This is a genomic window from Paenibacillus lacisediminis, from assembly GCF_046567315.2.
The window spans coordinates 1-57,671 of sequence record NZ_JBKIAX020000023.1; the positions used below are offsets into that span (position 1 = coordinate 1).

43 protein-coding genes, 1 pseudogene and 1 riboswitch (1 of these 45 running past the window's edge) are annotated in these 57,671 nt (G+C 54.5%); of the genes and pseudogenes, 35 read left to right on the plus strand and 9 right to left on the minus strand.

What is annotated here, in order from left to right; translation table 11 throughout:
• Positions 1-341 precede the first annotated feature (341 nt).
• On the minus strand, positions 342-1,298 hold the full coding sequence (locus ACLD72_RS28775; protein ID WP_411003462.1) for a helix-turn-helix transcriptional regulator: 957 nt from the start codon (positions 1,296-1,298) through the stop codon (positions 342-344).
• Between the two features lie 145 nt (positions 1,299-1,443).
• On the opposite strand from ACLD72_RS28775, the gene ACLD72_RS28780 reads away from it, so the two are divergent.
• From ACLD72_RS28780 to ACLD72_RS28805, 6 genes are all read left to right on the plus strand, one after another.
• Positions 1,444-1,866, plus strand: a complete 423-nt coding sequence (locus tag ACLD72_RS28780) for a VOC family protein (protein WP_251593020.1) — start codon at positions 1,444-1,446, stop codon at positions 1,864-1,866.
• Positions 1,867-1,975: 109 nt separating this feature from the next.
• Positions 1,976-2,287, plus strand: coding sequence for a thioredoxin family protein (locus ACLD72_RS28785; RefSeq protein ID WP_251593021.1), 312 nt, complete (start codon positions 1,976-1,978; stop codon positions 2,285-2,287).
• Positions 2,288-2,368: 81 nt separating this feature from the next.
• Positions 2,369-3,346, plus strand: a complete 978-nt coding sequence (locus ACLD72_RS28790; RefSeq protein WP_411003461.1) for an AAA family ATPase — start codon at positions 2,369-2,371, stop codon at positions 3,344-3,346.
• Positions 3,347-3,350: 4 nt separating this feature from the next.
• Entirely contained in the window at positions 3,351-4,448 is a 1,098-nt protein-coding gene (locus tag ACLD72_RS28795) for a DUF58 domain-containing protein (protein ID WP_411003460.1), read from the plus strand.
• Between the two features lie 490 nt (positions 4,449-4,938).
• Positions 4,939-5,355, plus strand: coding sequence for a VOC family protein (locus ACLD72_RS28800; RefSeq protein ID WP_411003459.1), 417 nt, complete (start codon positions 4,939-4,941; stop codon positions 5,353-5,355).
• Positions 5,356-5,697: 342 nt separating this feature from the next.
• Positions 5,698-7,467, plus strand: coding sequence for a hypothetical protein (locus ACLD72_RS28805; RefSeq protein WP_411003458.1), 1,770 nt, complete (start codon positions 5,698-5,700; stop codon positions 7,465-7,467).
• A gap of 92 nt (positions 7,468-7,559) precedes the next feature.
• On the opposite strand, the gene ACLD72_RS28810 is transcribed toward ACLD72_RS28805, so the two are convergent.
• Complete coding sequence (locus ACLD72_RS28810; protein ID WP_411003457.1) at positions 7,560-8,873, minus strand: hemolysin family protein; 1,314 nt, start codon at positions 8,871-8,873, stop codon at positions 7,560-7,562.
• Between the two features lie 257 nt (positions 8,874-9,130).
• A riboswitch (purine riboswitch) is annotated at positions 9,131-9,230 on the plus strand.
• A 76-nt stretch (positions 9,231-9,306) separates the two neighbouring features.
• Between ACLD72_RS28810 and ACLD72_RS28815 the strand changes: the two genes are divergently transcribed.
• The 10 genes and pseudogenes from ACLD72_RS28815 to ACLD72_RS28860 all read left to right on the plus strand — a co-directional run bounded on the left by ACLD72_RS28815 (position 9,307) and on the right by ACLD72_RS28860 (position 24,585).
• Positions 9,307-10,743, plus strand: coding sequence for an NAD(P)/FAD-dependent oxidoreductase (locus tag ACLD72_RS28815; protein ID WP_411003467.1), 1,437 nt, complete (start codon positions 9,307-9,309; stop codon positions 10,741-10,743).
• A gap of 477 nt (positions 10,744-11,220) precedes the next feature.
• Positions 11,221-14,781, plus strand: coding sequence for a DUF6359 domain-containing protein (locus ACLD72_RS28820; protein ID WP_411003456.1), 3,561 nt, complete (start codon positions 11,221-11,223; stop codon positions 14,779-14,781).
• 516 nt (positions 14,782-15,297) lie between these two features.
• Positions 15,298-15,674: pseudogene (locus ACLD72_RS28825) on the plus strand (amylo-alpha-1,6-glucosidase); the annotation flags it as partial.
• A gap of 49 nt (positions 15,675-15,723) precedes the next feature.
• The gene (locus ACLD72_RS28830; RefSeq protein ID WP_411003466.1) at positions 15,724-15,978 is read left to right on the plus strand and encodes an amylo-alpha-1,6-glucosidase; all 255 of its coding nucleotides are present in this window, start codon (positions 15,724-15,726) and stop codon (positions 15,976-15,978) included.
• Positions 15,979-15,984: 6 nt separating this feature from the next.
• Positions 15,985-17,946: a type I pullulanase gene (gene pulA, locus ACLD72_RS28835; protein WP_411003455.1), complete on the plus strand. Its 1,962-nt coding sequence runs from the start codon at positions 15,985-15,987 to the stop codon at positions 17,944-17,946.
• A 369-nt stretch (positions 17,947-18,315) separates the two neighbouring features.
• Positions 18,316-19,350 (plus strand): zinc-dependent alcohol dehydrogenase, encoded by a 1,035-nt coding sequence (locus tag ACLD72_RS28840; RefSeq protein WP_411003454.1) that lies wholly within the window; start codon positions 18,316-18,318, stop codon positions 19,348-19,350.
• Between the two features lie 34 nt (positions 19,351-19,384).
• A complete protein-coding gene (locus ACLD72_RS28845) occupies positions 19,385-21,403 on the plus strand; it encodes an alpha-amylase (protein ID WP_411003453.1) in 2,019 nt (672 codons plus the stop codon).
• Positions 21,366-22,490 (plus strand): extracellular solute-binding protein, encoded by a 1,125-nt coding sequence (locus ACLD72_RS28850; protein WP_411003452.1) that lies wholly within the window; start codon positions 21,366-21,368, stop codon positions 22,488-22,490. The genes ACLD72_RS28845 and ACLD72_RS28850 overlap by 38 nt, the downstream gene beginning before the upstream one ends.
• Before the next feature lie 50 nt (positions 22,491-22,540).
• Positions 22,541-23,200, plus strand: coding sequence for a RibD family protein (locus ACLD72_RS28855; protein WP_411003451.1), 660 nt, complete (start codon positions 22,541-22,543; stop codon positions 23,198-23,200).
• 26 nt (positions 23,201-23,226) lie between these two features.
• Positions 23,227-24,585, plus strand: coding sequence for an MATE family efflux transporter (locus ACLD72_RS28860; RefSeq protein ID WP_411003450.1), 1,359 nt, complete (start codon positions 23,227-23,229; stop codon positions 24,583-24,585).
• An 87-nt stretch (positions 24,586-24,672) separates the two neighbouring features.
• Here ACLD72_RS28860 and ACLD72_RS28865 read toward each other — a convergent pair whose 3' ends face one another.
• The 3 genes from ACLD72_RS28865 to ACLD72_RS28875 all read right to left on the minus strand — a co-directional run bounded on the left by ACLD72_RS28865 (position 24,673) and on the right by ACLD72_RS28875 (position 28,919).
• Complete coding sequence (locus ACLD72_RS28865; RefSeq protein WP_411003465.1) at positions 24,673-26,997, minus strand: glycoside hydrolase family 65 protein; 2,325 nt, start codon at positions 26,995-26,997, stop codon at positions 24,673-24,675.
• A 133-nt stretch (positions 26,998-27,130) separates the two neighbouring features.
• Positions 27,131-27,790, minus strand: coding sequence for a beta-phosphoglucomutase (pgmB, locus tag ACLD72_RS28870; RefSeq protein ID WP_411003449.1), 660 nt, complete (start codon positions 27,788-27,790; stop codon positions 27,131-27,133).
• Positions 27,791-27,884: 94 nt separating this feature from the next.
• On the minus strand, positions 27,885-28,919 hold the full coding sequence (locus tag ACLD72_RS28875; protein WP_411003464.1) for a LacI family DNA-binding transcriptional regulator: 1,035 nt from the start codon (positions 28,917-28,919) through the stop codon (positions 27,885-27,887).
• A gap of 222 nt (positions 28,920-29,141) precedes the next feature.
• On the opposite strand from ACLD72_RS28875, the gene ACLD72_RS28880 reads away from it, so the two are divergent.
• Positions 29,142-29,432: a hypothetical protein gene (locus tag ACLD72_RS28880; protein WP_458476386.1), complete on the plus strand. Its 291-nt coding sequence runs from the start codon at positions 29,142-29,144 to the stop codon at positions 29,430-29,432.
• 64 nt (positions 29,433-29,496) lie between these two features.
• On the opposite strand, the gene ACLD72_RS28885 is transcribed toward ACLD72_RS28880, so the two are convergent.
• Complete coding sequence (locus ACLD72_RS28885; RefSeq protein WP_411003448.1) at positions 29,497-31,242, minus strand: alpha-glycosidase; 1,746 nt, start codon at positions 31,240-31,242, stop codon at positions 29,497-29,499.
• Between the two features lie 617 nt (positions 31,243-31,859).
• Between ACLD72_RS28885 and ACLD72_RS28890 the strand changes: the two genes are divergently transcribed.
• From ACLD72_RS28890 to ACLD72_RS28945, 12 genes are all read left to right on the plus strand, one after another.
• On the plus strand, positions 31,860-33,167 hold the full coding sequence (locus tag ACLD72_RS28890) for a maltose ABC transporter substrate-binding protein (RefSeq protein WP_411003463.1): 1,308 nt from the start codon (positions 31,860-31,862) through the stop codon (positions 33,165-33,167).
• Between the two features lie 99 nt (positions 33,168-33,266).
• The gene (locus tag ACLD72_RS28895) at positions 33,267-34,568 is read left to right on the plus strand and encodes a carbohydrate ABC transporter permease (RefSeq protein ID WP_411003447.1); all 1,302 of its coding nucleotides are present in this window, start codon (positions 33,267-33,269) and stop codon (positions 34,566-34,568) included.
• A complete protein-coding gene (locus ACLD72_RS28900; protein WP_411003446.1) occupies positions 34,565-35,410 on the plus strand; it encodes a sugar ABC transporter permease in 846 nt (281 codons plus the stop codon). The genes ACLD72_RS28895 and ACLD72_RS28900 overlap by 4 nt, the downstream gene beginning before the upstream one ends.
• A gap of 267 nt (positions 35,411-35,677) precedes the next feature.
• Positions 35,678-36,826: a DUF1611 domain-containing protein gene (locus tag ACLD72_RS28905; protein ID WP_411003445.1), complete on the plus strand. Its 1,149-nt coding sequence runs from the start codon at positions 35,678-35,680 to the stop codon at positions 36,824-36,826.
• Between the two features lie 24 nt (positions 36,827-36,850).
• Positions 36,851-38,005: a DUF1611 domain-containing protein gene (locus ACLD72_RS28910; RefSeq protein ID WP_411003444.1), complete on the plus strand. Its 1,155-nt coding sequence runs from the start codon at positions 36,851-36,853 to the stop codon at positions 38,003-38,005.
• 113 nt (positions 38,006-38,118) lie between these two features.
• Entirely contained in the window at positions 38,119-39,351 is a 1,233-nt protein-coding gene (locus ACLD72_RS28915) for a Coenzyme F420 hydrogenase/dehydrogenase, beta subunit C-terminal domain (protein ID WP_411003443.1), read from the plus strand.
• Positions 39,332-40,696: a 3-phosphoshikimate 1-carboxyvinyltransferase gene (gene aroA, locus ACLD72_RS28920; protein ID WP_458476390.1), complete on the plus strand. Its 1,365-nt coding sequence runs from the start codon at positions 39,332-39,334 to the stop codon at positions 40,694-40,696. The genes ACLD72_RS28915 and aroA overlap by 20 nt, the downstream gene beginning before the upstream one ends.
• A 74-nt stretch (positions 40,697-40,770) precedes the next feature.
• Positions 40,771-42,153, plus strand: coding sequence for an MATE family efflux transporter (locus ACLD72_RS28925; protein WP_411003441.1), 1,383 nt, complete (start codon positions 40,771-40,773; stop codon positions 42,151-42,153).
• Between the two features lie 273 nt (positions 42,154-42,426).
• Positions 42,427-43,818: an L-cystine transporter gene (locus ACLD72_RS28930; protein WP_411003440.1), complete on the plus strand. Its 1,392-nt coding sequence runs from the start codon at positions 42,427-42,429 to the stop codon at positions 43,816-43,818.
• Positions 43,819-44,660: 842 nt separating this feature from the next.
• Positions 44,661-46,322: a GspE/PulE family protein gene (locus tag ACLD72_RS28935; protein ID WP_411003439.1), complete on the plus strand. Its 1,662-nt coding sequence runs from the start codon at positions 44,661-44,663 to the stop codon at positions 46,320-46,322.
• Positions 46,323-47,284: 962 nt separating this feature from the next.
• Positions 47,285-47,959: a prepilin peptidase gene (locus ACLD72_RS28940; RefSeq protein ID WP_458476393.1), complete on the plus strand. Its 675-nt coding sequence runs from the start codon at positions 47,285-47,287 to the stop codon at positions 47,957-47,959.
• Between the two features lie 13 nt (positions 47,960-47,972).
• The gene (locus ACLD72_RS28945; RefSeq protein ID WP_411003623.1) at positions 47,973-48,263 is read left to right on the plus strand and encodes a hypothetical protein; all 291 of its coding nucleotides are present in this window, start codon (positions 47,973-47,975) and stop codon (positions 48,261-48,263) included.
• Positions 48,264-48,757: 494 nt separating this feature from the next.
• On the opposite strand, the gene ACLD72_RS28950 is transcribed toward ACLD72_RS28945, so the two are convergent.
• Positions 48,758-49,699, minus strand: a complete 942-nt coding sequence (locus ACLD72_RS28950) for a helix-turn-helix transcriptional regulator (protein ID WP_411003622.1) — start codon at positions 49,697-49,699, stop codon at positions 48,758-48,760.
• Between the two features lie 93 nt (positions 49,700-49,792).
• Between ACLD72_RS28950 and ACLD72_RS28955 the strand changes: the two genes are divergently transcribed.
• The 3 genes from ACLD72_RS28955 to ACLD72_RS28965 all read left to right on the plus strand — a co-directional run bounded on the left by ACLD72_RS28955 (position 49,793) and on the right by ACLD72_RS28965 (position 53,604).
• Positions 49,793-52,063: an ATP-binding cassette domain-containing protein gene (locus ACLD72_RS28955; RefSeq protein ID WP_411003626.1), complete on the plus strand. Its 2,271-nt coding sequence runs from the start codon at positions 49,793-49,795 to the stop codon at positions 52,061-52,063.
• A gap of 171 nt (positions 52,064-52,234) precedes the next feature.
• Positions 52,235-52,669 carry an NfeD family protein gene (locus ACLD72_RS28960; protein WP_411003621.1) on the plus strand — a complete coding sequence of 145 codons (435 nt, stop codon included), beginning with the start codon at positions 52,235-52,237 and terminating at the stop codon, positions 52,667-52,669.
• Positions 52,669-53,604, plus strand: a complete 936-nt coding sequence (locus ACLD72_RS28965) for an SPFH domain-containing protein (protein WP_411003620.1) — start codon at positions 52,669-52,671, stop codon at positions 53,602-53,604. The genes ACLD72_RS28960 and ACLD72_RS28965 overlap by 1 nt, the downstream gene beginning before the upstream one ends.
• 398 nt (positions 53,605-54,002) lie before the next feature.
• On the opposite strand, the gene ACLD72_RS28970 is transcribed toward ACLD72_RS28965, so the two are convergent.
• Together ACLD72_RS28970 and ACLD72_RS28975 are read right to left on the minus strand one after the other, a co-directional pair.
• Entirely contained in the window at positions 54,003-54,683 is a 681-nt protein-coding gene (locus ACLD72_RS28970) for a PspA/IM30 family protein (RefSeq protein WP_411003619.1), read from the minus strand.
• 28 nt (positions 54,684-54,711) lie between these two features.
• Positions 54,712-54,936, minus strand: coding sequence for a PspC domain-containing protein (locus ACLD72_RS28975; protein WP_458476397.1), 225 nt, complete (start codon positions 54,934-54,936; stop codon positions 54,712-54,714).
• Between the two features lie 413 nt (positions 54,937-55,349).
• Between ACLD72_RS28975 and ACLD72_RS28980 the strand changes: the two genes are divergently transcribed.
• The 3 genes from ACLD72_RS28980 to ACLD72_RS28990 form a co-directional block, all read left to right on the plus strand.
• Positions 55,350-55,904: a flavodoxin family protein gene (locus ACLD72_RS28980; protein ID WP_411003617.1), complete on the plus strand. Its 555-nt coding sequence runs from the start codon at positions 55,350-55,352 to the stop codon at positions 55,902-55,904.
• A 467-nt stretch (positions 55,905-56,371) separates the two neighbouring features.
• Positions 56,372-57,097: a glycerophosphodiester phosphodiesterase gene (locus ACLD72_RS28985; RefSeq protein ID WP_411003625.1), complete on the plus strand. Its 726-nt coding sequence runs from the start codon at positions 56,372-56,374 to the stop codon at positions 57,095-57,097.
• An 18-nt stretch (positions 57,098-57,115) separates the two neighbouring features.
• Positions 57,116-57,671: the start of an SLC45 family MFS transporter gene (locus tag ACLD72_RS28990; RefSeq protein WP_411003616.1), read on the plus strand. 704 nt of this gene lie beyond the right edge of the window; 556 of the gene's 1,260 nt are visible here — the first part of the coding sequence; the start codon lies at positions 57,116-57,118; the stop codon falls past the right edge of the window.

Below are 57,671 nucleotides of genomic sequence, written 5' to 3' on the forward strand. Positions count from 1 at the left end.
CTCGAACCTATCTGCTTATCCACCAAATATTTTCTTCTCCCGAGCTTGTCTGTTTTTCTGCTACCCTGATCTAACGGGATAATCATACAAAGCGTCCGGACAGTGAGTGTTGATCTGCCGCCCACCCCACCCCACTTCCCTGTCCTCAAGCTTTCAACGCCCTTGGCAGTTGATTTAGGTCGGGCTGATGTCTATAACAATGAAAGACCTCTTCTGTCTGATCGTAGAAGTTCGTCACTCCCGCTTTACCAAACGAAGCAGTGTTTTTCTATTTTGCCAGCCGCCAATCTTAATTTTATGCTCCCAGCGTGGTGGTTCAGCGATTCGTCCGGGTTTTGCACTCAGCTGTATTTATCCAGCAGCTCGGTCAGTTTGTGCTTGATCGCTTCGATCAGTTCCGGTGGGCGGGTGACGGTTGCTTCACGCCCCAAGCCGATGAAAAAATTGGCCAGGAACGGAATTTCTCCCGGGGGAATTTGCCCCCGCAGCAGGCCCGATCCATCCTCGCGAAGTTCAAGACGAAAGTGGCGGAGGATCTCGCCCTCGCAGGCCTCGATCCCCAGCGGGGTTAGCTCAATGGTGCAGTCCACGTAGATTGGCTTTCTATCGATAAACGATTCCCAATTGCCGAGGTGGACGTGCCGCAGCTCGAGCGGTTTTGGCGCGGAGTCCGCTTCCTCGATGACGGCCGAGCCGATACGGTCGCAGCGGAACAAGCGAAAATCTTCGCGCTCGAAGCAATACGCTGGGCAGTACCATAAACCGCGGCTGGCGTATATCCCGAGCGGTTGAATATGCCGAGTGGTCGTGGCGCTGGACCGCGAAGCGTAGGCGATGCGGATGACTTTTTGCCGGATAGCGCCGTCCAGCAGAACCGCGAGAAAAGGAAAGTCCGACTGCCTTTCGGGCGTCACGAAATCGACCCGGTTTTTCATCTGATCGATACATTCCCGGACATCTCCGGACATATAATGGTAAAACTTGCTTAATGCCGAGGACGCTTCCGTTTCAAACGGGAGAAAGCGGTAATGGCGCAGGGCATGGCTGGCGAAAAAAATGGACACCGCCTCCTCTTCGGTAAAAGCGATGGGGGGCAGCACTCTTTCGTTCAGCACCTGGTAGCCGCCATGCGGTCCGACCTCGGAATACAGCGGTACGCCCAGTTCGCTTAACTCCTGAAGATCCCTGAGGATCGTACGCGGGGAAACACCGAATTCCCCGGCTAATTCCTTGACGGTGAATTTTCGCTTACGATTGACGGTCATCATCAATTCCATCAGACGTTTCGATTTGGACATGGGGAGCTCTCCGTGTTCATTTTTTATTTATGACAATACTTGTCACTATTATGGGCTACAATAAAAATCGAATCAAGCGGAAACGGAGATCGCCACTTTCCCCCTCCGGATTCCGACCCATTAAATCCTTAAGGAGTGTGTTCACATGATTCTGTTGACAACCCCCCTGATTGCCCTGGATGGAAAAGCTGACGAAGCGATTGCTTTTTATGAGCAGGCGCTGGAGGCCAAGGTGGCGTTTAAGCAAACCTTCGGCGAAATGCCCGAACCCCAACAGCCGATGACTGGCGAGGTAAAAAAGCGCATAGCGCACTCCATACTGAAGCTGGGGGAAACGGAGCTTTATGTATGCGATATTTTTCCGGACCAGCCGCATCAATCGGGCAGCCAGGTTACGGTTTGCCTGACGTCAAGTACGGCGGATCATACGCGGAAGCTTTATGATGCCTTAAAGGAGGGCGGGCGCGTCGATATGCCGCTGCAGTCCATTTATTTCAGCCCGGCTTACGCCGTTGTCACCGACAAGTTCGGAGTGACCTTCCACCTCTTCACCACACGCCCGGCTTAAAGGTCGAATTATACCCATTCCCGGATTGCCGAAGGGAGCGGCCCGTTCGCATACAAAGCGAGCAGGGCCGCTTCTTGTGTTATGATTATGGGTAAAGGGGAGGCAGCCCATGGAAATTCGCGAAACAACGGAACAGGAATGGCTTGACCGCGCGGAACAAACCTCCGGCAAGGAGGCGTTGTTTTTCTTCACGGCGCTGTGCGGAACTTGCAAACTGGCGGAAAAAATGCTGGATATCGCTTTGGCGGCTGGGCCAAGCATCCCGGTATCCAAGCTGAATATCAACTATAGTCCACGGCTTCGCGATCAATGGGAGATTTCCAGCGTTCCTTGCCTGATCGTCCTGCAGGACGGCCAGCCGATGCAAAAGGAATACGCGATGCGTTCGGTCGTCGATTTGCGGGAGTGGCTGAAGGTTTAGGGGAGGCCTCCGGCTATAAAGCGGCCGGGCTTTTTGTTAAGATGGAAAGGAAAAAAATGGTAAAAGGCGGTGTCGGTACTTATGGAACTGCGGGAAGCGATGGATTTGATCGGGCGGGTTCGCGGCAATATTGGCGAGGTGGTCGTCGGCAAAGAGGAGGTGATCGACCTGCTGATCGCTTCGCTGCTCGGGAACGGCCATGTGCTTTTGGAGGACGTGCCCGGCACAGGCAAAACGCTGCTTGCGAAAGCGCTCGCAAAATCACTCGGCGGCGAGTTTAAGCGAGTCCAGTTTACGCCGGATTTATTGCCTTCGGACCTGAGCGGCATTCATTTTTTCAATCAGAAAACGGGGGAGTTCGAGTTTCGGCCGGGTCCGGTATTTACGCATGTGCTGCTGGCGGACGAAATCAACCGGGCGACGCCGCGCACGCAGTCCAGCTTGCTGGAATGCATGGAGGAGCGCCAGGTGACGATCGATGGTGTCACGCATGAGTTGGAGGCTCCGTTTTTTGTCATGGCCACGCAAAATCCGATCGACCAGCAGGGAACCTTTCCCTTGCCGGAGGCGCAGCTGGACCGGTTCCTGATGCGGATTGTGATGGGGTATCCGTCGCACGGTGAAGGTGTCGCCATCCTGCAGCGCTTTAAGGAACGCCAGCCGCTGGCGGAAATCGGGGCGGCTGCTTCGGCCGAAGAGGTGGCGGCGGCCCAGCGGTATACGCGGACGATCCGCGTCCAGGATGATCTGCTCGGCTACATCGTGGCCGTGACCGAGGCGACTCGGAAGCATCCGGAAGTGAAGCTGGGGGCCAGCCCGCGGGCGAGCACGGCACTGCTGCGCGCTTCCCAGGGCTTGGCGCTGATACGGGGCCGGGATTACGTCACCCCGGACGATATCAAAACGGCGGCCGTACCGGTGCTGGCCCATCGGCTGGTGCTGCGGCAAGGCCTTCGGAGTGCCCAGGAGCAGGGAGGCGAAGCCGTCCTTCAGGCGCTGCAGCAGGTGGAGGTGCCGGCCGAGCCGCTTCTGACGGCCCGGGGAACGCAGGAGGATTGATCCCATGCAGCTGCCTTGGCTTATTTTAAGCGCGGTTCTAATCATCGTGCTGATCGCCGTTTTATATCGCCGGCAAGCGCTAAAAGGGATACGGTATGAGCGGTATTTTTCCAAACGGGCCGCTTTTGAAGGCGACGAGGTCGAAATGATCGAGGTCATCGCCAATGCCAAGCTGCTGCCGCTGCCTTGGCTCCGTCTGGAATCGAGCATTCCCGCCGGGCTTGCGTTCGGAAAGCAGAGCAACCTGGCGATTCATGCCGGGGAAATTTATCAGAACCACAGCAGCCTTTTTCATCTCCGGTCATACCGGCAAATTACTAGGCGCCATAAGGTGGTTTGCGCCCGCAGGGGGCTGTACCGGCTGGAATCGGCCACGATGACGACCGGCGATCCGCTGGGGCTGAACTCGGAGGTCAAACAGTTTCCGCTGGATCTGGAGTTGCTTGTGTATCCGCGGGTGGATCCGCTGGAGGAGCTGCCGCTGCCGAACCACAGCTGGCTTGGGGAAGTCGCCGTCCGGCGCTGGATCGTGGAGGACCCGTTTTTGACCGCGGGGATCCGCGCCTACCGTCCCGGAGATCCGCTGAGCCAGATCAACTGGAAAGCGACGGCCCGAACCGGGGAACTGCAGGTGCACAAGCGGGATTATACCGCCGACCATCGGCTGGTGATCTGCCTGAATGTGGAGATCAGCGATTCGATGTGGAAAATGGTGACCGAGCCGGAGCGGATTGAGCTGGGGATTCGTTATGCTGCTTCGGTGGCGGCGTATGCGCTGCGTAACGGGTTAAGCGCGGGGTTCCTGAGCAATGCGCGGCTGCCAGGCGGCAAGGCGGAGCCGGTCCGCATTGAGCCGCAGGCGGCAACCGATCAACTGGAGCTGCTGCTGGAAACAATGGCGCGGCTGGTTCTGGACAGAACGGTTTCGATGGTTCGGCTGCTTGAACTGGAGCTTGAGGCGGGAGCGGCCGACACCGATTACTTGATCATTTCCTGCCACTGGGGCGGGAAGCTCGCGGAAACAGCGGAGCTGCTGCGGCGCGGCGGCAACGGCGTGGAATGGATGGAAATTCCCGAATGGGCCGAGCCAGGTTCAATCTAGGAATTGGGGCTGGACAGTTGGCTGCTGGTATGGCGAAGATGTCCAACCGTCGGCCTTCAAAATAGCGGAACTTTATGTACTTATTATCCGGAGCCAGGCCTGTTCATCCTCATTAGCGACATTTTTGCCCTTATTTTCCTATGAATGGTCCAGAACAGAGGGCATTTCCTAGCGGCGGGGGAAAATAGCGACATAAAATTCCCTTATTGTACTCGGAATGGGTGGTATCGCCGAAATAACGACATTTTTTACCGCTATTTTAGAAAGATGCGGGAAACAGGCGCTTTTTCCAAGTGTAGTCCCTTAATAAGACTATAAATTCCTTGTACCCCCAGCTGGGATTTGGTCGCGCAATAAAGAACACCGTCGAAGCAATTTCTCCGGTGGTGCTCCTTAGTGTCTATCTTGATATTTCGTCAATGGTGCTTTATGTTAGAATCATAATTTTACCTAGTAAAGTTATTAGACTAAATTGAAGAGGTGATCGAGCATGGCTTTTCAGGCGAAGAGTACATTCATTAACTTGCCGGTAAAAGATTTGCAGAAAACGATGGATTTTTTCGGACAGATCGGATTTGAATTCAATTTGCAATTTACCGACGACAAGGCTACCTGCATGATTATCAACGACACTACCTATGCCATGCTGCTCGTGGAGTCCTACTTCCAAACGTTCATTAAGAAAGAGCTTGCTGATGCAACGAAAACCTGTGAAGTGCTTGTTTCCCTGGCCGCCGACAGCCGCGAACACGTGGACGAGCTCGTCAATAAAGCCTTTACCGCCGGTGCAACCCCCTCGAGTGATCCACAGGATCACGGCTTTATGTATCAGTGGGGCTTCCAGGACATAAACGGACATATATGGGAAGTTTTCCATATGGCCGATCCTTCGTCCGGACAAGCGTAACCGGCGTAAACGAGACTAAGTAATGTTCACCTGTTAGGCGGCCAACGGGAAAGTCGGCCGCTTTTTCGCCGTCCTGCCTTTTTGTCCAAGCCGCCTGCTATTCCAAGATTTCCGTGGCCTGACCCAACGTGCTGATTGGAAAAATCCAATAGAAATAAATTTGGTGGTAAATATAGCCGCCTGATTGGATATTTCCAATGAGAGCTCAAAGTGGCGTGGACTTTCCGTCAATCTAATTATGGTATGATGGTTTTATCGGTGAATGAGTTGAAGTGAAGCATGGGCTGAACAGCCAGGTTAAGTTGTAAAGTTCGAGTTATAAAATTAATGGAGGTTTTTGGCGTGAAACCAAATGCAAGCCGGGAGAAAACGGTTGACGCGAATCCAAATGGTTCCGCTTACATATACGACTCCTTAAAGATTTGGTTGTCCTGCCTGATCGAACTGGGGCTTCTGCTCCCGGTTTGGCTTGTCGCTCAGGCCTATTTGCTTGGGCCGGGGATGGCGGCATGGCTGTGCGGGTTGCCGCTGCTGTCGCTCGGGGGCGTGCTGCTGCGCAACTGTCTGCGTATGCTGTGGCAGCGGTGGGCTGCCGCCTTGCTGCTGGGAGCGGCGATTGCCCTTGTGGCGGCATGGGCAGGTGCTGGGGCTGGCCTTGGCGTTAACCCGGCCAACACGTCCATGGCTCTTGCGCTTGTGATTGTGATTGTGCGCTCTAGCTTCTGGTTTGCCGCCGGTGCGTTTTGCAGCCTCCAGGGGGTTACGGCCGCGTTGCGGATCGGCAACTTCCGCCTGTACTGGTCCGGCATTGCCTTGTACTTTGCCGCCGGGATCGCCTTTCCGCGCATCCCCGGGCTCGAAGCAACGGTTCCGCTGCTCACCTGGGCGGGGGCGGCCTGCCTGGCGCTAGCCTTGTTCGTGACGAACGACAGTCTCCTGCGTTACAGTTCGCTATCCGGCGATCCAGCGGAGCGGCTTCCCGGGGGCTTGAAACGCCATAACCGCCTGTTCATCGGCGTTATCGTCATCGTTTCCCTGGCGCTTGCGGCCGGGGCGGGCGGGTGGCTTGGCCGCCTGCTGTGGGGCCTGCTGAAAACGTTCGTCCAATGGCTGGCCCGCCCGGGGGAACAGGGGCCACCGCCGGAACAAGCGGTGGAGCCGCCGCCCGTACAGCCCATGCTGCCGCCAGCGGAAGCGCATGAGCCGGGAATCTGGTCGCGCCTGCTGGACTACGCTTTTTATTCCATTGGCATTCTGGCCCTTGCAGCGGCACTTGGTTTCGGCCTGTATTGGCTTTACCGGAACGTGGGCGGAGTATGGCGCCGGGCGATCGACCGCCTGGTGGATTTGCTGCGCAGGGAGAAACCTGTACAGGAGAATACTGCGTACCGCGACGAGGAAATCCGGATTTTTACGTGGGAAGCGGCGCTTAAAAAGTGGACAAAAGCGGGCGCTGCCCTGTTCCGTCCCGAGAAAGCCGAACGTTGGGAGGAACTTCAAGACAATCGGGAGAGGGTCCGCTATTTGTACCGCCGTATGCTGCAGGCGGAGCGTGAAGGCGGATATCGGATCAAGCCGCATCTTACGCCCTATGAAATGGCTCTGGATATTAGGCGGGAGCGCGGCGAAAAGGCGGTGCGCGGCAAGGCAGCGGGCAAGGTGAAGGAAAAGGCGGAAAAATCGCGCTACGCCAGCAAGCTGGCCGCAGCCGCGGCAGAGGCGGAGGCAGCCAAGGCCGCAAGGGAGGCCTTGTTCGCCAAGCCCGCAGCTTGCAATGAGGGCGCAAAGCCTGCCGAGCCTGCAAAGCCGGAAGAGGCAACCAAGTCTGGCGAACTCGCCAAGCCGGAAATAGCAGTCGAGACAACGTTCTCCACCATGTCCGCCAAGCCCAAACAAGCCGCCCTGACAGCAGATAGTCCGCGCATGTCCGAATCGTTAGAGCCTGCCGCTGCTAAAGGGCTAGGACCGGCGGCGCCGCAGGCGGCAACCAACGCCAAGGAACTGCAAAATACCGGGTCAGGCCTGCTTGTTCGCTTGTATTATAAAGTCCGCTACGGCGATGAAATGCCACGGGACGATGAAGTGGCAGAAGTCCGGCGGCAGTTGCTGTAGTTGTTCAACGGACTCGAAACCAAAAAGGCTGTTCGCAAGTTTTGGTTAACCTGCGAACAGCCTTATTTATTTTATAGCGATCCGGCTCCTGACTATCCAGCCTCTACTACGGCCCTTTTTACGATTTCCAGCTTGCGGAATCGGTGCGGTTCTTTTTCAAGCAGCTTAAAGGTCAAATCCTCGTGCTCCAGCGTTTCGCCGATGTCCATGCCGGGGTTCATCCCGAACAGCCAGCCGCCAATCGTATCGACTTCCTCGGTGCTGAGATCGGTGAGCATAAGGTCGTTAATCTGGTTAACCGTTACGGTTCCCTGGGCGATGACATGCGTGTCGCTGAGCTGCACGATCGGCTCTTCTTCCTCTTTATCGAATTCGTCGCGGATTTCCCCAACGATCTCCTCCAGAATGTCCTCGATCGTTACCAGTCCGGCCGTGCCCCCGTATTCGTCGATCAGAATAGCGATGTGGGTGCCTTCCTGCTGCATTTTTTTGAGCAGCTCGTTGACGGGTATCACCTCCGAGACAGCCATAACCGGCTGCAGAATCGAAGCGATATCCAGATTCGGGTTGCTCTCGTGGGCGAGGAAAAACTGTTTCGTATTGATGATCCCAATGACGTTGTCTTTGCTTCCTTCGACGACAGGGAATCTGGTGTATTGCTGCTCTTTGATAATCTCGAGATTTTCCTGCCGCGACTTGTCCTTATATAAGCACATCATATCGGTGCGGGGGACCATAATTTCTTTGGCCAGCAAATTATCGAAGGCAAAAATCCGGCTGACGTAGCCGTATTCGCTTTGATTGATTTTGCCGCTTTCAAAGCTCTCGTTAATAATTATTTGCAGTTCTTCCTCCGAGTGAGCTTCTTCGTGCTCGGAAGCCGGCTTGATGCCGAACAAGCGCACGAGCTGATTTGCCGATCCGTTCAAGGCCCAGATAAACGGGCGCATGATTTTGGTAAACAGGATCAATGGCTTGGCCGTAAGCAAGGCGATTTCCTCGGATTTGCGGATGGCCATTGTCTTTGGCGCCAGCTCACCCACAACGACGTGCAAATAAGTGATAACTACGAAAGCGATGATAAAAGATAGCGCACTGCTTAGTGTATCAGGTACTTGGAGGCTGTGGAACAGCGGGTGCAACATTTTCTCCACCGTAGGTTCCCCGAGCCATCCGAGTCCGAGCGCGGTGATCGTAATCCCCAATTGGCAGGCGGATAGATAGCCGTCCAGATTGGAAGTTACCGTTTTGACCGCGAGCGCGTTTTTGCGCCCTTCGGCGATCAATTGATCCACCCTGCTGCCTCGAACACGAACAATCGCAAATTCTACCGCCACGAAAAAAGCCGTTAAAGCGATAAGGATTACGACCAATACCAAATTCAACCAAAGCCTGTCACTGTCCATTCTTTGCATCTACTCCTTATGATTTAAAATAAAATAAAGTGCTTCACCTTACATTATACAATATGATCTAGGAGTAATGCTAATCAGCAATACTAATATGTCAAGCGAATTCCTTGGAAATGTTCGTGTTTTAGGGGTTTTTGAGTCCAAATAGAAAATTAAATAAATTATAAATACACCAAAACCCGAATAATAAAATTACTTTCCCTTGACTTATACGTTTATTTCTCATATACTCGGATTATTGATGGAAACCGAATATACTAATATTTTGATTTCGTATATCCCCGGTGATACGGATCGGGGGTCTCTACAAGGAACCCTAAATTCCTGGCTACGAATAGGAGCTTTCGCATACCTATTGGATAGCCGGGATTTTTTTGTTTTTTCCGGGCTTGGTAGCCCGTTTAACTATGAGGAGGAAGCAGAGCAGATGAGTAAATACGATGTAATTGTGGTTGGAGCCGGGCCGGCGGGGATTTTTGCCTGCTACGAACTGACGCGGAAAGCGCCTCACTGGAAAGTGCTCCTGGTGGACAAGGGGCATGATATTTACCGCCGCCGCTGTCCGATTTTGGAGGAGAAAATTACGCTTTGTCCGCCTCCGGCCGGGAAAAAAGAATACGCCGGCTGCCTGCCGGCCTGTTCGATCACAGCCGGGTTTGGCGGAGCGGGAGCGTACAGCGACGGGAAGTTCAACATTACGACCGAATTCGGCGGCTGGCTGAGCGATTATATCGCTCCGTCCAAAGTGCTGGAGCTGATTGAATACGTTGATGCGATCAATTTGGAGCACGGCGCCACGACGAACATCACCGACCCGCTGACCGAAGCGGTGCGCGGAATCGAACAGCGCGGATACGCCGCGGGGCTGAAGCTGCTGCGGGCGCAGGTCCGCCATTTGGGCACGGAACAAAACCTCGAGATTCTGAAGTCGATCTACGAGTATTTGAACACCCGAATCGACATGATGTTCAAGGCGGAAGTGGAGGATCTGATCACGGTAAAAGCGGACGGAGGCCACCAGGTTCGCGGAATCCAGCTTAAATCGGGGGAGACGCATGAGGCCGATCTGGTCATGGTCGCCCCCGGACGGGACGGCTCCGCCTGGTTGACGGAAATCTTAAAGAAACGCCGCCTGAAAATGACAAACAACCAGGTGGATGTTGGGGTGCGTGTGGAAACCTCGGACGTCGTCATGCGCGAGATTAACGAGCATCTGTACGAAGGGAAATTCATTTACAACACTTCGGTCGGCACGCGGGTGCGCACGTTTTGCAGCAATCCGTCCGGGCATGTGGTCGTCGAAAACCACAGCGGAGTAATGGCCGCGAACGGCCACTCCTTTAAAGATCCTGCGCTCGGTTCGCAAAACACGAACTTTGCGCTGCTCGTCTCGCACAAATTTACCGAACCGTTCGATAAACCCAATGAATACGCGCGGGAGATTTGCCAACGAGCCAACGATCTGTCGAGCGGCGGGGTCATCGTGCAAAAATATGGGGACATTCTCCGGGGCCGCCGTTCTACCGCTACCCGGATTTCCGAAGGCTTCCTCGAGCCGACGCTTAAAGAGGCCGTGCCGGGCGACCTTGGCCTCGTGCTGCCGTACAACACGATGAAAAGCCTGATCGAAATGGTCGAAGCGCTCGATAAAGTAACGCCGGGGATCGCCTCCGAGCATACGCTGTTTTACGGCGTGGAAGCAAAGTTTTATTCCGCCCGCCCGAAGCTGGCCGAATCGCTGGAAACAGAGATTGGCGGCTTATTCTGCGGCGGCGACGGGGCGGGCATCACCCGCGGTCTGGCCCAGGCCGGTGCGGCTGGCGTCTGGATCGCACGCGGCATGCTGGAGAAGGCGGGAATGTAGCAACGCGGCACGGCGCGGGCTTCACGCAGAACGACAATGAGCAGGGGCTGTCCTGAAGGCCATATGATATGGTCTTGGGGACAGTCCTTTTTCGTTGCGGTCCGGATGGGGTCGCCATTGCCGCTGCAGTAATGCGATCTAACGGACACCAGAGACTTTATTTGCCTCAAAACCAGGGGGCAAAAATTGTAACGGACTGAGGAGGTCTTATTTCCTCCAAACCGCGGGAAATGGCCTGCGCAGAAGCCAAATAGAGGCGCTGGAGTCCGTTACAACGGGAAATACCGGGGAAATGAGCGAATAAGGTCTTTACGGTCCGTTACGGCGCCATGCACATCGAAAAAATAAGTCAAAAAGACTATATATTAGTCAAAGATACAATTTTACAATACTTTAACACAACGTAAACAGTCAGTTTTTTATCGACCCTTATGATTAGGTAGATAGTCCATTCTAAATTTGGGGAGGAGTCGATCCATGGTGAGGAGCCGTTGGAGCGAGAAACTGCTTGGCTTGATTTTGGCCGGCACTTTGGTCATGACAGGAATACCGGGCTTAGCCGCAGAAGCGGCGGAGCCGGCAAGTGGAGCGGAACAGGAACATATAACAGCAGAGGCAGGGCTTGTTCCAACAGAGGCAGGGCTTGTTCCAGAAGCCGGAACGGAGGCATCCGGAGAGAGTGGTGTTTCCGCGGAAAAAGGTGAATCTGCAGCTGCAGGGATCAGCGTAGCCGCAGCCATCGCCAAAGGTAACAGCGGCGAAGCCGTTACGGTGACCGGTTATGTCGCCGGACATGCCGCTGGGTCGCAGACCGCCGATTTTGAGGCGCCGTTCGGCAACGACTATAACTTGCTGATCGCGGATGCGGCTGGGGAGCGGGATACGGCCAAACTTGTGGACGTGCAGATTCCGTCCGGAATGAGAGTCGAATTCGGTTTGCAAAGCAACCCGGACATCGTCGGCAAACAGGTCACGGTATCCGGCACGCTGGCTGCGTACAACAACTTCCCCGGATTAAAAAGCGTGACAGCGATTGAATTTACCGCGGCGCAGCCGGGCGAACCAGGCGAACCTGGGGAACCGCAAGAACCGGGCGAGAATCCTGGCCAGCCGGAAAACCCGGGCGAGAACCCCGGTGAGCCGGAAAATCCAGGTGAGAACCCGGGAGATCCAGGCCAAAATCCAAGCGATCCGGGCCAGGCCCCGGACTTGCCGGACGGCACTGGCAAAAAAGTGCTGTTTGACAACACGCACGCCCAAACCGCCGGTGCGGCCGACTGGGTGATCGACGGCGCGTTTTCCGATTTCGCCAATGGGCTGCGCGGAGCGGGCTTCACGGTTGCGGCGCTGGAGCGGCCGATCCCGTATACGTTTGGCGAAACGGCAATTACGTACGACGCGTTGAAAGACTATGATGTCTTCGTCATTCCCGAGCCGAATGTCCCGTTTAAAACCGGGGAACAAGAGGCGCTGGTGCAGTATGTCGAGAACGGCGGAGCGGTGTTTTTCATATCCGACCATTATAATGCCGACCGCAACAAAAACCGTTGGGACGCCTCCGAGGTGATCAACGGCTTCCGCCGCGGAGCTTACGAGAACCCGGCCAAAGGCATGAGCGCGGCAGAAGCGTCCTCGCCGGCAATGCAGGGGATCACGAGCTCCGATTGGCTGGCGGACAACTTTGGCGTGCGGTTCCGCTATAATGCCCTTGGGGACGTTAACGCTGGGGACATCGTCAGCCCTTCGCAGGCGTTTGGCATCACGAAAGACGTCGATGCCGTAGCCATGCATGCCGGCTCTACGCTGGCGATTTTGGATCCGCATAAAGCAAAAGGCCTCGTCTACGTTCCCGAAGGCGTGCCGGCCTGGGGGAACGCGGTTGACGAAGGCGTTTACAACGGCGGCGGAAGAGATGAAGGAGCTTATGCGGCGGTGTCCAAACTTGGACTCGGCAAAGCGGCTTTTATCGGCGACTCCTCGCCCGTAGAAGATGCAACTCCGAAATATGTGAGAGAAGAAAACGGCCAGAAGAAAACGACGTACGACGGCTTTAAGGAAGTCGACGACGGGCAGTTCCTGGTGCAAATCGTAAAATGGCTCGCTTACGACGAAAGCTACACCTCCTTCGGCGAAGTGCCGGGGCTTGCGCTGGATGAACCGACCAAGCTGAAGCCAAACGAGCAGCCGGCCGCCACCACCGAGCCGCAGCCGGAGCCTTGGGCCCAGCCGGCCGCCGGATACAAATGGTACGACCCTGCGACGTTCAAGCCGGGCTCCTACGGCTCGTCGCAAGCGCCCGCTACGGAGCCTAAGTACGCATTCGTGCATCAGGCGCAACTGCCAAGCGCGCAGGAGTTCCAGATCCGCTTGACGGCCGATGGCTTAACGCCTGGCCAGACGGTATCGGACCTTAAAGTCGGCATTTATCTGGCCGGCGGCGAGCAGATCGCCCGCTACAAAAATGCCGACGGTACCTGGTCCGATTACAACTACAGCCCGGCATTTTCGCTGACAGGAAATGCCCAAGGGCACGCGGCAAAAGACCTGACCGTTCAGCTTAAGCCGGGTGTGACGGCCGCAAGCGCCACTTTGCGGCTCAAGCAGGGAAGCGGCAACGCGCTGACGAAGACGGTGGCGATCGCTGATGTCGCTGCCGAGCCGCTGCCGGGCGACCATCCGCAGGTGCCGGAATTGACCGCGATCGCCGATGCCCGTTCAGTAGCCGATGGCACGGTTGTTACCGTGGAGGGCGTCATTACGTCCGAACCGGGGCTGTTTGGCGGACAAGGCTTCTACCTCCAGGACGAAACCGCCGGTGTCTACGTGTTCCAAACAGCGTCCGGCTACCATGCGGGCGATCTGGTTCGCATCAGCGCCACCCGGACGTTGTACAACGGGGAGGTTGAGCTGGAAAATCCGGTCGTGATCGAAAAGAAAGGGACCGCGCAGCTCCCTCAGCCGATCGAGCAAGAGGCGGTCACGGACAGCAATCAGGGACAGTTCATCACATTAACCGATATGACGGTTCAAGACGTGGTTGCGGCTTCTCCGGCCGGCTCGTTTGAGTTTAATGCCGTCAAGGGTGACGGCTCGGCAACGCGCGTCCGTTTCGATGGCCGGACCGGTGCGGATATGGCGGCATTCAGCGCGCTTTTCCCGGCGGGTTCCAAGGTAGACATTACCGGCATCGCTTCGACATTTCGCGGGACGTACCAGCTGAAGCCGCTCTCCCTGGATCACGTTGCGCTTAGCGAGGCGGTAGCAGACACGCTGGCTCCGGTGACCGAAGCGAACGCTTCGGGGGCCACGGGTCAAGAAGTGTACAACCCGGAAGACGTTACGGTTTCCTTGTCGGCGGAAGACGAGGGCGGAAGCGGTCTGGAACGGACCGAATACCGGATCAACGGCGGGGAATGGCTCACTTATGCTTCCCCGATTCTGCTGACAGAGGACGGCAAATACGTGATCGAGTACCGGTCATGGGACCGGGCCGGGAATAGCGAAGCCGCGAAAACGGTCTACATCAATATCGACCGTCAGTCACCGGTTATTCATTTTTCCGGGGAGCGGCAATTTTTACAAATCGAAACCGAGCTTCCGATTCAAGTTAACGTTGAGGACACCGTAAGCGGAGTGAAAAATACGACGTATCAATTGGACGGCCGCCCAATCGCCGATTTGCACGAAATCGCCCCGTTATCCTTAGCGGCGGGGAGTCATAAGCTGGTCGTCAGCGCCTCGGATGCGGCCGGGCTCAATTCCGCGGAGCAGTTCGACTTTACGGTTACGATCGACATCGCCCATCTGGACGAGCTGGTTGATGCCGGAAAAGAGCAAGGATACGTGAAAATTGGAATCGTCCAAAGCCTGGACGCCAAGATTACTTCCCTGCAAAAGGCGAAAACGGAGCGCGAGCGCCAGCAGAAAATCAATGTGCTGGAGCAGACGATCAACGCGCAAAGCGGAAAGGGCATCAACTCCAGCTTTGCCAAGCTGATGCTGGGCGATCTGGAGTATATCGTCAAACAAGCGGGATAAAACAGCTGCTGCAAGACAGCAGCGAAGAACCGGTCCTCAAAGGGCCGGTTTTTTTCTACCAGAATTTTTGAAATTTCGGGCATGGTAGAGGGCGAAACGCAGGTAGAGAGGGGAGGAGAAGAGGGACCTGGAGGGAGCTAAGGGACACCAGAGCCGTTATTTTCGAAAAAACGGGAGTTTGCAAAATGTATCGGACACAGAAGACCTTATTTACCTCAAATCGGCCTGGATGAACGGGTTTAGAGCGAAATAGAGTCATGTGTGTCCGTTAGGCTGGGAAATACCCGGGAAATGGGCGGATAAGGTCGCTGGTGTCCGTTAGAGTAGCGTCTTCTTCTCCTGGAACGCTTTATTCCCGGCAGCGGCGTTTTCTTACAGGGAAGCGCTTTACCATTTTTCGTGCAAACGATTGCCCTCTTTTGATTTCGATGATATAATCCAGCACATAAAGATGAGGTGAGGCGGAAGCACGGGAGGCAGAGCTTATATCCTGGCCAGGAGCCGCTGTACAACACGGTGGACGCATCGCTTGGGTATATTCACGCCAGCTATGAATATTTGAAACATGCCGGTGGGGAAGATGATTACAGGTTCATTCGCGAGGAGGTCTATCCGAAGTTAAAAGAAATCGTCGCCGACTACCCCAGCGGAACCGATTTTTTGATCGCGATGGACAGGACGGGCTGATTCATGCGGGGCATGGTTCATGCGCCGGCGGGCTGGATCAGGTCACCTGGATGGACGTACGCGTAGGCGATTGGGCTGTGACGCCGCGGCACGGCAAGCCGGTGGAAATCAACGCTCTGTGGTATAACGCGCTGTGCATTATGGCACGGCTGGCGGAACGTTTCGGGGAAACGGAGCCATATGATGAATTAGCGCGCAAGGTGCGCGATTCCTTCCGGCGGCGCTTTTGGAACGAGGCGGCGGTGTGCCTTTACGATGTATCGACGTTCTGCGGGAGGAGGGCGGAAAGAGAGCGATCACGGCTCCATTCGGCCGAATCAAATCTGCGCGGTTTCGCTGCCGTTCACGATGCTGTCACCAGAGCAGGAAGCGGCTGTCGCAGTCACGGTATACAAGCATTTGTACACGCCTTACGTGCTGCATTCGCAGGCCTGGAGTGTGGGGGAAATATTACGTGCGTATACGGAAGAAGTGTTTCCGCATTTGCGGAATTTGCGGGGGAAGGAGTGAAGCTGTTTGTCCGTTCAAAAAGAATACAACGGTACGATAGATTACGGCGATTTGGCAGTTACCGGAGGAATTTCCGTATTTCATGCGGAATTCGACGCGAAGTTTTATTATGAGGGCGACGACTTGGGGGCCGTTTATACGCCGGAGCAAACCCGCTTCCGCTTGTGGGCCCCTACGGCTTCGGAAGCGCGAGTCGTTCTGTATGAAACCTGGGACGGTGCGCCAGTTAAAGAGCTGGCGATGCAGCGGGATGCGCAGGGGACGTGGACGCTCGCGATTGCGGAGGATTGCCGGAACTTATTATACACTTACCGCGTAAAGGTGGGGGCGCAATGGAACGAAGCCGCCGATCCTTACGCCAAGGCGGTGGGCGTCAACGGGGATAAAGCGGCGATCCTTGATCTGCGGAGCACCTCTCCGGAAGGGTGGGATGAAGACGTGAAGCCGCCGCTGGCTTCAGAGACCGACGCGGTGATTTATGAGCTGCATGTCCGCGATCTGTCGGTTCACCCGGGGAGCGGCATTCGCGAGAAAGGCAAATTCCTGGGTCTGGCCGAAGAAGGAACAAGAGGGCCGGACGGCATACCGACGGGACTCGACCATATCGCCGGGCTTGGCGTTACGCATGTGCAGCTGCTGCCTGTGTTCGACTACTCCAGGGAGAGCGTGGATGAACGCCGTCTGGATGAACCCCATTACAACTGGGGTTACGATCCGAAAAACTATAATGTGCCGGAAGGCTCCTATGCCACAGACCCTTACGATCCGGCTGCGCGAATCGCCGAACTGAAACGCCTGGTGCAGACGTTGCATGCCCGGGGGCTCCGAGTCATCATGGACGTGGTCTACAACCATGTGTTCGACGGGTACCTGATTCATTTCACCAAGCTGGTGCCGGGCTATTATTTGCGCTACAAGGCGGACGGCACCTTCTCGGACGGAGCGTTCTGCGGCAACGAATGCGCCTCGGAGCGGCCGATGATGAAGAAATATATCGTCGATTCGGTGCTGCATTGGGTGCGCGAATATCATATCGATGGTTTCCGCTTCGATTTGATGGGCTTGCTCGATGTCGATACGATGAACGAAATCCGCCGCCGATTGGATGAGATCGATCCCTCCCTGATCATGCTGGGCGAAGGCTGGATGATGGACACCGTGCTGCCCGCGGAGCGGCGGGCCAATCAGGCCAACACCGCGCGGATGCCGCGTATCGGCTTGTTCAACGACGGGGTCCGGGACGCGGTCAAGGGCGATATTTTTCATCCTGAAAAAAGAGGCTTTATCAGCGGCGGCGACGGCTTTGAGGATAGTGTGAAACGAGGCGTTGCCGGGGGGATCGATTACGGCGGGGAAATCCGTCAGTTTGCAGTGGAGCCAGCGCAGTCGGTCAACTACGTGGAGTGCCACGACAATCACACGTTATGGGACAAAATCATGCTGTCCACGCCCGAGGCGTCGGAGGCCGAACGCCGGGCCATACACCGGCTCGCCTCGGCGATCGTGCTCACAAGCCAGGGCATTCCGTTCATCCACGCCGGGCAGGAGTTCATGCGAACGAAGGGCGGCGTGGAGAACAGCTACAAATCGCCGATCGAGACCAACTGGCTCGATTGGGAGCGCTGCGCGGCGCATCGGGCGGACGTGTCCTATATGTGCAGCCTGATCTCGCTGCGCCGGGCGCACTCCGCGTTCCGCTTGCGGACGGCGGACGAGATCCGCGCGCATTTGCGCTTCGAGGCAGCGCCGCCGCATACGGTGGCGTATACGCTGCGCGAACACGCCGGCGGCGATCCGGATCGCCATCTGTACGTCCTGTACAACGCCAATCCCGGCGCGGTGACGCTTGAACTGCCTGCACTGGGGGCGTGGGAGGTACGTTTCGGCGGCGAGTACGTTCAATCGCTGGGAGACGGCAAGCTTGCCGCTAACGGCATCGGCCTGATCGTGCTGGGCGTTCGGGCTTAGCACAGGGCTTTTAGAACGTGGAGGCGAAAGAATAAGCGTTGGATAACTGCGCATATATTTTGTACGCTTGGCAACGACGAAGAGGGTACAAAGGCCAGCTTTCGTGACTAATCTGCAATAAGCTGCAAGAGGTCCATGTAATTGCACATGGGCCTGTTTTTTTTAGATGCAAGCGAAGCGGAAACACGGGGTTCTCCCTGACAGTCTCGATTTTCAGTAATTTTTCTGAAAAAAAGAAAGTGTTCGACAAGATTTTCCTTACTTTTACAAAAATCAGTGATATGATGGGTTTAAACGATTTGCGCAAACGTTTGAATAAATTATAAACCTGACTTTTGGAGCGCTCCTGGGGGAAAGTGGGAAAATTGGATGAAGGCATTAAGCTGGACGAGCCAGGACCAATTGAAGCTGTTGGAGCATGAGGCTCCCGCATGCCGCAGATCTGAGGATGTCATGATCAAAATTGAGCTTAGCGGCATTTGCGGAACGGATTTGGCGGTGATTACGGGGAAAGAACCGGGTCTTCCCGGTGTTATCCGGAGGCATGAAGCCGCGGGTACGGTAATCGAGACTGGGTCGGAGGTAACGCGCGTACTGATAGGGGACCGGGTCGTGATCGATCCCAACTTGAGCTGCGGGTCCTGCCGGTTTTGCCGGCAGGGCCGGTTTCACTTGTGCACCGGCACGGACGGAAAAGGGATGAAGATCGCCGGCTTGAACATTCACGGCACCTTTGCTCCCTTCTATGTAACGAATCAGAAGTTCGTGCACAAGCTCCCGGAGGGGATGAGCTTGGAGGCTGCGGTACTGGTGGAGCCCCTGGCCTGCGTTCTTCACAACTTTAAGGAGGCCGGGATAACTCAGGAAGACAGGGTTCTAGTTATAGGTTCCGGACCAATGGGTATGCTGTGTCAAATTGTGGGCCTCGGGCTCGGATGTGACGTAACCGCAACGGAAACGAATCCTTACCGAGCTGACTTTGCCCGCCGTTTCTCCCCGATGGTCTTCGTTCCCGAAGAATTGGAGAAGAGGAGCAAGGGAAACGAAGGGGGAAAGTACGATGTGGTGATCGATACGGCCGGGAATCAGCTGGGAGTGGCGGAGCGAATGGTCGAGCGGGGAGGCAGAATCGTCCCTTTCGGGATCAATGGCGGATACCGGCATGTTCTGGCTCCGACCCGCTATACCCAGAATGCGGTTAAGCTTATCGGCGCCGGAGAATATTTGGGAACCTTTGAGGCGGCGTTGCAGTATGCGGCGGAATGCCCTAGCTTGGCTACGCTGGTTACGAAACGGCATCCTCTGGAGGCATATGAGGAGGCGATTCAAGAACTGTTGGGCAGCGGCACGTCCGGGGGCGGGAACGAGCCACGCGGGACGATGAAATCGGTATTCACCTTCTGAGCCTTCTAACCGTTGCGAAAGGGGATGACCTTGTATGACGCGTCAAGGACGGTTGAAACAAATTTATCGATTTCTTGCTTCAAGTCAGAGCCATGCGGCGGAGCCGATCTGGATTCCGGCAGTATGGAACGAGTGCGGATATCCGGCCGCCGCATCGGATGCTGAAAACAGGGAGATTCAGGTGCATCCGGTATCCTTTCTGGTGAGTCACCTTGATTATTTGTTCGACTTATCCGAAGAAAACGAGATGTTTGACGGGCGGGATTTGGACCATAGTGTGATCTACTGCTCGCTGGTGCGCTATACCGCCGCCTGGGATTACCGGCACACCGGGACCGTACAGTCAGGTACCTTTTTACGCTGGATGATCCTGCTTCCGCTGCTGAAAAAAATGGGCGTAAATATTGTGTACCTGCTGCCGGTGACCCGCTACAGCGAGCTGCATTGGAAAGGGGACATCGGTTCTCCCTACGCGGTCCATTCTTTGTTCGAGCTCGACCCCGCTTTGCACGACCCGCTGCTGGACAGCATGCCAGGTTTTTCGATTCACGATGAGATGGAGGCGCTTGTGGAAGCCTGCCATTTGCTGAAAATGAAAGTGGTGGTGGATTTTATTCCCCGGGTGACGGCACGGGACAGCGAGGTGATCGAAGAACACCCCGACTGGGTATACTGGATCGGCAAAGAATATGTGAATGGTTTTCGTCCGCCGCGCGTGCCGGAGCTGGGCTTTTTTACGGAGTGCACACCGGACAATCTGGAAACCGTCTACCGCAGCGCGGAAACGGCTTCGTTTTTGGCCCAATTTTCGCCACCTCCCAATGAGCTAAACCCGGCTTTATGGGAAAGCATAAAGCGGCACGCGCGGGAGACCGGCGAGCCGTTGCTCCGGCTCGTGGAACGGGAAATGGGCATTACGACGGCTCCGGCACACTCTGACTGGATCAATGATGTGCAGCCGGTCTGGACGGATATCGCCTTTTACCGGCTGTACAAGGATGTTTCGCCGCAGATCAAGCCGCTGCTGCCGCCGAATCAGCCTCCGTACGTAATGTTCGATACGATCAAATGCAACCTTTACCCGGGGACGAAGCCGAATCGGGAATTGTGGGATATGCTGATTGAAGCCGTCAAATTCAACCTGGGCCGCTACGCTGTAGACGGATTCAGGATCGATATCGGACATGTGCTCCCTACGGCGCTGTTGGAAGAGATATTCCGGGTGACCAGGGAAATCCGCCCGGAGGCCATCCTGATTAGCGAGGACTTGTTTAACCGCAATCACCTGAAGGCGGCGGACGCAGGATACAATATGATGCTGGGCAGCGGCTGGAACGTCATGACGGATATCTCCGTTGAGCGGTTGCGGGAATATCTTGGGGAGTTGCCGGAATTGGCCATTCCAGTGTTTGCCTGCTCGGAAACGGCGGATACGCCGCGAATCGCCAGCCGCGGCGGACAGGAGCTGGCACGGATGATGAGCGTATTCAATTATTTTCTGCCGAATGCGGTCCCCTTCCTGACGACGGGCATTGAAATGAACGAAAAGCGGCCGCTGAATTGCGGACTTGCCGACAACACCGGAGGGACGGAAATCCCCAGAGCGTTTTTTAATCAATTGACTATCGGCTGGACTCATCCACTTCCGATGATCCCTCTGCTGAATCGGCTGCATGGTTGCAAGAAGCGGCTTAAAAAGCTGATTCGGCCAGGCCATTTCTTTATGCCGGACGCACAAGGGGAGGTGCTCATGTACGCATATTTGGAGGGAAACGAGTTGCTTGTCGGCTGTTTCAATCTGAGTGCTTCCGAGCGGCAGAGGGTGGATTTAAGCGCCGTCCATCCCGGGGCGGAAGGTTGGACGCTCCTGATCGACAGCCGCGAGGGCGGGAAGGCATCGCCGCTGGATACGATGGACTGCGCGGGCACTGACGGTTCATGCTTGCTGGAGCCATATCAGGGCGGGATTTTCTATTATACGCAAATCGAAAAGATGCAGGCGGGAGGCGTTTACAATGCGGCCGGAGGCAAACAAATTAGTGATTTGGCATGAATTCGACGGCCCCGGGGACACGTCCATCGAGCTGCTGGAGCAGTTGTGCCGCGATTATTCCCGGACACATAGAGCAGAGGTCGTCCTCGAGATGATGAACATTTCAGAGTTGGCTTCCCGGCTGAACGGGATCGCCGCCGGAGGCGAGGCGCCGCAAATGGCTCTGGTGCCGGCGGATATGGCGGCTTTCGCGGACAAGGCGAGGTACTCTGTCGTGCCAGCGGAACTGCTCGCTCTGGTAAGCGGCCAAGGTATGGAATTTACCCCGTCCATGAACTCCGCCGGCGTGCCGTACGGGCTTCCGGTTCTCACGGGCAATCATCTGGTGTTGTATTATAACCGTGATTTATTCCCGGAGCCCCCCGGTTCCTGGGAGGAGATCGCGGAACTTGGCCAAGATCTGAAAAGCAAAGGGATACGGCCGGTCGCTGCTGATTTACAGGAGCCGTACTGGTTCATACCATTTTTGACGGCTTTTGGCGGGTGGCCCATTCAAGAGGGGGTTCCCGCTCTGCCGGAAACCGAAACGCAACAGGCGCTTGCGTTTGTACGAAAGCAGCTCGAGAAGGGGCTCCTGTGCAGCATGGACGGTTCCACCGAGCTGCTGGAGCGATTTATCGCCGGTGAGACCGGGGCGATTCTAGGCGGGGAATGGAGCTTTAACCATCTGGATAGGCATATGGGGAGCAGGCTGGGGGTGGCCCAACTCCCCTCCGTCGGGGGACGGTCTTCGATTTCCATGACCTCGGCGATCGGACTTGTCTTCCCCGGCGGATCGCTGGAATCGGAGCTCCGCAGGGAGATTCTGTCTTTTGCCCGCTTTATGCTGAAGGAAGAGGTTCAGGAAAAGTGGGGAACTGCGGTTCAGCGGATTCCCGTTCACGCGGGCGCGCGCGAGCGCTTAAAGCTTTCCGGTCCGGCTAACCGTGGGCGGCTGGCGGAGTTGGCGGAGGAATGCCGGTCTATGCCGATCGAGCCGGCGATGTCCTCGATCTGGGAAGCCATGAGGGCGGGCCTGAGCCTGCTGCTTGATTATGGCGCGGAGACCGCGTATGCGGTCATGCGGCGGAGGCTGCAGTTCAGTTAAATGGGAGCGGAACGTTGGCAGGAAAAATTAATTCGCAAAGGGGATAATCCATGAGAACGAGTGTGTTTAGCCAAGTTTCGATCGATGGTAAGCTAACGCTGGGACCGGGTCAGTCGAGCAAGCCCTTGTTCAGCTTCTTTGACGGTCGGGATATGGAATTTATCCACAAATTCCGCGGCAAAGTGGATGGAATTATGGTAGGGAAAAATACGATTGTGACGGATGATCCGTTCCTAACCAACCGACACGAGGAGAACAAGAACCCGGTGAGGATCGTTCCGACAAGATCGATGGACATACCGATGGACAGCCATGTGCTGACCGATGAGGGGAGAACGATTGTGGTGACGACGGAGAACGGCAAGGATGAGGAAAAAGTGAAGCTGCTGCGGGAAAGAGGAAAGGAATGTCTCGTATGCGGGCAAAGCGAGGTCGATTTTCCGCAATTGTTCCGCCGTCTGGAAGCGGAGTACGGAATTTCCACCCTGATGGTGGAGGGAGGCGGCTTTCTCAATTGGCATATGTTTAAGCAGGATTTGGTCGATGAAATCATCCTGATGCAGATTCCGATTATTATCGGCGGATCATCCAATATCACGCTGGTGGACGGGGAGGGCTACAACAAGCTGGATTACGCTAAACGGTTTAAGGTAGCCGAGGTGCTCCCCAAAGACAACTATACACTGCTTCGCTATTTAAAAGCGGTATGAGCGAGGGAAAAGAGGTATCGCAAAGGATGAACCGGCCATCAAAAGACTTCTATAAAAGCGTATATCAAATCGCTCTTCCGGTCACGCTGCAAAGTCTGATTATGGCTTTTTTTACTTTGACCGATCAGCTGATGGTCGGTCAATTGGGCGACGTGGCCATCGCTTCGGTCGGAATGGCCGGGAAAATTTACGCGGTGATTTCCGTCGTGCTGGCCGGCCTTGCCGCAGGAGTATCCATTTACGTGGCCCAGTTCTGGGGAAAGCGGGACGGCAAGAACATCTCCCGCTTGCTGGGTATCGGGCTGATGGCGGGGTTTACGCTCTCTTTCCTGTTTACCCTGCTCGTATTTTTCAATCCGCAGCTTTGCCTTGGCGTGTTCACTACGGATAAGCGGGTCATCGGCGAGGGGGGCGTTTTTCTGCAAATCGTATCCCTCAGTTATGTTCCGGTCATGCTGACTATGCTGTATTCCGCCGTATTGCGGAGCACGACGCATGTAAAATTGCCGATGTCCGTCAGCCTGTTTGCGGTAGGCCTTAACATCCTGTTGAACTATATGCTGATTTTCGGGAAATGGGGTTTTCCGGAATTGGGGTTAGAAGGAGCGGCGATTGCGACATCGCTCTCCAGAGCGGTAGAGTGCGTAATGATCGTTGGAGCGGTATATTTGTTCAAGCTTCCGGGCCGGGCGCGCTTTGGCGATTTGTTCGAAGGTTCGGGGGCTTTGGTGAAAAAATTCATTAAAACGACGTATCCCATCGTTTTGACTGAATTGATTTGGGTACTGGGGGAAACGGTGTACGCGGTCATTTACAGCCGGATGGGCACCACCGAAATGACGGCCATGACGATCACTTTTCCCCTGCAAGGGATATGTATAGGACTGCTGTCAGGCCTTTCCGGCGCGGGCGGAGTCATGGTCGGCAACAAGCTCGGCGCCGGAGAGGAGGAGACTGCGATGCAGTATGCGCTGCGCTTCCTCAAGCTGGGGACGATCGTCTCTGTTGCGGTCGGACTCCTGATCGCGGCGATATCCCCTTGGTATGTGTCAGCCTTTAACCTTTCCGGGGAAGCGCATCGTCTGGGCATTTATCTGGTATGGGTTTTCGCGGCTTTCCTCTGGGCTAAGGTGGGAAATATGATTATGGCCGGAGGGATTTTAAACAGCGGCGGAGACAGCAAATTCGTATTCGTCATGGAATCGGCGGCAACGTGGTTGATCGGAGTGCCTTCGGGTTTGATACTCTCCTTTGTGTTCAAGCAGCCTATTTACCTGGTATACTTCGCTTTGTCTTTGGAGGAAGTCGTTCGGTTCGGCCTCGGCATCGCGCGAATCCGGTCGCGGAAATGGCTTAGAAATTTGGTGCATGACATCGCCGCATGATGACCCGGAAAAGCCCAAAAAGCTGCTCACCACGGCGTTTACGCCGGGAGCAGCTTTTTTTTGGCATGGCTTATTGGGGGACGATCATCAGCTCAGCGCGGCCGGAGCGGAACGCTGCGCTTGCACCTCGCCCATAGCGCCGACCGTATAGCTTTGGTCGTAAATCCGGATCGCCGCCGGCACATCCGTTTCGTTAACGACGATGATGCTGTCTTCGGTGACGTTCACCTGGAGGCGGGAGCCGCGGAACATCACTTTGAAGGAAAACGACTTCCAATGGGATGGAATAAACGGACGCAGCACCAGCTCGCCGCCCTGCACACGAAGCCCTCCGAACCCTTGCACGATCGACATCCACGTCCCGGCCATGCTTGTAATATGGCAGCCGTCCTCGGTATCGTTATTGTAGTTGTCGAGATCGAGGCGGGCGGTGCGCAGGTACATTTCGTACGCTTTCTCCTGGTATCCCAGCTCGCAGGCGATAATGGCATGCAGGCAAGGCGACAGGGAGGATTCGTGCACCGTGATCGGCTCGTAGAAATCGAAGTTGCGTTTTTTCGTTTCCAGGTCGTAGCGGTCGCCCAGGAAGTATAGGCCCTGGAGCACATCGGCCTGTTTGATGTAGCAGGAGCGCAAAATCCGGTCCCACGACCATTTCTGGTTCAACGGCAGGTGCTCCGGCGCCAGTTCATTCACCGGAACGATCTCCTTGTCGAGGAAGCCGTCCTGCTGCAAAAATACGCCGCGTTCTTCATCGTGCGGGTAGTACATGTTATCGATAATATGCCGCCATTTTTGGACTTCCCCGTCCTGCAAATTCAGCTTGCCCGCCAAGGCTTCATAGTGGTCGGGTTCATTGCTTTTCAAATCGTTCAGCACTTCCAGCGTATATTCCAGCGTCCAAACGGCAATCCGGTTCGTGTACCAGTTGTTGTTCACGTTGTTTTCGTATTCGTTCGGCCCGGTTACCCCGAGAATAACGTATTTGCCTTTGGCCGCCGAGAAATTGACGCGTTCCTCCCAGAAACGGGAGATCTCCGCCAGCACTTCAAAACCGTATTGGCTGAGGTATGCTTTATCCCCTGTATAATTCACGTAATTAAAAATAGCGTAAGCAATGGCGCCGTTGCGGTGGATCTCCTCGAACGTAATTTCCCATTCGTTATGGCATTCCTCGCCGTTCATCGTCACCATCGGATACAGCGCGCCTTTGGAGAAGCCCAGCTTCCGCGCGTTTTCCTTCGCTTTTTCCAGGTGCTTGTAACGGTAGATCAAAAGATTGCGGGCAATGCCGGAATCGGCCGTGCTGAGGTAGAACGGCACGCAGTAGGCTTCCGTGTCCCAATAGGTGCTTCCGCCGTATTTTTCCCCGGTGAAGCCCTTCGGACCGATGTTGAGCCGGTCGTCGTCCCCGCTGTAGGTTTGATTGAGCTGAAAAATATTAAAGCGGATCGCCTGCTGCGCCGATACGTCGCCTTCGATGATGATGTCGCTCGTCTTCCACTTTTCCGCCCAGGCTTCGGCCTGCTCGCGCAGCAAAACGTCAAAGCCGGCCTCTTTCGCCGCCAGCAGCAATTTTGTCCCGGCCGGGGCCAGCTCGGCCAGCCCGTGATCGCGGGAGGTCACGTTCGCGATGTATTTATAAAGCGTCACGGATTCGCCTTGACCAGCCCGTACCGCCACCTCAGCGGCCACATATTTCTCCCGCTCGTTGAAGACCTGCGAAAGCTCCAGCGCTTGCCCGTTTTTCAACACATCAAAAGCCATGGCGGACGTCACATGGAAGTCCAGCTTTTTCGTTTTGACCGTCAGGTAGGACAGGTCGGCTGCAGCCTTTTTCTCCACTTCGACCCAAAACTTCTCTTCATAGTTGGAATCCTTGTTTTTTACGTCGCCGTCAAGGTACGGCATAAAACGCAGTTCCCCGCTGAAATTGAGCGGAGTCACCGTATAGCGGACCGCGCCGATTTCATGGCGTACGATGCTGACGAACCGCTTGGCCTCCACGGCGATTTCCTTCCCGCCTTCCAAAATAGCGGTAAAGCGCCGGGAGAGCCAGCCTTCCTTCATGTTCAATTCGCGGATGAAATCCTTCACTTCGCAAGCGGCCAGGTCAAGGGCGGCGCCGTCCACCCAAACGTCGATCCCGATCCAGTTGGTGCTGTTCAGGACTTTGGCAAAATATTCGGGGTATCCGTTTTTCCACCAGCCTACGCGGGTTTTGTCCGGATAATAGACGCCCGCCATATAACTGCCCTGCAGGGATGGGCCGCCGTACCGTTCCTCGAAATTGGCCCGCTGCCCCATATATCCGTTTCCGATGCTGAAAATGCTCTCGGAAATTTCATGGTTTGCCGGGTCGAACCCTTCTTCGATGATCGACCAAGCATCTTCTTTTAAATATTGTTTCACTATAACCGGCTCCTTTGGACATACTAATATGAAAATGTTGATAAAAAGAAGCAGTGCTATTCGCTGTAGCCGTACGCTCCGGCTTGACTTCACCGGCCCGCCGCAAGCAAAGCTGAGGCGGGGGATGACGGCGTTAAGAGACGGCCAGACCGCGCAGCAGGCTCATCGACACGTCCCCCAGCGAAGGAACGACGAGATCGGCCGCGCCGAGCGTATCCGGCGATCCGATGCCGATGCAGCGCATGCCGGCACGGCGCGCCGCCTCGATCCCGGCCTCGGCGTCCTCGAAGACGACACACGCCTCCGGCGGGACGCCAAGCTCCTCTGCGCCGAGCAGGAACACCTCGGGATCGGGTTTGGCGCTGGAAGTCCGGGTGCCGTCGATAATCGCGTCAAAATACGGCGTCAGCCCCGTATTCCGCAAAATGATCGGGGCGTTTTTACTGGCGGAGCCGAGTGCGGTTTTCAGGCCCTGTTCCCGGCATTGCTTCAAGAAACCGAGCGCACCCGGCAAAATTTCCGAAGCGTCCATTTTGGAGATGTATTCGACATACCAGCCGTTTTTGCGTTCGGCCAGCTCCTGCTTAACACCGTCTCCCAATTCCAGCCCGCCGACCTTCAGCAAAATATCAAGCGATGCCATGCGGCTGACGCCCTTGAGCTTCTCGTTGTCCTGTGCGGTGAACGCGAAGCCGAGCTCGGCGGCCAGCCGTTTCCAAGCCAGGTAATGGTATTTGGCGGTGTCGACCAGCACCCCGTCCAGGTCGAATAAACATGCCTTGATTGAATCCACTAACATTCCTCCTTCATAGCGCAAACGTTTGAATAAAACTTAAAAAATAAAAGAAGCGGTAAGCTTCCGTTATTTTTCGAAGGCGTATCTGTGTTTACTTTTTGGGCACCGAATACATTGACGAGTCGCGGACGATCAGACGGTGCGGAATGATCTGCCGCTTCGGATACACTTTGTCGCTGCTGCCCTGAATCGCCTGGATCAGCACCTGGGAAGAAGTGTAGCCCATGTTGTAAATGCCGATATCCATGCTGCTGAGCGGCGGCGTCGAGAGCTCCGATAGCGGAATATTATTGAAGCTGACCAGACACAAATCTTCGGGAACCTTGTATTTCAGCTCATGCAAGCCGCGAAGCACACCGAATGCCACGACATCGTCGATCGTGACGAGGGCCGTGGGGCGATCCGGGAGATTCATGAAAAACGACATGGCCCGATACCCGCTGTCCTGCAAAAACTCACCTTCGACAATCCATTCGGGCCGGCTCTCCAGTCCTGAATCCTTCAGCGCGTCCTGATACCCCTTCATCCGATCCTTGGACACGACGAGCTCCGGCGGCCCGCTGACGAACCCGATACGCTCGTGCCCCAGCGCGATCAAATGCTTCGTGGCGTCGTACGATGCCTGGATGTTATCATTATCCACCGATAAAATATCAGGATATTTCTCGCTGCGTCCGATCACAACAAACGGATGTCCGCCATTATGGAGGAAATCGATCACAGGATCGTTTTGCCGCGAATACAGCAAAATGACTCCGTCCACCCGGCGTCCGTTGATCAGTCTGGAGACGTTGTCGACTTCCTCTTTCTCGTTGGCGCCGGAGCTGATGAGCACATCGTAACCGAGGCGGCCGGCCTGCGTCACGATCCCGCGGATCAGTTCCATGAAGAAGAAGTTGGAGAACAGTTCTTCAGCGGACTTCGGCAGCATGATGCATATGCTGTTTGTCGTTTTGGAAACCAGGCTTTTGGCCATGATGTTGGGATGATAGCCAAGCTGGTCCATAATGAGTTTTACTTTCCGCGATGTTTCCGCGCTGATTCTGGGGTGATTGGACAGCACCCGGGACACGGTAGAAGGCGATACTCCGGCCTTTTTTGCAACATCCTTGATGGTGACAGCCATATAAACCTCCTGTGTGGAACCGTTTGCTTTACACTGTAATATTAATCGAAACGCAGCGGAAAGTAAATAGAAAGCGGCGCGGACAAAGCTCATACCCTTTAAATAGACCGAAATGAATAATGTGAAAAAGAGTTTAAAAGGCGAAAAGCCGTCATGAGGTCTCGATTTTTCTCGGATCAAAAGAGATGCAAACGTTTTACACAGAGAGCCGTATATACTGTCATGAGTGTTGCCAACTTCCGGGATTTTTGCTCAGTTGACGGAAATAAGGGAATAAAAGGGCGTTATTTTCGCGATGGTAAAGGTCCTTCAGAGAATAAGGTCCTTTTATGGCGCTATTTTGGCACGTGTGCGGTAAAAAGCAGTTTTTTCCGCGGAGGCGTGCGAAATAGGGATAAAATTTACCGTTATTTCCCTCCAAGGCTAGAAAAGCACCCAAATAACGCCCCAAAAGTCCGCTATTTACTTGCCTTCTATGTCTGCACGCAAGGCGTGAGCATGTGCCCGGAATGAGGGCGGGAACGAGATGGGCCGGCCCGCCCATACCAGAGGACAAGCCGCCCAACTTTAAGCGCCGCTATTTACTTTCCGTAAGCACCGCGTACCCGTAGGCGGGCAGCTTGACGGCCAGCTTTCCGCTCTCCGTTTTGTAGGTTCGCCCGCTCATCCGGTCCTGCCAGGAGGCTCCGGCCGCGCTGACCTCAAACGTTTGACCGGCATCGTAATTGTTGAGCAGCACGAGCACCGCCTCCCCGTCGAGCTTGCGCTCGTAAGCCAGCTTGCTGCCGCCCGCCTCGGCGATCAGAAAGCGGATCGAGCCGGTGCGGAGCGGGGCCAGATCTTTGCGGACGGCAATCAGCTCGCGGTAGAACTTAAACAGCTCCCGGTCCTGTTTGTCCGCATCCCATTCCATGCATTTGCGGGAGTTCGGGTCCATTTCTCCGTCGAGACCGATCTCGTCTCCATAGTAAATGCAGGGCGTTCCACCGTATGTGAACTGGAACAGGGCGGCCAGCTTCATTTTGGCCTTGTTGCCTTCGCAAAGCGTCAGCAGACGCGGTGTATCGTGGCTGTCCAGGAGATTGAAAGCGACCTCGCTTGCCTGCTGTGGGTAACGGGACAACTGCTTGCCGATCGCATGGGCGAATCCGGCGGCATCCAGCGTGCCGCGGACGACGAAATCGATCACGGCTTCGGTGAACGGATAGTTCATGACGGCATCAAACTGGTCGCCCTGCAGCCAGCCGGAGGATTCATGCCAAATTTCTCCGAGGATGTAAGCGTCCGGGTTCGCGGCTTTGACCGTTTTGCGGAAATCGCGCCAAAAATGATGATCCACTTCGTTCGCCACGTCCAGCCGCCAGCCGTCGATCCCGACCTCCTTGATCCAGAACTCCGCCACTTTCAGCAAATACTCCTTCACTTCCGGGTTCTCCGTGTTGAGTTTCGGCATCAGCGGCTCAAAAGCGAACGTATCGTAGGTCGGCACCCCGTCCTTGACGTGCAGCGGGTATTCACGGACATGGAACCAGTCCTTGTAGCGGGATTTTTCGCCTTTTTCCAGCACGTCGACAAACGGCGCGAACGTTTTGCCCGAATGGTTGAACACGGCGTCGAACAGCACGCGGATTCCCCGTTCATGGCAAGCGTTTACGAGCTTCTTGACCGTGGCGATGTCGCCGAAGTGCGGATCGATTTTCATATAGTCCGCCGTATCGTATTTATGATTGGTCGTCGCTTCAAACAACGGCGTGAAGTATATGCCCGTGATCCCGAGCTCGCTCAAATGGTCGAGATGATCGATGACGCCCTGCAAATCGCCGCCGAAAAAGTTGGTGCGCTCCGGCTTGCCGCCCCAGGGAAGCACGTCTTTTGGACTTATGCTCGGGTCGCCGTTGGCGAAGCGTTCCGGGAAGATCTGATAGAAGACCGCCTCTTTAACCCATGCCGGTGGGGTAAACACATCGATCGGGTTAATGAACGGAAATTCAAACAAGCGCTCCGGCCCGGAAGGTCGCTCGCGGGTAAACTCGTTTTCGGTCATCCAGATTTGCTCGTCGCCGGATTTCAGCAAAAAGCCGTATCTTGTTCTGCGCAGCGGCGGCTGATAGGCGCATTCCCAGTAATCGAACAGCTCGTCGCTGACCTTGAGGGACATGGGAATCAGCTCCTTGCTTTGATCCCACATGTATTTATCCCCGACAAAAGCATAAACCTCAGTAAGATCGTTTTTTTTCGAGCGCAGGCGTAAGTGGAGTGTCTCGTAGTCGTAAGCGTAGGCCCAATTAAGTTTCGGACGATGATAAATCGCTTCAAGCAGCATAAGATTCCTCCTAAAAGTTTTGTGAGCATCACTACGTCAGCACAAGCTTCGTACAAAACTTGCATCGTAAGCAAAAAAAGCACATCCGGGCCGGAAAAAGGGCCGAGGATGTACCTTTCGATAGCAGAGCCTTCGATTTATGAATGATGGAAAGAGACAACAGACGTAGTATTCGTCTCATCGCTCCAGATTATAACACTGTTCAAACCATTGCACAAGACGGAAAATAAAACGCTTTAAAAAGCAGCCGTGCGGATACAAAATCCTATAGGGCGGAATGCCAAAACCCTTGAATTCAAGGGTGAAGTGGAACAAGCAAAGCATGAAATCGGGAAGTCAAACACTAAGTTTGGAAAGGTATTTTGTGATATTGCGAGCAAAGTGAAGAAAATTAAAGATATTAGCATATAATTATCTATAAATCACCTGTGCAAACGTTTTTGCAAAATCTATGCCTTGTTGTATGATGATCCCTGAATAAAGCGCTTCCGAAGTAGAGGATGCTGAAATTTATGAGTTGAAAGAGAAAAAACATAAAAATTTCAGCATTTTTCAGAAAACGTTTGCGCAAGATTTGTAGCGATATTTCATTTCAAAATTTAGGAGGGGTTAATGTGATGAAGTCCAACAAGATATTGACTTTGATTGCCGCGTTGACGCTGGCCGTCTCCATCACCGCTTGCGGACCAAGCAATAACGGGGGCACGGCTGCACCGGCAAACCAAACCGAAAATACAGGGGATGCAACCGGGGAAAATACGAGCGCTGAATCGATCGTTCCGGAAGATGGTGCCGAGCTTGTCATTTGGGAAAGTAAGGAAGAGCTGGCGTTTACGGAAGAAATCGCCAAGCAATTCACCGAAAAATATGGCGTTAACATAAAAATCGAGGAAGTGGCTCCGACCGACCAAATCGGTAAACTGACGCAGGACGGACCTGCCGGGCTGGCCGCCGATGTGCTCATTGTACCGCATGATCATTTGGGCAACGCCGCAACTTCCGGGCTTATTTTGGCCAATGACGTGTTCGGCGAAGAAACGGCGCAGAGCAATACGAAAGTTGCGGTTCAAGGCGCCACCTATGACGGCGTGCTTTACGGCTATCCGAGAGCGGCGGAAACGATGGCGCTGTATTATAACAAGTCGCTGGTTCCCGAAGCGCCGAAAGATTTCAAAGATATTCTCGACTTTGGTAAAACGTTTACGGACAAGGCGAAAAATAAATTCGCGATTATGTGGGAAACCGGCAACATGTATTTCAACTATCCGTTTATTGCCAGCGGGGGCGGTTACCTGTTCGGCGAGGGCGGCACGAATCCGGATGATATCGGATTGGCCAAAGACGGCGCGATCGAAGGCTTGAAAGTATTCCAAAGCCTGAAAGAAATTTTGCCGATCAACAGCGGGGACATCAACGCGGACGTCAAACGCAGTTTGTTTTCTGCGGGCGATGTAGCCATGGATATCAACGGTCCTTGGGAACTGGCCGGATACAAAGCGGCGCTTGGCGACAATCTTGGCGTGGCTCCCTACCCGACGGTGGACGGCAAAACCGCCATTACTTTCTCCGGAGCGAAGGTATGGGTCGTCAATTCGTTTACCCAATATCCGAACGCGGCTAAGTTGTTCGCGCATTTTGCTTCTACAAAGGATGCCCAGCTTCTGCTGCACGAAAAAGTAGGCGCGGTTCCGACGAATCTCGAAGCCCTGGAAAGCGATCAAATCAAAAACGATCCGTACGTATCCGCCTTTGCGGAACAAGCGAAAAACTCGCAGCCGATGCCGTCCATTCCGGAAATGTCTAATGTTTGGGCTCCGATGAACGCGGCGCTCCCGGAAATCTGGAACAATAATGCTGACCCGAAAACGACGATGGAAAAAACGATTGCTCAAATTACAGACTTAAACAAAGGTGTAGCCCAATAAGTCTGGGATGCTTTGGACAACGAAACCGGGACGATGCCCGCCGCTTAGAAGGCGACGGGCCGTTCCGGCGGTTTCTCGAGGAGAGGAGAAGGAAGGTTAATGGACCGACACAAGAGAAACGCAAGCGTACTGTCGATCATTTGCATGGGGCTGGGGCAACTCTATAATCGCCAATATATCAAGGGCTTGCTATTTTTGGCGGTGGAGGCGCTGGGACTCGTTTATTTGGTCAAAAATTTGGGAACGGCCATTTGGGGAATTATTACGCTCGGCGAAGTGCCCAGAATGCTCGTGAAAGGAAAATGGGTGGACGGGGACCATTCCATTTTCATTATGATTCAAAGCTTGATAACGCTGTTGTTTCTAGCGGTTTTTGTCATTGTTTATATTCTGAACGTGAAAGACGCCCGCAAAATCGGGCAGGAAAGGGAGAAAGGCAAGAAGCCGAACAATTTCATACAATCGGTTCGGTACGTGCTTGATTATAAATTCGCCGTTGCCTTTTTAAGCATTCCCGCCGCAGGTATTTTATTTTTTACCGTGATGCCGATCATTTTCATGGTCATGCTTGCGTTCACCAACTACTCAGCTCCCAAACACATCCCGCCGGCAATGCTTGTCGATTGGGTCGGATTCGGGACGTTTAAAGAATTGGTTGCCCTCAAAACTTGGAGCCATACTTTTTACGGCGTATTGACCTGGACGATCATCTGGGCGATATTGTCCACGATAACCACCTATTTTGGCGGTTTGCTCGTGGCCTTGCTGATCAATCAGAAGGGCATCCGCTTTAAGGGGGTGTGGAGAACGATTTTGATTCTTCCTTACGCGGTTCCGCAGCTCATTTCGCTGCTTGTTATGAGAAATATGTTTAACGGCCAGTTCGGGCCGATCAATCAGTATCTTGGTTATTTCGGACTTGGGGGATTGCCGTGGCTGACCGATCCGTTTTGGGCCAAGGTCACGGTTATCGTCGTCAACATGTGGGTAGGGATCCCGGTATCCATGCTGCTCATTTTGGGCGTGTTGACCACCATTCCGAAAGATTTGTATGAAGCTGCCGAGGTGGACGGAGCTACCGGATTCCAAAAATTCAAGATCGTTACGCTGCCGATGATTCTGTTCACGACGGCGCCGACCTTGATTGCGCAGTTTGCCGGCAACATCAACAACTTTAACGCCATCTTCCTGCTGACGGGGGGAGATCCGGTTAAGGGCGACTATCAGTACGCCGGCGCAACCGACCTGCTCGTCACCTGGCTATACAAGCTGACGCTGAACCAGAATAAGTACAACATGGCCTCTGCTATCGGGATCATTATTTTCATCATTATCGCCTCGTTCTCGATATACAACTACCGTAGAACCAAGTCGTTTAAAGAGGAGGATATGATCCAATGAGCGTACGGAAAATAAGAACCGGGATTCGGCTTGGAGCCAGTTATCTGGTGCTTGTCCTGCTGTGTATCGCCGCGGTATATCCCGTGCTCTGGGTCGTATTCGGCTCGTTGCGGCCGGGCAAATCGCTCTACAGTAAAACATTGATTCCAGAGAAATTTACATTAGTTCATTATGTTGAACTGTTCACTTCGAAAACATATCTGTTCGGCACCTGGTATTTGAACACGCTGAAAATTGCCACCTGCTCCATGGTGCTGGGTGTGCTTCTGGTACTGCTGACCAGCTACGCGCTGTCCCGCTTCCGCTTCCGCGGCCGCAAAACGGCGCTGTCCGGTCTGCTCGTGCTGGGCATGTTCCCGGGATTTATGAGCATGATTGCGATTTATCTGCTGCTGCGGGAGCTGCATCTGCTCGATACGCATCTTGCATTGATTATCGTATACGCGGCGGGAGCGCCGCTTGGCGGGACGTTTATCGCCAAAGGATTCCTCGATACGATTCCCCGCTCGCTGGACGAAGCAGCACGGATCGACGGGGCCAGCAATTTTACGATTTTCGCGCGTATCATTATTCCGCTGTCCAAGCCGATGCTGACCTATATGGCGTTGACTCAGTTCGTCGGTCCTTGGGTCGATTTTATCTTTGCCCGGCTCGTGCTGCGGACGAAGGAGAACTGGACGCTAGCCGTAGGGATGTGGGACATGGTGAGCAGCATCCAAAATAGCAATTTCACGTTGTTTGCCGCGGGTGCGGTTCTGATCGCGCTCCCGATCACAATATTGTTTATGTTCTTGCAGCGGCTGCTGGTCGACGGCTTAACTTCGGGCGCCAGCAAGGGGTAACGGAGTTCATCTTCTTACGAATATCGACACCTGGGTATAGCCTCAGTTTTTCTGAGAGTCTATACCTTTTTTAATACCGCGTTTTCCAAAAAAAAGGGGTATATCCATGAAATTTCGCGGTCGAATTCAGCCAAACGCAGTCGGCATGATGCCGATTTACGGATAGACAAACGATTGCACAAAATAATTGAAAATAAACATCCTATAAGCTAATATATCTATTAAATAACATAAATGGTAAATAAATTATGAGGAGGTAAAAATTCTGTGAAGAGAGTTGCGCTGTATCCGTACAACAAAATTACGCAGGGCATTGTCAGATTTAGGGATCTAACGGATTTTTCGATCCAGGCCGTCATTGACTTTGTTGTTCACCGCGGTGAGGATGCCGGCCAGGTCATGGAAGGCAAACCGTACGGTATTCCGATCACGGACAATTTGGAACAGGCCCTTGGTTCCGTCAGCACGCTGATTTTGAACGACCCCGGAACTGCATTCGGGAACAACGAGGGGGTGTACAGCCAGTATAATCTGAAGGATCTTTGGAAACTTCTGGTGCAAACGGCTTACGAGAACAACATCCGGGTGGTTAGCGTTCACGAGATTATCGATCAGGATACTCTGGCCTGGCTGAAAGAAAAACAAATTAACATCCATGTTGACCCGCAAATTCCCGCTTCTTTGGAACAACGCCTCGATGAAGAATATGCTATTCCTCCAAGCGATGAAATTTCCGTTTATTTAAATTACTTTGCCCTCGATCACAAAATATTGAATTTTAACCGGAACATATGTAAGATCGGTATTTTTGCCACCAGGGGCTGTTTGGGTAAATTTACGACCCAGATGACCCTGCTTCGCGAATTGCGGCGGCTGGGCCAAAAGACGAAAGCCATGATCACCGAGCCAACCGCGACGCTGTTCAATCAGCCAGGCGGTGATATTATGAAATTTATTGCCAAGCGCAGCCTGGCGCAATATCCCTACTACATCCACGCCGCCGTTCGCGAGGCGGAGCTGGCGGGAGACGATTTCTTTCTGCTGGCCGGGCAAGGTTCGCTGCTTCCAAACGAGAATTTCGTCATTGCCGCCACGAAAGTCTCTTATTTACGGGCATTCCAGCCGGATGTGGCCATTTTGATCGCAGGTTATGAAGATGACGAGCAAATCCGGGATTGTATGGATCTGCTCCGTATCTACGGAAATGGGTCCCGGCCTTTTGCCCTATTGATTCCCGATAAGGTTGAAGCCGGTTATGACAACTATCTGTTCAAGACGGAAGAGGAGATTTCCCTGCGCAAGGAACAACTCAAGCACAAATTCGGGATTGAGCATGTCGAATGCGTGCTGGACGCCGATAAATTGGCAGGGCCGTTGATACAATTCCGCACATTGTCTGAAGCAAAAAGCCGTTAGCGGCACGGAAAGGAGATAAGCGCCATGAAAAAGGTCGCCTTGTACCCTTTTAACAAAATTACGCAAGGGCTGATTCGTTTTCGCGATTTATTAGACTTTCAAATTGTGTCTGTAATCGATTTTGTGTTTCATTCCGGGGAAGACGCGGGCCGGGTCGTGGAAGGGCAAACTTGCGGCATTCCTATACATCGTTCTATGGAAGAGGGGCTGGAGCAGGCCGATACCTTGATCGTGAACGACCCGGGGACCTCCTTTGGGGGCAACAAAGACGTACTGGAGGAGCATAATCTGGCGTCCCGGTGGAGGGAACTTGTGCGCAGCGCTGCCGCCAAAGGAATTAAGGTCGTCAGCGTCCACGAAATTTACGATGCGGATACCATTGACTGGCTTCATGATCAACGTATCAGCATTGAAGTAGGGAATGGCTTTAGCCGGCAGCTCTTAAACGAGCTCGACCGCAAATTCGACACCAGCGGTACGCGAATCGATAATTATTTGAAGCAGTTCAAGAATGAAGCACTGATGTTTGCCGTGCCGAAGCGGATTAAGCGCGTTGGCGTTTTTGCCACAAGAGGCTGTATCGGCAAGTTTACGACCCAGATGAATTTATACCGGGAGTTCAGAAACTCCGGGATCGCAGCCGCGGCGCTGATCACCGAGCCGACAGGCTTTCTCTTCGGGCAGCCGGAAGGGGATATTTTCAAATTTTTGGCGCATCAATCTTTGGAGAAATACCCGTATTACATCGATGCGGTGACGCATCAGGCGGAGCGGGACGGGATGGAATGGATCGTCATGGCCGGGCAAAGCTCGATTTTGCCGACAATGAACCTCGTCTTTAACTCGGTTCGTTTCGCGATGCTGAAGGTTTTTGATCCGCAATACAATTTGCTGATTGTCGGTTACGAAGACGATGCGCAAATCGAAGCGGCTATCCAGCTTTTGTCGATTTACTCCACGCGCCCTGCAGCCCTGCTCCTGCCGGACAAGATGGAGACATCTTATGGCCGATACGAGGTGTTCGACCGGGAAATACGAGAGCGGCGCAGGGACAGCTTGATGAGCAAATTCGCCATTCGGACGGAATTCATCGAGGATGCGGCCCGGATTAAAGAATGGCTCTTGGAGTCGGATCAGAGCGCAGGTCAAAGGGAACATACCGGAATTCGGAACTTTTAAATCATTCGGCATAAAGCGCCTCGCGCCAACAGAGTGGATTGTCGTAAAAATATCCGGAAATGGTCCGGTACACCTTTTTGTGCAAACGTTTGCCGAAAATAGGAGGAGTGTACATGGCGTCATTCTTAAATTTAAAGGAGAACATTCTCGATCAGGATCTGTGCACCTCATGCAGCCTTTGCGCCGCGGCGTGTCCCGGGGAACTGCTGACCATGAGCGATAACGCCGCTCCCCTGCCTGTATTCCGGGCGAATCCGGCCGAAGCCGCGGACATTTGCCGGGATTGCAATTTATGCTCTGAGGTTTGCCCGGGATACGACACCGGTACGAAGGAATCGGAGCTGCGGATTTTCGGAAGAAACCGGACGGAGGAGGAGCGCTGGGTAGGCATTCATCAAGGAGTCCACCAATTGGCCGCGACTGACCGCGAGATCATCGGCAAAGCGGCGGCAGGGGGAGCGGGAACTGTACTGGCCATTACGGCTTTGGAAGAGCGGCTGGCGGATGCGGTAATTGTTGTGGGACGGGACGAAGAGCGTCCCTGGATCCCAAAGGCATATATTACGGATTCGATAGACAAAGTACTCGAATGCGCCCAGTCCAGTTACTGCTTGACTCCTAACCTCGAGCTATTGAAGGACCCGCGTTTCGAAAAAATCGGCGTAATCGGAATGCCTTGCCAGATCCAGGGGGTGCAAAAACTGCTGAATCTCGAAGGGAATCCGGAGGCCGGGCGTCTGGCCGGCAAAATCGCCTTCACGCTGGAATTGGGGTGCGCATCCAGCACGACCAGGGCCGGAACCGAACATCTGATCACCGATATACTGAACCTGGATTTGGAGGACGTGGTTTACATGCGTTACCGCGACGGTGAATATCCGGGGAAGTTCGTCGTGAAGACCAAAGACGGGACAACGCATGCTTTGCCGTTTTACCGGCTTGTGGAAGAGTTTAAGAAATTTAAAACCTTCCGGTGCCTGACTTGTCCGGATTGGTGGTCGGGGATCGCCGACATTTCGATTGCCGATGGAGACCCCAATATATTCGATTCCAGCAAAACGGGGAAACCTTCGAAACCGACCTCGACGGTCATGATTCGCACGGAAACGGGGAGCAGGCTGATTCGGCTGGCGCGGGAGAAAAGCTATATCGAACTGTATCCTTACGTGTTCGAGAATAATCTGGGCCTTGAACGCAAACGTCAGCGTTACCGCAGCTACGCGGCAACGAGTACCCGAATTATCCCCTTGCCCTCAGGAGCGGATGCCGGATACTTCAAAATCATGTCGGACGATGAGGTGATCGCGCGTGGAATCGGAATGGAAAATGCCAATCGGCTTAAATAAGTATCCGCGAAACTTCGATATTCGGGTCAAATCCAACTGCAGACGGCAAGATTTTGTATTTGCGAAGGTGCCGGGAGACAAATCGATTTCCCAGCGCGCCATCGTTTTAAACGCCATAGCCGAGGGCAGAGGGGTGGTCCGCAATATATTAAGGTCGGCCGATACTTGGAGCTGTATACGCGTCTTGCGGCTTCTCGGCGTGAAGCTGGTTTGGGACCGGGAGGATTTGTGGATTGATGGCGTAGGGTTGACCGGGTTGCGGCCGCCTGGCGGGAAACTTGAAATCGGCAATACGGCTACGTCGGCGCGATTATTGATGTCGCTGCTTGCAGGCAGCGCATTTTCGGCGGAATTGTCGGGGAACCGGCTGCTGTCAAAGCGGCCGATGGATTGGGCGGTGAACCCCCTGATGGAAATGGGGGCTGAAATCCATTATCTCGAGCGGGAGGGGACCCTTCCGATTAAAATTACCGGGACCTACCCTCTAAGGGCCATCGAAGTAGACGCGACCGTGCCAAGCGCTCAGGAAAAATCATCCATTATGTTCGCCGGCCTGTTCGCCGATGGAACGACCCGTTATCGGCAGCAATGCCAAAGCCGCGACCATACGGAGAGACTGATGCGGTATTTCGGCATCGATATCCTCACCAATGGTCAGGTTACCTCCATTACGGGCGGTAAGCCGTTTGCCGCCAAGGAGGTGCAGGTCCCCGGGGACATTTCGTCGGCAGCTTACTTATTAACCGCCTATGCAATACGCCGGAATGAGGAGAAGGGCGGCTTGAGGATCTACGATGTCGGAGTAAACCCGACCAGGCTGGGCTACGTGAACGTTCTAAGGGAGCGAGGAATTCACGTTACCTTGGAGAACGGCCGAATGCTCGCTTCAAATGAGCCTTTGGCCGATATTAGCTGCCGCCCGGGTCCCCTCCCCGCTTCAGGAGTTACTGAAGGAGTGGAGCTCCTCCAAAGCCTGATCGATGAAGTGCCCTTGCTGGCGGCGATTTCCGCCTTTGCCTCCGGGGTCTCCGTCATTAAGGATTGCGGCGATTTAAAGGATAAAGATACCAACCGGCTGGAGACTACAGCCAAGGCCTTGACGCAATTTGGCGTAGAGGCCGCGTATGACCGCGATCAAATCAAGGTGGCCGGGACCGGAGGCGAGCCGCTGCGGCCGGCGATCGTGGATAGCCATGGAGACCATCGCATCGCAATGATGGCAGCGGTGTTGGCCAGCAGTCTGGAAGCACCCTCAGTCATCCGAAATTGCGGCTGCATTTCCGTTTCTTATCCAAGCTTCTTAAAGGACTTATCCCAATTTGCCGACATCGAGATATTGGTTTAGCCGAGAGAACTTCGGGCAACGGCAGCCCGATCATACGATCGGATTATGATTACATTTCAGGGCGAAAGATGCGGGTGAGAGGGTTGGAGAAGGAGAAAGCAAACAAGCTTACGTTATTTGCTTTGACCTGGCCTATTTTTATCGAAATGCTGCTGGGCATGTTGATGGGGAATATCGATACGTTAATGCTGAGCCGGTTTTCCGAAGATGCGATGACGGCTGTCGGCGTAGCGAATCAAATTCTGTTTTTTGTGAATTTGATGTTTAATGTTGTGTCCGCGGGCACGAGCGTGCTGATCTCCCAGAGCCTGGGGGCGGGCCGGAATAAGTCTGCGCTGGAGGTAGCTTCGGTAGCCATCGTACTCAATTTGCTGTTTGGGCTGCTGGTCAGTTTGCTGCTGCTGGGAGGCGGCCGCCTGATCTTCGGCTGGATGAATCTCCCGGAGGAGCTTGCGCCTTCGGCATGGACGTACCTGATGATTACGGGAGGATTTGTGTTTGCCGAGGCGGTTCGGCTCACTTTATCCACCATTATGCGGAGCTACGGATTTACACGCGTCACCATGTACGTCGCCTTGGGAGTAAACGCCGTTAATTTGGGCGGGAATTTCGCTGTCCTGTACGGCTCCCTCGGCACACCTTTTTCGGGAGTTTCTGGGGTAGCTCTGTCTACCGTACTGTCGCGGATAGCTGGCTTGGCGTTCCTCTTCATCATGTTAAAGGCCAAAACAGATTTCAAGTGGCGGATAAAGGGCATGCGGATGGAGGACGTTCGGTCACATGCCGGAGGATTGTTTAAAATCGGCATTCCGACAGCGGGCGAAAGCTTCTTTTCCACCATGGCGCAGATCTGTATCACCTCGTTTATCGCCCTTTTGGGAACCCAGGCCTTATCGGCCAAAATATACGCGCAAAATATCGGGATGTTCAACAATTTGTTTACGTTGTCTTTGGCTTTAGGCACGGAAATTATGATCGGCAGATACATCGGCGGCAAGCTTTACGATGAGGCTTATAAGCGCGGTAAAAATTATGCCTGGATCGCTTCGCTCGTCTCTGCGGGTTCAGCCCTGCTGATCGCTTCATGCTCAGGTTTCCTGGTCGGCTTGTTCACCAGCCATGGGGATACGATCCGGCTTACGGTTCATTTGTTGTGGCTTGCGGTTTTGCTGGAGGCCGGGCGTGCCGGAAACCTCATCCTTATCAATGCGCTGCGCGCTGCGGGAGACGTTAAAGTTCCGGTCTATATCAGCGTCACGTCGGTCTGGCTTGTTAGTGTTTCCCTCTCATACGTGCTGGGCGTGTATTTGGGCTGGGGCATGGTTGGCGTTTATGCCGCGTTTATCGCGGATGAGTGGATGAAAACAATTTTGCTCCGGCTGAGGTGGAAATCGCGCCGCTGGGAGAGCATGAGTCTAATTAAGCGGGATAAGTCGTCGGGATACGTCCCCTTTTAGAGGTGCTAGGTTCGGATCGGCGGTCAAGAATCAGCCCATAGGGCAATAGTCCGGCGAGAAAAACTTTCTGTAAAAAAGCAGCATTGAATGCATATACTATGCCTGGCCGGCTTTGTAAGCGGACTGAATTTGATGATAACATTACCTGTAAAAATTATTCCTATCAAAATAGTCGTGTTTATGATATTATAACGTCTGTAAATTGTTGCCGGCTCCATATCTTCCGGACGGTATTACGATACTTTGTACTATTTTGAGGAGGAGAGACGTTGTATGGATACTTTGCGTATCATCATTAACGTAGCTGTTATGCTGATTCTGATCGGCGTTCTGATCTGGATGCAGAAGAAGCATGTTTCTTTTACAAAACGGGTGTTTACCGGACTGGGACTCGGACTTGTGTTCGGCGTCATCCTGCAATGGACGTACGGGGCGGGCTCGGACGTCATTTCCGGCTCTGCCGACTGGTTTAACCTGGTGGGCCGCGGTTATGTCGGGTTGCTGCAAATGGTGGTCATCCCGCTGATCATGGTGTCGATCATTTCCGCCATCATGAAATTGAAGGGTGGACGAAACCTGGGTAAAATGAGCGCCCTGATCATTGGCGTGCTGCTCATTACGACGGCGATCGCCGCCACGGTCAGCATTGTGACGAGCCTCAGCTTCGATCTGAAGGCGATCGAAATCCAGGCTGGCGAGCGGGAACAACAGCGCGGCGCGGCGCTTGAGGAGCGCCTCGGCGATGTGGCGGACAAAACGATTCCGCAGCAGGTGCTCGACTTTATCCCGACGAACCCGTTTGCGGACATGACCGGGGCGCGCAGCACCTCGACGCTGGCGGTCGTTATTTTCTCCGCTTTCATCGGGGTGGCCGTGCTTGGTCTGGATAAGAAAAAACCGGAGCAGGCCGATACGTTCCGCAAAATGGTGGATGCCGTTTACGCGGTCGTTATGCGGATCGTTACGCTGGTCCTGCGATTGACACCGTACGGGATTTTGGCGCTGATCACGAACGTGACCGCAACGACCAGCGTGGAGGAAATCCTCAAGCTGATCAAGTTCGTAGGCGCTTCTTACGTAGCCCTTATCGTCATGTTCATCATCCATCTGATCCTGCTGGCCCTGTTCGGGTACAACCCGGTACAGTATGTACGCAAGGTGCTTCCGACACTGGTGTTCGCCTTTACGTCGCGTTCCAGCGCCGCCACGATCCCGCTTAACGTCGAGACGCAAACGAAGCGGCTGGGCGTATCGGAAGGGGTAGCCAACCTGTCGGCCTCATTCGGAGCGACGATCGGGCAAAACGGCTGCGCCGGAATTTATCCGGCCATGCTGGCCGTTATGATCGCGCCGACCGTCGGCATTAATCCGACGAGCTGGGACTTCATCCTGACGCTCATTCTGGTCGTCGTCATCAGTTCGTTTGGCGTTGCCGGTGTCGGCGGGGGCGCGACCTTCGCTTCGCTCATCGTGTTGTCTACGATGAACTTGCCGGTCGCCCTCGCGGGGCTGCTGATCTCCGTCGAACCGCTGATCGATATGGGGCGGACGGCGCTGAACGTCAACGACTCGATCGCCGCCGGCGTCATCACCGGCAAAATCCTTGGCGAAAACGACACCGAAGCGTTCAAGCGCTCGGTTGATCTGGATGCCGTGCAAGCGTAATTAAGCTGTAAATAAAAGCCGTTCCCGTTCTGTGAACAGGCCCCTTTTGAGGGGCAGTTCCATTCCGGGAGCGGCTTTTTGGATTGCAGGGCTCAAAGCCGCGATTCGGGACATTGAACGTGTTAAACCTTTGCGTGGAAGGAATTATATGCCACTCCCGCTATGTTTACTTTATGCAGAGGGGAAGTCGCACGAAATGCAGAAGGGAAGCAGCACGTTATGCCGAGGGGAAGTCGCACATTATGCAGAGGAGAGGTCGCACGAAATGCAAAAGTGCAGGCGGTTTTCGTCGAAATTCCTCGAAACAGGTGGTTCAGATGTAAAAGTGCATTTCATTTCGGGCCCAAAGCTACTTTTTTATCGGATAGCCCTATAAGAGATGCACTTTTGCATTTCATTCACTCTAAAACGGTAATATGCGGAAAATAGAATGCACTTTTGCAGTTGATCCCATCCCATCAGGCCGTCCTTCTCCCATGAAAAACGATAAACTTGGCTGCAGACCTCAAGCAAATCTGGCCGGATGTAAACCCTAACGGACTTAAAGGGGACGTCAGTAAATGTTTTTTTACTAGGACCGCCGTTATCGAAAATAGGTATAATATACTATTGAATGATAGCGTCGAATAATTGAAAGGTTTATAATCTTAACTATGCCAAAGCTGCATAAATATTCAGCGGTTAGGTAATCTCGTGACAATTTGTGTTGTTATTTTCTAGGACTTAAGGACTGGTTTTGTTCGCGAAATTTCGTGTATGCAACACATAAAGTGTGTGTTCAAAAGGCCGGTTTTCAGCACCGAAGCTTATATGATAAATTTTCCATGGAGATGGGGTAAGCCATGTACACAATCAAAAAAAGATTGGGTGAACTTCTTCTGGAATCCGGCATGATTACGGAAGCACAGCTGCAAACCGCGTTGGAAGAGCAGCAGCGTTCCCGTAAAAAGCTCGGCGATGTGCTGCTGGAGCAGGGGGTCCTGACCGAGCATCAGCTCATCGAGGCGCTGGAATTTCAGCTTGGCATCCCGCACGTCACCTTGGCAAGGCTTAACACCGCCCCCCAATTAACCCAGGTCATTTCGGAGCAGATGGCCAAGCGGCACCAAGTGCTGCCGATTCGCGTGGACGGCCGGAAGCTGATGGTCGCCATGGCCGATCCCCTGGATTTATTCGTTATTGAAGACTTGCGGATAAGCACCGGTTTTACGATTGAACCGGCTATTATTTCAAGGGGGGAATTGCAGCGGGGGATCGCCCGGCTATACGGGCAGCAAGATTCCGTGCACGAAGAGGCGGGGAGCGGTCAGATCGAGGTGGAAGAGTCGATGATTCTGGACGAAGACTCCCCGGTCGTCCGCCTCGTTCAGCAAATGATCGAACAGGCGGTGCGCCTCGGCGCCAGCGACGTTCATGTCGATCCGATGGACGCGCAGCTGACGGTCCGTTACCGTATTGACGGACAACTGCGCAAAGGGCGGTCCATTCCGAAATCGATGCAGGGCATCATCACCGCCCGGCTGAAAATTTTGGCCCATTTGAACATCGAAGAACGCCGGCTGCCTCAGAATGGGCGCACCAAGCTGACGGTCGACGGCAAACCGATCGACATCCGGTTGTCTTCGCTGCCGACGGTGCATGGGGAACAAATCGTCATGCGCCTGTTTGACCCATCCGAAGGGATACATAGTCTGGACAAACTGGGCATGGCCGAGGAAAATCTCGAATTGTTCCGGCGCATGGCCGGAAAGCAGCATGGGATGGTTCTGCTGGCGGGACCGGCGGGGAGCGGGAAGACGACGACTCTCTACTCCGTATTGCAGCATCTGAACCGCGAAGAGACGAGCGTGATCACGATCGAAGATCCCGTGGAATACATGCTTGACGGCGTTAATCAGACGCAGGTTTCCCCTGCGGCCGGATTGACGTTCGCCCAAGGTCTCCGCTCTATTTTAAGGCAGGATCCGAATATTATTATGGTCGGGGAAATCCGTGATCCGGAAACCGCGCAAATCGCCATCCGCGCTTCGTTAACGGGCCAGCTTGTGTTTTCGGCGCTGCATACGAGCGATACGGTCGGCGCGGTCGTCCGGCTAAGGGAGATGGGGATCGAGCCGCATCTGATCGCCTCCGCGCTGATCGGAGTAGTCGCCCAGCGGCTGGTCCGCTGCGTTTGTCCCGATTGCAAAACCGGATACGCGCCGGATATGCAGGAGCTTCTATACCTTGAGCGTCTGGGCTTCAAAGCGGACAAGCTGTATCGCGGCACGGGCTGCCCCGCTTGCGGAAAAAGCGGTTACCGCGGCCGGATGGCGGTGCACGAAGTATTGCTTGTAAGCGACGAGCTGCGCTCCGGGATCGCAAGCGGACAATCCGCAAAGGAGCTGCGGCGGCTGGCCCGGGAAACCGGCACGACCACCTTGTTGGCCGACGGCGTTGGAAAAGTGCTGAAGGGACACACCACCCTTCAGGAAATTATCCGCGAAGTGGAAGAAGAAAGATGACAGCGGGCTGTTTGGCGGGGAGTGAATTGGTCGTGACTCTACTTGACTTGTTGCCTTCGTTCGCCGCGCTGCTGTATGATCAAATTGTTTATACCGATGTTTAACTTATACGGAATTTTCGGCTCAAAACCCACAACGGTTTTTGACGATCAGGAAGGCGCAGCCCCAGGGGCGAGCCGGCGCGTCGTTCTAACGGTTGCAGGCTGCTACTGAAGCGAACCAAGCGATGGCCTTCAAAATAGCGACACTTTAAGTACTTATTGTCCGGAGTCTGGCACTCACATTCCCATTAGCGGCATTTTTTGTCGTTATTTTCCTATGAATGGTCGGGAACGTGGGCATTTTCTTGTGATTGGAGAAAATAGCGTCATATATCACCCCTATTTCTCTCAAGAGGATGGATATCGCCGGAATAACGACATTTTTTGTCCTTATTTCGCTGGAGGTTCTCATAATTGTTTGGTCAAGCGCCGTTATTGGTTTGAGCTTATTTTAGGGGGTTAATAAAATATGCCGGCAGCTATGGAACGTACGACGCCGTTATTGGAGGGGCTATGGAAACGATAATGTTGGCGGCGCTTAACTTTATCGCCGGGTTGGCCGTAGGCGCCGGCCTGGCGCGGCTCGGGCGCCGCCTGGTGGCGCGGCGGGGGCTGGTGCCCGCGAGCGGAAGTGGCGTCGGCGGAAGCGGCACGGGCGGAACCAGCGTCGGCGGAAGCAGCGCGGGCGGAAGCAGCGTGGGCGGAAGCAGCGTGGGCGGAGGCAGCGCGTGCGGAAGCGGAGCGAGCGGAAGCAGCGTGGGCGGAGGCAGCGCGTGCGGAAGTGGCGCGAGCGGAAGCAGCGTGGGCGGAGGCAGCGCGTGCGGAAGCGGCGTGGGCGGAGGCAGCGCGTGCGGAAGTGGCGCGAGCGGAAGCAGCGTGGGCGGAGGCAGCGCGTGCGGAAGCGGCGTTGGCGGCAGCGGCGTGGGCGGCAGCGGCGTCGGTGGAGGCGTCGCGGGCGAAAGCGGCAGCGCACGCGTGAGCGCTGCGGCAGCGGCCGGCGGCACAGCCCCTGCCGCCGGCGCCGCACCCTCCGGCCGGCTGCGCCGGGCCGGAGACATCGCCGCCGCCTTCGCCGCGGCGGCGATGTTCGCCCTGATGCACCTGCGTTTCGGTGCATCGGGCGCATGGGCGGTCGGGCTGCTGCTGACCGCCCTGGCCGTGCTGATCGCGGTCACCGACCTGACCGCGAGAATCATCCCCAACGGCGCCTTGCTGTGCTTTGGCGCCGCGCTGCTCGCCGCCGTGCCGCTGGCCGGCGGCGGCCCGCTGTGGAGCCATGCGCTGGGCGCGCTTGGCGGCAGCGGCCTGCTGCTGCTTGTCGCTGCCCTCACCCCCGGCCGGGGGATGGGGATGGGCGACGTCAAGCTGCTGGCCGTGTTCGGCTGGGCTGTCGGTTTCCCCGGCGTGCTCCTTGCCTTATTCGTGGCCGCCGTCACCGGCGCCGTAGCGGTGGCGCTGCAGCAGGCCTTTGGCCGCAGGCAGCGCGGTCAAACGTTGGCGTTTGGCCCCTTTCTGGCCTTCGGCACCCTACTCGTGTACTTATATGGCAACGAGATCATTCATTGGTATGCCGCCAACGCCGTCCTTCCCGGGTAGATGAGAAGGTGTTGTGCTTCACCGCGAAGAGGCTGGTTTTCCCGTCAGGGAGCCGGCCTTTATCCGCCTTTATCAGGCTTTATCCGCCTTTACCAGGCTTTATCCGCCTTTATCCGCCTTTATCCGCCTTTATCAGGCTTTATCCGCCTTTTACCAGGCTTTATCCGCCTTTACCAGGCTTTATCCGCCTTTATCAGGCTTTATCCGCCTTTACCAGGCTTTATCCGCCTTTACCAAGCTTTATCCGCCTTTACCAGGCTTTATCCGCCTTTATCAACCTTTATCTGCACTAGCCTTGCATTAACTTTTGAACAAGATAACTCGTAGCCCTAAAACTCCAGATTTCCCGCAAAAGCTCAGGTGATCGAGCCGGAATTTGGGCCCGCCGGAAATCTAACGGTTGTAGCAGCCGCTATTTTGCGAAAAAAGCCCTTTTCTAAATTCTAACGGTTGTGGGCGCCGTTATCTGCCTTAATCTAGGTGAAAATAGCTGGTTTTAAGTGAAATAAGCTCTATGGCAACCGTTAAAAGTTGAAATCAACGTTTTTGGCACAAATAGCGGTTGTGGCAACCGTTAAAATTCGACTAGTGGTTAGAAATGTTATCATGTCAGATGTCAGATTTGATGCAACGTTTGTGCTTTATCCGACTTCCCCCGTCTTACCCGTCTTACCTGTCTTACCTGTCTTACCTGTCTTACCTGTCTTACCTGTCTTACTGTCTTACTGTCTTACTGTCTTACCCGCCTTTGCCTCATCCTTATCCATCTTCATCCTCCTCATCTGCTTTTTTCCACCCTTATCCGTAATGGCGTACCAGCGCACGTGCCCGCTCGCGGATTCGGTCCGCGATTTCGCGCGGCTCCAGCACTTTGGCGTCAGGACCCAACTGGAAAAAATACGCGGCAGTGAACTCCACTTCGCTTTCGTCGATCACGGCATCGATATAGCCGTGGTCCGGATCGGCCGCTGTGATATGCGGTTCCAGCCAGGGCTGGCTGCGGCACTGCCGCATGCCTTCCCGGGTCAGCTCGACATACAGCCGCACCGGCGCTTTCAAAGGCTGTCCGGAGAGCTGCTCCAGCCAGCCTGCCAGACCGACGGGCGGGTCGAACGTTTGCGGCAGGGTTTCCGCAAACAAAAGGCGATCCGTCCGAAACTGGCGGACATCGCCGGTGTTCAGGTCGACGGCGGGCATGTACCAGAAGCCGTCGTAGGCGTATACCCCAAGCGGCCCAACCTCTCTTTCTGTGTCCTCCGTTTTCGAAGCATACCCGATTTTCAGCACCTGCCGGTCTGCAGCCGCCTCGATAATTTCCTTCAAAAACGGTGAAGCGACGCTGCGTTTGCGGCTCCAAATCGCGACTACCGCGTCCAGGCGCTCCACTTTGCGCTTCATGTCGTCAGCCAGGTTCGCGTACAGTTTGCGGGAGACGGATTTCACATTGATGTCAAAGGGCAGCGACGGATAATACTTCAACGTTTGGAACGCGAAAAAGACGGCAAACGCTTCGTCTTCGTCGAACATCACAGGCGGCAGCATCCTGCCGCGGAGCAGGCGGTACCCTCCGGTTCGGCCCGGCTCGGTATAGAGCGGGACGCCCATCTCGCTCAGTTCGCTCAAATAGCGGTGCACCGTCCGCACGGACACCCGGAATTCGTCAGCGACCTCCTGTGCTGTAAAGCTGCGTTTGGCGTTGACATACATGATCAGGTCGAACAAAAGCCTCGTCTTGGACATCCAAGCTCCTCCATTTTCTAAACCATGACAGTTTTTGTCATGGTTTTAATTTATTCTATTTTAAGTGAATCATCCAGAGGAGGGAAAGGAAACATGCATAAAGACGATTTCATTCATGTGTTCGGAGCCAGAGAAAAAAATTTGCGGGACGTTGGCGTCTCCATTCCGAAAAAGCGGATTACGGTGTTTGCCGGCGTATCCGGTTCGGGGAAGTCGGCGCTTGTTTTCGATACGATCGCGGCCGAATCGCAGCGGCAGCTGAACGAAACTTACTCAAGCTTTATCCGCAACCGGCTGCCCCATTACGGACAGCCGGAGGTGGAGGGCATCTCCAATTTGCCGGTATCGATCGTAATCAATCAGAAGCGGCTTGGCGGCAACGCCAGATCGACCGTTGGCACGGCCACGGATATCTACGCGCTGCTGCGTCTGCTGTTTTCCCGGCAAGGCGCCCCCTTCGTCGGTTATTCCGACGTTTTTTCCTTCAACAATCCGCAGGGGATGTGCCCGGAATGCGAAGGGCTGGGCAAGGCGAAGACGATTCTTATCGACCGTTTGATTGACAAGGAAAAATCGCTGAACGAGGGTGCGATCCTGTTCCCCACCTTCCAGCCCGGCGATTTCCGCTGGAAAAGATATACCGCCACCGGACTGTTCGACAACGACAAAAAGCTGAAGGATTACACCGAGGAAGAAATGGATACGCTGCTATACAAAACGGGGTTCAAACCGGCGAATCCGACGAAAGAGTGGCCGCCGACTTCACTGTACGAGGGCGTCGTCCCCCGCATCAAACGGTCTTTCCTGGACAAGGATGGCCGGGATAACGCCCTTTACAAGGAAGCGATCAAACGGATCGCGTCCGAGGGGATATGCCCGGCGTGCCGCGGCGGCAGGCTTAAACCTGACGTGCTGACATGCCGAATCAACGGAAAAAACATTGCGGACTGCGCGAATATGCCGGTCAGCGAGCTGATTGATTTTGTGCGTACTGTCCGCGAACCGCTGGTCCGCACGGTGACCGAGGCGATCATCAAACGGCTGGCCGACATGATCGAGATCGGGCTCGGGTATTTGAGTTTGAACCGGGAAACGTCCAGCCTGTCGGGCGGCGAATCGCAGCGGATCAAACTGGTGCGCCAGCTCGGCAACAGCCTGAGCGATTTGCTTTACATTTTGGATGAGCCCAGCAGCGGTCTGCATCCCCACGATGTCGGCCGGATCAACCGGCTGCTGCGGCAATTAAGGGATAAAGGCAACACCGTGCTGATCGTGGAGCATGACCCGGACGTGATCCGGATCGCCGATCATATCGTGGAAATGGGGCCGGGCGCCGGAATGGGCGGTGGAAGGATCGTCTACGAGGGAGAATTCGGCGGGCTGATGTCGGCCGATACGCTGACCTCCCGGCTGCTGAAGCGCCGGCTTTCATTCAAAAGCGAGGTCCGGAAACCGGCCGGATGGCTGGAAATTCCACGCACGAGCCTCAACAATTTGAAAGAGGTAAGCGTCCGGGTCCCCGCAGGGGTGATGACCGCCGTTACCGGAGTGGCCGGATCGGGCAAAAGCACATTGATCCGCCGTGCGTTTGCGCAGGCCTATCCCGAGGCGATCGTTGTCGATCAAGGGGTTATCGGCGCTTCGAACAGGTCCAATATCGCCACTTATATCGGCATATTCGATACGATCCGGGAGCGGTTTGCCAAGGCGAATCGGGTCAGCCCTTCGCTTTTCAGCTTTAATTCGCAGGGGGCCTGCCCGGCCTGTAAGGGACTCGGAACCATTTACACCGATTTTGCTTTTATGGATACGGTGGCGACCGTTTGCGAAGCTTGCGGGGGGAGACGCTTCAATGAGGAAGTGCTGTCCTACCTGCTGCGCGGCAAAAATATCAGCGACATCATGGCTATGACCGTCGCCGAGGCGCTGTCTTTTTTTCAAGAAAAAGAGATTTTGCCGGCGCTGGAAAGGCTGCGGGAAACCGGGATCGATTACGTTGCGCTGGGACAACCCCTCAGCACTTTGTCGGGCGGAGAACTGCAACGGGTCAAGCTGGCAGCCGAATTGGAGGAAAGAGGCAATATATACGTGCTGGACGAACCGACCACCGGGCTGCATCTGGCGGACGTTGACCGGCTTATCCGCGTGATGAACCGCCTTGCCGATCAGGGTAACACGCTGATCGTTATCGAACATCATCCGGAAGTGATCTGCCAGGCCGATTGGATCATAGATCTGGGTCCCGGCGCGGGGGCGGAGGGAGGAAGGGTGTTGTTCGAAGGCGTGCCCAGGGATATTACGGCTTGCGGCGAATCTTTAACCGGACAATATATCAAGACCGCCGCAGCCCGGGCGGAGGACTAGACTGCGGAAGCGGCACGGCATGTATGACAATTAACCGACAAATTACCTCGAAAAACCGCCAATTTCCCCGATTTTGCGCAAAATTACTAAAAAACCATTCCATTTGTTGATACTTTTTGGTATTGTCGCCGTATATATAATTATAACGCGGAAAGGTGGTGCAACAGGGGGATGGAAATGTGGGCCATTTGGCTGATCGCCGCCGGAGCTTTACTGGTGTTCGAAATGATGACGCTGACATTTTATTTGCTGTGGTTATGTATCGGGGCGCTAGTGGCGGCGATCGTGGCTTGGATAGCCCCCGAGGCTTATGTTTTGCAGGTGGTGGCCGGCTGTCTGGTCGCTTTAGGGTTGACCATATTTACCAAGCCGCTGTCGCGAAAATTTCGCGCATCGAAAGGGTTTAAAGATGTCGGCACCGAACTGGTAGGCAAACAGGGCATCGTCGTGGAACCAATTGAAGAGGGGCAATACGGCATCGTCAAGGTTGGGGGAGACACGTGGAGCGCCAAGTCCGCCCGGCCGATCGGCAAGGATGAGCGCGTGCGGGTGCTGAAGCGCAGCAGTACGATTATCGAGGTAGAACGATGGGAGGAAATTTCTTAATGCCGTGGGTTATTCTTGTAATTATTGTTGTCGTTGTGGTCGTATTTATTTCGCTTACGATCAAAATTGTGCCGCAGCAGCGGGTGGGTGTCGTCGAACGGCTCGGTAAATTCCACCGGTTGTTGACGCCGGGGTTGAACATCCTGATTCCGGTAATTGACCAGGTTCGCCTGTATCATGATTTGCGGATTCAACAGACAAACGTGCCGCCGCAAACCGTGATTACGAAGGACAACGTTCAGGTGGAAATCGATACGATCATTTTCTATCAGGTGGTCGATCCGGAACAAGCTACGTACGGAATTTCCGATTACGTATACGGGGTTCGGAACATCACGACCGCTACGATGCGGCAAATTATCGGTAAGTTGGAGCTTGACGAAACGTTGTCCGGCCGGGAAAAAATTTCGACGGAAATCCGCATTGCGCTGGATGAAGCGACCGAAAAGTGGGGCGTGCGGATCGAGCGCGTCGAAGTAATCGACATCAAGCCGCCGATCGACATTCAGGAAGCGATGGACAAACAAATGAAGGCGGAGCGGAACAAACGGGCGATTGTGCTCGAAGCCGAAGCCGCCAAGCAGGACATGATTTTGCGCGCCGAAGGCGACAAGCAGAGCAAAATCCTCAAGGCGGAAGGCGATAAGGAAGCGCGCATCCGCGAAGCCGAAGGCTTGCGGCAGGCGCAGGAACTGGAAGCGCTGGGGGAAGCGAAGGCGATTCAGGCGGTGGCGGAAGCCGAGAAGGCGCGGATCGAAATGCTCCGCGACGCTGCATTGACGGAAGAGGTGCTGGCTTACCAGTCCTTCGACGCTTTGAAGGAAGTGGCCAAAGGACCGGCGAACAAAGTGTTCATCCCGTCCAATGCGATCGAAACGCTCGGCACCCTGGGCGCGATCGGCGAAGTGTTCAAGTCTGGCAAGGAAGGGAAATAATCTTGTAACGACAACACGAAAAAGCCTGGCAGGCATTCAAGCCTTGCCAGGCTTTTTCTTTTAAGGCAGCACGTTTTGCCTTCCGCTTGTTTCTTTGGTAGTAACGCCGCTCTACTGGATCAACACTGGATCAACATTGGATCAACTGCAAATGTGCATTTGGTTTTTCTGACATACGCCATTTTGGAGCGGTTGAGATGCAAAAGTGCATCTGTTTTGGGACTATGGGATAAAAAAGTATCTTTTAGCCGGAAAGGAACTGCAGTTTTGCATTTGGCGAGCCGTTTTCGGGGAATTTCGACGAAACTCGCATGCCCTTTTGCATTTCACGTCCCGGCTTGTCCAACGCGCAAAAACCGCCCGGGTGATTTCACCGGGCGGTTTTCTATATGAACGGCTCAGGAGTGCCGGGCCGATAGCTGCTGCTTGAGGCGTTCCAGCTCCGCGTTGACGGCGGGGGTAGGAATGCCGGCGTCTGTGCCGGCGGCGGCAGGGGAGGTTCCGTAGCCGGAACCGGAAAGCTGGCTATTTGCTTCCCATTCCAGGATCTTCTCTTCCATGCGCTCGAAGCCGCGGGCCGCCGTGCCGCTTTCAATGCCGTGGCTGATGCTCGGCGGCTGCTCCGCTTTCCGCTCTTGCGCTTTGCGGGCCCGTGCGGCCAACTCGTTGCGCTTCTCTTTCAGGCGGTCGTATTCCGCCTTGCCTTCTTCCAGGCGGAGCTCCAGCTCCTTCACGCGCTCGCGGGCTTCGCCTGCGGCGGCGGCGTATTGCTGCGCCTGCTCCTCGTAGCGGAGCTTCTCCGCGGCGGCGTGCTGCGCCGTAACTTCGTCTCCACTCTCCAGCGCGGTCAGCGCGCGGATTTCGCTTTGCTTGGCCAAATGGGCGATGTCCGCGCTTTTTCTTTCCTGCACGGCAGCGTTCATTTGCTGCTCCTTGATCGTTTTTTCCATGTCGTTCAGATCGTCTTCCAGGTTGCGCAGGTATTGTCCGGTCATGACCACCGGGTCTTCCATTTTGTTTAACACTTCGTGTATGGACGCTTTGGCTAAGTTGGCGATTCTGTCAAAAATGCTGCTCATAATCATCTCTCCTTAAATTAGTTTTCGATTAGTAGTTGGTGAACGGTTCGTCGTATCCGAGCCCGGCAAACGGTTCTCTCGGCACGATCAGGCTGGCGATCAGGTACAGGGCGACGACGGTTCCGACGCTGAAAAAGACTGCGATCAGGGCGACGAGCCGCACGACCGTTGCATCGATCCCCAGCCACTGGGCGATGCCACCGCACAAGCCGCTAATTTGTCTGTCCGTGGAGGAACGGTAAAGTTTTCTCATAAATAACCACTCGCTTTCTTTTATTTGAGGTGATTCAAAAAGTCGGCTGTGGATCACGAAAGCAGTAAGGCTGCAAGCCGGCTTTTTGAACATTAATTTTAAAATCGGGTTAGCGGTTCGTGTTGTTTCCGCTGTTCATGCTTTTATTCTAGCGGGATTTGCGGCTGGACATAACGGGCCTGAGACGGTTTGTGAACTGGACCTTGGTCGGGTTGGTTCCTCGGCGCAAGGTCGGGGATTATATTGCGGGATGAGGGGGATAAGACATCCCTCATTCAGATTTCGCGAAAAAACGCCAGCAATTGCATCTCGATGTCATAAAGATGTAAAACATCGTATAAAAATAGGGTAGGCATTTATTCGTAAAATGAGCGGATAGGCTAAAAAGTAGATTCAGGAAAGGAAGTGCAGGCATGCGCATCGCTGTTTTACAGGGCAGCACCAGGAGTGGGGGCAATACGGAGCAATTAACGAACAAGGTATTAGAGGGGATTCCCTATACGAATATCGTTTTGCGCGCCAAAAAGATCAAACCGATTCACGATCAACGGCATACGGAGGGAGGGTTCGATCCGGTCGACGATGATTATGAAGAGGTGATCCGGGAAGCGCTGGAGCATGACGTGCTGGTTTTTGCCAGCCCGGTGTATTGGTATGGCGTTTCCGGCCTTTTGAAAAACTTCATCGACCGCTGGTCGCAAAGCCTGCGGGATCCGCACTACGATTTCAAAGCGGAGCTAGCAGGCAAAACGGCTTACGCCGTAGTGGTCGGCGGCGACAATCCGCGGATCAAGGCGCTGCCGGTCATCCAACAGCTGCAGTATACGTTCGATTTTGTTGGCATGCCGTTTGCGGGGTATATCATCGGCCAAGGCAGCAAGCCGGGGGACGTGTTAAACGACAAGCGGGCGCTCCGCGACGCTGAGGTGCTGAACGCCGAATTGCGGGCATGGTTGAAGGTGCAATAGGAGGTTGCGGGCAAGGGCGCAACTTAAGTTTGTAAACCGGAGAGCGGCTGCCGATTAGGGGGAGGCGGAGTTCTCCGGTTTTTTCGTCGCTGGTGTTGGCATCGGTACCCTTGGTTCGCATCGTCATTGGAAAAAATCCAATAGATTGACGGAAATCGAACGCTATTTAGAGCTCTCATTGGAAAAAATCCAATAGAATTCGCTCAAACTGACCCTTTAACGCCCCTTCGAGCCGAATCAATTGGAGATTATCCAATCACACTGTCGTATTTTCCACCTAATTTCCAATTCTATTGGATATATCCAATCAGGCCACGCATCTATGCTAAGTTTCCAGCTTCATTGGATATTTCCAATCAGATCGCCACATGGGTGGTCCCATTTTAATATGGGTCTAACATTGCAGGATTATATTGGGAGGATGGACTATAATAATTTTAAGTAAATATCCCAAGGAGGAATCGCCATTGGCCGAGATCATCAATTTTGCGCACCGCGGGGCGGCGGGGCATTGCCCGGAGAACACGATGGCGTCTTTTGCCCGGGCGCTTGAGCTGGGGGCTACCGGAATTGAGACGGATGTGCAAATGACCCGGGACGGACAACTCGTGCTCATACATGACGAATCGCTGCAGCGGACGGCGGGGACGCCGGAGTGGATTAAGGACATCACGCTGGAGGAAGCGAAGCAATGCGAGGTGGGTTCCTGGTTCCACGAGGACTACCTGGGGGAAAGCATCCCGACGCTGGAAGAGCTGCTGGAGCTGGTGCGCGGTACGGATACGATCATCAATCTGGAATTGAAAACAGGCGTGGTGCTTTACCCTGGCATCGAGCAGAAGGTCATTGACGCCGTGCGGCGTTTTGGTCTGGCCGAGCGGACGATCATTTCCAGCTTTAATCATTATTCTTTGGTCGAGTGCAAAAAAATAGCCCCGGACATCCGCACCGGTATTTTATATATGGAAGGGTTGTACGAGCCCTGGGACTACGCGAAGCGGATCGGGGCGGACGCGCTGCATGCGTACCAGTATGCGCTCACGCCGGAGCTGGTTGCGGCCGCCAAGGAGGCCGGGGTCGCTTATCACCCGTTTACGGTGAATGATCCCAAGGTAATGCGCGCGCTGATTCAGGCCGGGGTGGCGGGCATCATTACGGATTATCCCGATGTCCTGGTCGAACTGCTGGGTTAAATAGAGGAGCGTGAGCGGATGAAAAAAACATGGCTGCTGGGTCTGGGCTTTTTCAGCATCAGCTTGACCTGGGCGCTTTATAACGCATTTGTGCCGCTGTTTTTGGACGATTATGTGAAAAGCGCCGCTATGATCGGGTTCATGATGACGATCGACAACTATTTCGCCATCGTGCTGCAGCCATGGATCGGACACCGCAGCGACAAAACGATGACAAAGTTCGGGCGCAGAATGCCTTATCTGCTGATCGGCATGCCGTTTGGCGCCGTGTTCGCGGCTTTGATACCGCTTCATACCGGCTTTGTTACGCTCGTTTTGTTTATGGTGCTGATGAATTTGTCGATGAGCTTGTTTCGTGCCCCGACGGTTGCTTTAATGCCGGACATTACGCCGGAGCATCTGCGGACGAAAGCAAACGGCGTCATCAACTTTATGGGCGGAATCGGTTCGGTGCTCGCTTTTGGCCTCGGCTCCAAGCTGTACGGAATCGGCTCTTACGTTCCTTTTTTGTTTGCCGGGATCGTGATGCTCGGCTGCTTGGTGGTGCTGAAGGCGGTGATCCGGGAGCCGGCGG

Coding starts and splice junctions, on each gene's coding strand:
- ACLD72_RS28810 (WP_411003457.1), bottom strand. CDS start 8,873: ATGGACAGTGACAGGCTTTGGTTGAATTTGGTATTGGTCGTAATCCTT.
- ACLD72_RS28775 (WP_411003462.1), bottom strand. CDS start 1,298: ATGTCCAAATCGAAACGTCTGATGGAATTGATGATGACCGTCAATCGT.
- ACLD72_RS28855 (WP_411003451.1), top strand. CDS start 22,541: ATGAGAACGAGTGTGTTTAGCCAAGTTTCGATCGATGGTAAGCTAACG.
- ACLD72_RS28850 (WP_411003452.1), top strand. CDS start 21,366: ATGCGGCCGGAGGCAAACAAATTAGTGATTTGGCATGAATTCGACGGC.
- ACLD72_RS28790 (WP_411003461.1), top strand. CDS start 2,369: ATGGAACTGCGGGAAGCGATGGATTTGATCGGGCGGGTTCGCGGCAAT.
- ACLD72_RS28820 (WP_411003456.1), top strand. CDS start 11,221: ATGGTGAGGAGCCGTTGGAGCGAGAAACTGCTTGGCTTGATTTTGGCC.
- ACLD72_RS28900 (WP_411003446.1), top strand. CDS start 34,565: ATGAGCGTACGGAAAATAAGAACCGGGATTCGGCTTGGAGCCAGTTAT.
- ACLD72_RS28840 (WP_411003454.1), top strand. CDS start 18,316: ATGAAGGCATTAAGCTGGACGAGCCAGGACCAATTGAAGCTGTTGGAG.
- ACLD72_RS28875 (WP_411003464.1), bottom strand. CDS start 28,919: ATGGCTGTCACCATCAAGGATGTTGCAAAAAAGGCCGGAGTATCGCCT.
- ACLD72_RS28935 (WP_411003439.1), top strand. CDS start 44,661: ATGTACACAATCAAAAAAAGATTGGGTGAACTTCTTCTGGAATCCGGC.
- ACLD72_RS28800 (WP_411003459.1), top strand. CDS start 4,939: ATGGCTTTTCAGGCGAAGAGTACATTCATTAACTTGCCGGTAAAAGAT.
- ACLD72_RS28975 (WP_458476397.1), bottom strand. CDS start 54,936: ATGAGAAAACTTTACCGTTCCTCCACGGACAGACAAATTAGCGGCTTG.
- ACLD72_RS28785 (WP_251593021.1), top strand. CDS start 1,976: ATGGAAATTCGCGAAACAACGGAACAGGAATGGCTTGACCGCGCGGAA.
- ACLD72_RS28860 (WP_411003450.1), top strand. CDS start 23,227: ATGAACCGGCCATCAAAAGACTTCTATAAAAGCGTATATCAAATCGCT.
- ACLD72_RS28845 (WP_411003453.1), top strand. CDS start 19,385: ATGACGCGTCAAGGACGGTTGAAACAAATTTATCGATTTCTTGCTTCA.
- ACLD72_RS28970 (WP_411003619.1), bottom strand. CDS start 54,683: ATGAGCAGCATTTTTGACAGAATCGCCAACTTAGCCAAAGCGTCCATA.
- ACLD72_RS28980 (WP_411003617.1), top strand. CDS start 55,350: ATGCGCATCGCTGTTTTACAGGGCAGCACCAGGAGTGGGGGCAATACG.
- ACLD72_RS28885 (WP_411003448.1), bottom strand. CDS start 31,242: ATGCTGCTTGAAGCGATTTATCATCGTCCGAAACTTAATTGGGCCTAC.
- ACLD72_RS28910 (WP_411003444.1), top strand. CDS start 36,851: ATGAAAAAGGTCGCCTTGTACCCTTTTAACAAAATTACGCAAGGGCTG.
- aroA (WP_458476390.1), top strand. CDS start 39,332: ATGCCAATCGGCTTAAATAAGTATCCGCGAAACTTCGATATTCGGGTC.
- ACLD72_RS28880 (WP_458476386.1), top strand. CDS start 29,142: ATGAGTGTTGCCAACTTCCGGGATTTTTGCTCAGTTGACGGAAATAAG.
- ACLD72_RS28780 (WP_251593020.1), top strand. CDS start 1,444: ATGATTCTGTTGACAACCCCCCTGATTGCCCTGGATGGAAAAGCTGAC.
- ACLD72_RS28955 (WP_411003626.1), top strand. CDS start 49,793: ATGCATAAAGACGATTTCATTCATGTGTTCGGAGCCAGAGAAAAAAAT.
- ACLD72_RS28890 (WP_411003463.1), top strand. CDS start 31,860: ATGAAGTCCAACAAGATATTGACTTTGATTGCCGCGTTGACGCTGGCC.
- ACLD72_RS28895 (WP_411003447.1), top strand. CDS start 33,267: ATGGACCGACACAAGAGAAACGCAAGCGTACTGTCGATCATTTGCATG.
- ACLD72_RS28815 (WP_411003467.1), top strand. CDS start 9,307: ATGAGTAAATACGATGTAATTGTGGTTGGAGCCGGGCCGGCGGGGATT.
- ACLD72_RS28965 (WP_411003620.1), top strand. CDS start 52,669: ATGCCGTGGGTTATTCTTGTAATTATTGTTGTCGTTGTGGTCGTATTT.
- ACLD72_RS28830 (WP_411003466.1), top strand. CDS start 15,724: ATGTATCGACGTTCTGCGGGAGGAGGGCGGAAAGAGAGCGATCACGGC.
- ACLD72_RS28795 (WP_411003460.1), top strand. CDS start 3,351: ATGCAGCTGCCTTGGCTTATTTTAAGCGCGGTTCTAATCATCGTGCTG.
- ACLD72_RS28915 (WP_411003443.1), top strand. CDS start 38,119: ATGGCGTCATTCTTAAATTTAAAGGAGAACATTCTCGATCAGGATCTG.
- ACLD72_RS28950 (WP_411003622.1), bottom strand. CDS start 49,699: ATGTCCAAGACGAGGCTTTTGTTCGACCTGATCATGTATGTCAACGCC.
- ACLD72_RS28930 (WP_411003440.1), top strand. CDS start 42,427: ATGGATACTTTGCGTATCATCATTAACGTAGCTGTTATGCTGATTCTG.
- ACLD72_RS28960 (WP_411003621.1), top strand. CDS start 52,235: ATGGAAATGTGGGCCATTTGGCTGATCGCCGCCGGAGCTTTACTGGTG.